General features: G+C 71.1%; 39 protein-coding genes and 1 pseudogene. 20 read left to right on the top strand and 20 right to left on the bottom strand.

Annotation, left to right across the window (positions count from 1 at the left end):
* Positions 1 to 241 precede the first annotated feature (241 nt).
* Together ACFOY6_RS13355 and ACFOY6_RS13350 are read right to left on the bottom strand one after the other, a co-directional pair.
* Positions 242 to 907: a hypothetical protein gene (locus tag ACFOY6_RS13355; RefSeq protein ID WP_379651152.1), complete on the bottom strand. Its 666-nt coding sequence runs from the start codon at positions 905 to 907 to the stop codon at positions 242 to 244.
* 164 nt (positions 908 to 1,071) lie between these two features.
* Complete coding sequence (locus tag ACFOY6_RS13350; protein ID WP_379651150.1) at positions 1,072 to 1,407, bottom strand: hypothetical protein; 336 nt, start codon at positions 1,405 to 1,407, stop codon at positions 1,072 to 1,074.
* A 353-nt stretch (positions 1,408 to 1,760) separates the two neighbouring features.
* Here ACFOY6_RS13350 and ACFOY6_RS13345 point away from each other — a divergent pair, with 353 nt between their 5' ends.
* Entirely contained in the window at positions 1,761 to 3,254 is a 1,494-nt protein-coding gene (locus ACFOY6_RS13345) for a MobA/MobL family protein (protein WP_379651148.1), read from the top strand.
* 352 nt (positions 3,255 to 3,606) lie between these two features.
* Here the strand turns inward: ACFOY6_RS13345 and ACFOY6_RS13340 are convergent, their stop codons facing one another.
* Positions 3,607 to 5,097: a DNA cytosine methyltransferase gene (locus tag ACFOY6_RS13340; protein ID WP_379651146.1), complete on the bottom strand. Its 1,491-nt coding sequence runs from the start codon at positions 5,095 to 5,097 to the stop codon at positions 3,607 to 3,609.
* Between the two features lie 199 nt (positions 5,098 to 5,296).
* On the opposite strand from ACFOY6_RS13340, the gene ACFOY6_RS13335 reads away from it, so the two are divergent.
* Entirely contained in the window at positions 5,297 to 6,868 is a 1,572-nt protein-coding gene (locus ACFOY6_RS13335) for a DNA sulfur modification protein DndB (RefSeq protein WP_379633575.1), read from the top strand.
* Here the strand turns inward: ACFOY6_RS13335 and ACFOY6_RS13330 are convergent.
* Together ACFOY6_RS13330 and ACFOY6_RS13325 are read right to left on the bottom strand one after the other, a co-directional pair.
* Positions 6,813 to 7,373, bottom strand: coding sequence for a very short patch repair endonuclease (locus tag ACFOY6_RS13330; protein ID WP_379635991.1), 561 nt, complete (start codon positions 7,371 to 7,373; stop codon positions 6,813 to 6,815). The genes ACFOY6_RS13335 and ACFOY6_RS13330 overlap by 56 nt on opposite strands.
* 516 nt (positions 7,374 to 7,889) lie before the next feature.
* A pseudogene (locus ACFOY6_RS13325) lies at positions 7,890 to 8,160 on the bottom strand (transposase); the annotation flags it as partial.
* A gap of 416 nt (positions 8,161 to 8,576) precedes the next feature.
* Here ACFOY6_RS13325 and ACFOY6_RS13320 point away from each other — a divergent pair.
* Genes ACFOY6_RS13320 through ACFOY6_RS13310 form a run of 3 tightly spaced genes read left to right on the top strand, consistent with a single transcriptional unit; the run spans position 8,577 to position 10,845 of the window.
* Positions 8,577 to 9,362 carry a hypothetical protein gene (locus ACFOY6_RS13320; protein WP_379651144.1) on the top strand — a complete coding sequence of 262 codons (786 nt, stop codon included), beginning with the start codon at positions 8,577 to 8,579 and terminating at the stop codon, positions 9,360 to 9,362.
* On the top strand, positions 9,362 to 9,754 hold the full coding sequence (locus ACFOY6_RS13315) for a phage holin family protein (protein ID WP_109516007.1): 393 nt from the start codon (positions 9,362 to 9,364) through the stop codon (positions 9,752 to 9,754). The genes ACFOY6_RS13320 and ACFOY6_RS13315 overlap by 1 nt, the downstream gene beginning before the upstream one ends.
* Entirely contained in the window at positions 9,751 to 10,845 is a 1,095-nt protein-coding gene (locus ACFOY6_RS13310; protein WP_379651142.1) for a DUF3618 domain-containing protein, read from the top strand. Before ACFOY6_RS13315 ends, ACFOY6_RS13310 begins: the two co-directional genes overlap by 4 nt.
* Positions 10,846 to 11,106: 261 nt before the next feature.
* Here ACFOY6_RS13310 and ACFOY6_RS13305 read toward each other — a convergent pair whose 3' ends face one another.
* Positions 11,107 to 11,478 (bottom strand): cupin domain-containing protein, encoded by a 372-nt coding sequence (locus ACFOY6_RS13305; RefSeq protein WP_109516005.1) that lies wholly within the window; start codon positions 11,476 to 11,478, stop codon positions 11,107 to 11,109.
* 208 nt (positions 11,479 to 11,686) lie between these two features.
* Here ACFOY6_RS13305 and ACFOY6_RS13300 point away from each other — a divergent pair, with 208 nt between their 5' ends.
* Positions 11,687 to 11,911, top strand: coding sequence for a hypothetical protein (locus ACFOY6_RS13300; RefSeq protein ID WP_379651140.1), 225 nt, complete (start codon positions 11,687 to 11,689; stop codon positions 11,909 to 11,911).
* A gap of 37 nt (positions 11,912 to 11,948) precedes the next feature.
* On the opposite strand, the gene ACFOY6_RS13295 is transcribed toward ACFOY6_RS13300, so the two are convergent.
* The 6 genes from ACFOY6_RS13295 to ACFOY6_RS13270 form a co-directional block, all read right to left on the bottom strand.
* Entirely contained in the window at positions 11,949 to 12,995 is a 1,047-nt protein-coding gene (locus ACFOY6_RS13295; RefSeq protein WP_379651138.1) for a sulfate/molybdate ABC transporter ATP-binding protein, read from the bottom strand.
* On the bottom strand, positions 12,992 to 13,819 hold the full coding sequence (gene cysW / locus ACFOY6_RS13290) for a sulfate ABC transporter permease subunit CysW (RefSeq protein ID WP_379651136.1): 828 nt from the start codon (positions 13,817 to 13,819) through the stop codon (positions 12,992 to 12,994). Before cysW ends, ACFOY6_RS13295 begins: the two co-directional genes overlap by 4 nt.
* The gene (gene cysT, locus ACFOY6_RS13285; protein ID WP_379633583.1) at positions 13,816 to 14,634 is read right to left on the bottom strand and encodes a sulfate ABC transporter permease subunit CysT; all 819 of its coding nucleotides are present in this window, start codon (positions 14,632 to 14,634) and stop codon (positions 13,816 to 13,818) included. The genes cysW and cysT overlap by 4 nt, the downstream gene beginning before the upstream one ends.
* Positions 14,631 to 15,674: a sulfate ABC transporter substrate-binding protein gene (locus tag ACFOY6_RS13280; RefSeq protein WP_379651134.1), complete on the bottom strand. Its 1,044-nt coding sequence runs from the start codon at positions 15,672 to 15,674 to the stop codon at positions 14,631 to 14,633. Before ACFOY6_RS13280 ends, cysT begins: the two co-directional genes overlap by 4 nt.
* A 102-nt stretch (positions 15,675 to 15,776) precedes the next feature.
* Entirely contained in the window at positions 15,777 to 16,478 is a 702-nt protein-coding gene (locus ACFOY6_RS13275; protein ID WP_379633585.1) for an endonuclease/exonuclease/phosphatase family protein, read from the bottom strand.
* A 7-nt stretch (positions 16,479 to 16,485) separates the two neighbouring features.
* On the bottom strand, positions 16,486 to 17,085 hold the full coding sequence (locus ACFOY6_RS13270) for a hypothetical protein (protein WP_379633587.1): 600 nt from the start codon (positions 17,083 to 17,085) through the stop codon (positions 16,486 to 16,488).
* 208 nt (positions 17,086 to 17,293) lie between these two features.
* Between ACFOY6_RS13270 and ACFOY6_RS13265 the strand changes: the two genes are divergently transcribed.
* The 8 genes from ACFOY6_RS13265 to ACFOY6_RS13230 all read left to right on the top strand — a co-directional run bounded on the left by ACFOY6_RS13265 (position 17,294) and on the right by ACFOY6_RS13230 (position 30,753).
* The gene (locus ACFOY6_RS13265; protein WP_379651131.1) at positions 17,294 to 21,799 is read left to right on the top strand and encodes a choice-of-anchor I family protein; all 4,506 of its coding nucleotides are present in this window, start codon (positions 17,294 to 17,296) and stop codon (positions 21,797 to 21,799) included.
* Positions 21,800 to 22,241: 442 nt separating this feature from the next.
* The gene (locus tag ACFOY6_RS13260) at positions 22,242 to 23,489 is read left to right on the top strand and encodes a four-carbon acid sugar kinase family protein (protein WP_379651129.1); all 1,248 of its coding nucleotides are present in this window, start codon (positions 22,242 to 22,244) and stop codon (positions 23,487 to 23,489) included.
* Positions 23,486 to 24,499, top strand: coding sequence for a 4-hydroxythreonine-4-phosphate dehydrogenase PdxA (gene pdxA / locus ACFOY6_RS13255; RefSeq protein ID WP_379635993.1), 1,014 nt, complete (start codon positions 23,486 to 23,488; stop codon positions 24,497 to 24,499). The genes ACFOY6_RS13260 and pdxA overlap by 4 nt, the downstream gene beginning before the upstream one ends.
* Before the next feature lie 53 nt (positions 24,500 to 24,552).
* Complete coding sequence (locus ACFOY6_RS13250; protein ID WP_379651127.1) at positions 24,553 to 25,305, top strand: DeoR/GlpR family DNA-binding transcription regulator; 753 nt, start codon at positions 24,553 to 24,555, stop codon at positions 25,303 to 25,305.
* Positions 25,302 to 25,739, top strand: coding sequence for a YqaA family protein (locus tag ACFOY6_RS13245; RefSeq protein ID WP_109515993.1), 438 nt, complete (start codon positions 25,302 to 25,304; stop codon positions 25,737 to 25,739). The genes ACFOY6_RS13250 and ACFOY6_RS13245 overlap by 4 nt, the downstream gene beginning before the upstream one ends.
* Positions 25,740 to 25,959: 220 nt before the next feature.
* Complete coding sequence (locus ACFOY6_RS13240; protein WP_379651125.1) at positions 25,960 to 27,720, top strand: ATP-binding protein; 1,761 nt, start codon at positions 25,960 to 25,962, stop codon at positions 27,718 to 27,720.
* Between the two features lie 583 nt (positions 27,721 to 28,303).
* Positions 28,304 to 29,863, top strand: a complete 1,560-nt coding sequence (locus tag ACFOY6_RS13235; RefSeq protein ID WP_379651123.1) for a glycosyl hydrolase — start codon at positions 28,304 to 28,306, stop codon at positions 29,861 to 29,863.
* Positions 29,864 to 30,096: 233 nt separating this feature from the next.
* Positions 30,097 to 30,753, top strand: a complete 657-nt coding sequence (locus ACFOY6_RS13230; RefSeq protein WP_109515990.1) for a DedA family protein — start codon at positions 30,097 to 30,099, stop codon at positions 30,751 to 30,753.
* 6 nt (positions 30,754 to 30,759) lie between these two features.
* On the opposite strand, the gene eutC is transcribed toward ACFOY6_RS13230, so the two are convergent.
* From eutC to ACFOY6_RS13215, 3 genes are all read right to left on the bottom strand, one after another.
* Positions 30,760 to 31,479, bottom strand: a complete 720-nt coding sequence (eutC, locus tag ACFOY6_RS13225) for an ethanolamine ammonia-lyase subunit EutC (protein WP_379651120.1) — start codon at positions 31,477 to 31,479, stop codon at positions 30,760 to 30,762.
* Positions 31,479 to 32,867 carry an ethanolamine ammonia-lyase subunit EutB gene (locus ACFOY6_RS13220; protein ID WP_379651118.1) on the bottom strand — a complete coding sequence of 463 codons (1,389 nt, stop codon included), beginning with the start codon at positions 32,865 to 32,867 and terminating at the stop codon, positions 31,479 to 31,481. The genes eutC and ACFOY6_RS13220 overlap by 1 nt, the downstream gene beginning before the upstream one ends.
* Before the next feature lie 96 nt (positions 32,868 to 32,963).
* Complete coding sequence (locus ACFOY6_RS13215) at positions 32,964 to 33,515, bottom strand: GNAT family N-acetyltransferase (RefSeq protein WP_379633609.1); 552 nt, start codon at positions 33,513 to 33,515, stop codon at positions 32,964 to 32,966.
* Positions 33,516 to 33,615: 100 nt separating this feature from the next.
* On the opposite strand from ACFOY6_RS13215, the gene ACFOY6_RS13210 reads away from it, so the two are divergent.
* A complete protein-coding gene (locus ACFOY6_RS13210; protein ID WP_379651116.1) occupies positions 33,616 to 34,641 on the top strand; it encodes a LysR family transcriptional regulator in 1,026 nt (341 codons plus the stop codon).
* Complete coding sequence (locus ACFOY6_RS13205) at positions 34,629 to 36,929, top strand: mechanosensitive ion channel family protein (RefSeq protein ID WP_379651114.1); 2,301 nt, start codon at positions 34,629 to 34,631, stop codon at positions 36,927 to 36,929. Before ACFOY6_RS13210 ends, ACFOY6_RS13205 begins: the two co-directional genes overlap by 13 nt.
* 4 nt (positions 36,930 to 36,933) lie before the next feature.
* Here the strand turns inward: ACFOY6_RS13205 and ACFOY6_RS13200 are convergent, their stop codons facing one another.
* Positions 36,934 to 38,166, bottom strand: coding sequence for a BaiN/RdsA family NAD(P)/FAD-dependent oxidoreductase (locus tag ACFOY6_RS13200; RefSeq protein ID WP_379651112.1), 1,233 nt, complete (start codon positions 38,164 to 38,166; stop codon positions 36,934 to 36,936).
* Between the two features lie 173 nt (positions 38,167 to 38,339).
* Between ACFOY6_RS13200 and purU the strand changes: the two genes are divergently transcribed.
* Positions 38,340 to 39,266: a formyltetrahydrofolate deformylase gene (gene purU, locus ACFOY6_RS13195; protein ID WP_245906163.1), complete on the top strand. Its 927-nt coding sequence runs from the start codon at positions 38,340 to 38,342 to the stop codon at positions 39,264 to 39,266.
* On the opposite strand, the gene ftrA is transcribed toward purU, so the two are convergent.
* On the bottom strand, positions 39,256 to 40,251 hold the full coding sequence (ftrA, locus tag ACFOY6_RS13190; protein WP_379651110.1) for a transcriptional regulator FtrA: 996 nt from the start codon (positions 40,249 to 40,251) through the stop codon (positions 39,256 to 39,258). The two genes, purU and ftrA, sit on opposite strands and share 11 nt — an antisense overlap.
* 73 nt (positions 40,252 to 40,324) lie before the next feature.
* On the opposite strand from ftrA, the gene ACFOY6_RS13185 reads away from it, so the two are divergent.
* On the top strand, positions 40,325 to 40,726 hold the full coding sequence (locus tag ACFOY6_RS13185) for a rhodanese-like domain-containing protein (protein ID WP_379633621.1): 402 nt from the start codon (positions 40,325 to 40,327) through the stop codon (positions 40,724 to 40,726).
* 13 nt (positions 40,727 to 40,739) lie between these two features.
* Here ACFOY6_RS13185 and ACFOY6_RS13180 read toward each other — a convergent pair whose 3' ends face one another.
* The 3 genes from ACFOY6_RS13180 to ACFOY6_RS13170 form a co-directional block, all read right to left on the bottom strand.
* Positions 40,740 to 42,101 carry an NAD(P)/FAD-dependent oxidoreductase gene (locus ACFOY6_RS13180; protein WP_379651108.1) on the bottom strand — a complete coding sequence of 454 codons (1,362 nt, stop codon included), beginning with the start codon at positions 42,099 to 42,101 and terminating at the stop codon, positions 40,740 to 40,742.
* A 130-nt stretch (positions 42,102 to 42,231) separates the two neighbouring features.
* A complete protein-coding gene (locus ACFOY6_RS13175) occupies positions 42,232 to 45,408 on the bottom strand; it encodes an efflux RND transporter permease subunit (protein ID WP_109515980.1) in 3,177 nt (1,058 codons plus the stop codon).
* 4 nt (positions 45,409 to 45,412) lie between these two features.
* Positions 45,413 to 46,543 (bottom strand): efflux RND transporter periplasmic adaptor subunit, encoded by a 1,131-nt coding sequence (locus tag ACFOY6_RS13170; protein ID WP_379633633.1) that lies wholly within the window; start codon positions 46,541 to 46,543, stop codon positions 45,413 to 45,415.
* Positions 46,544 to 46,713: 170 nt separating this feature from the next.
* Here ACFOY6_RS13170 and ACFOY6_RS13165 point away from each other — a divergent pair, with 170 nt between their 5' ends.
* Together ACFOY6_RS13165 and ACFOY6_RS13160 are read left to right on the top strand one after the other, a co-directional pair.
* Positions 46,714 to 47,349, top strand: a complete 636-nt coding sequence (locus ACFOY6_RS13165) for a TetR family transcriptional regulator (RefSeq protein WP_109515978.1) — start codon at positions 46,714 to 46,716, stop codon at positions 47,347 to 47,349.
* Entirely contained in the window at positions 47,349 to 47,558 is a 210-nt protein-coding gene (locus ACFOY6_RS13160; RefSeq protein WP_109515977.1) for a hypothetical protein, read from the top strand. Before ACFOY6_RS13165 ends, ACFOY6_RS13160 begins: the two co-directional genes overlap by 1 nt.
* Positions 47,559 to 47,714 lie beyond the last annotated feature (156 nt).

Below are 47,714 nucleotides of genomic sequence, written 5' to 3'. Positions count from 1 at the left end.
ACTGGTCCCATCAGGCTCTCCGCCGTGCCAGCCTGATCCCGGCTACCCAACCCGCCGGAACCATCGCTCCTACACCACGCGATGGGACACGACCGCCCCCGGCCAGCAAGACGACACCCCCCGGCCGCCCATGCCTGGCCGCGCCAGCCCTTCCCGCCCGGTCCCGGGGGCGGCTCGCTCGCCGTCGCGCAGTCGACGACACCACCGGCGCGGAGGCGGATCACCGCCTCAAGCCGGGGCGTCACCGGCTCCTCCCCGGGGCAGGCGCCGCGCCCGTCGCCGCCCCCGGCGCAGGTTCCTCGCACTCGTAGGGCGGAGGCAGGGGCAGCAGCCCACGCGGCGGCCCGGCCTCAGCCCGCGCGAGCTCCGGCCACTCGGCTTGGCACACAGCGCCGTCGGCCAGGAGGGTGGCCAGCCGCTTGTGCAGGGGGCGCCCGAACCAGCGCAGGCGTACCAAGTCCTCGGCCAGGGTGGCGACCTGCCCGGGATGCGCGGCATTGATCCAGGCCAGCGCCGCCGGGGGCAGCTCCCGCCGCGCGAGGTCCAGCACCTCCCCCGCCCAAGGCGGGGCGGGGACGCGCTTGCTGCGGCAGTAGTCGGCCAGCAACTCGGCGGCCTCGCGGCGGCCTCGCGTATCACGCGGCAGGCCGGGTAGGGCCAGTGCCCGGGCGGCGCCCTCCGTCCACCGCGCTTGCTGCACGGCGCAGCGCGCCAGCAGCCACGCCGTCTCCCAGGCCACGGCGACGGCCCGCCCCCACTCAGGGGAGGCCAGCAGCTCGCCGAGCAGGGTGCCGGTCTCCTCGCGCCGTGCCGGTAGAAGGCGCCGCTCCGCCTCAGCCGCCTGCGCACGGCGCTCACGCCGCATGGCCGCGCCGCGCCGCTCGCGTCGGCGCCCGCGTTCTTGCACCGTGGCGATCCGTAGGGCCTCGACAGCCGCCCGCGAGGGCCAGTAGCCGTGCAAGCGCCACAGCAGAAGCCGGAGGGTCGCGTCGTCCGCGCCCTCCGGCGGCAGGTCACGATCCTCGGCTGACTCCAGGGCAGCCAGGGCACGCTCAGCGGCGTCCAGGGTCATCATGACGCCACTCCCTCGGCCAGGGCTTCGGCGTGCTGGGCGTCGGGCTCCGGCAGCGCCCACGGCGTGCTCGCCAGGGCTGCCCGGTCGGTCGGCCGCGACACGTACCCGGCGAGCCACCGCTGGGCCGCCGCGCGGAATCGCTCGTCCCGCTCGCCCCAGGCAAGCCACGCGCGCCCCAGCGTGCAGAGGATCTGCGTCTCACGGCGGCGGTCAGCGGCCACCATCTCGCGCCGCAGGCGGGCCGCATCGGCACGCGCCGCCCGTTCGCGGGCCTGGGCCGCAGCGAGCCGAGCACGTAGCGAGATAGTATCCGTTAAAATTCTTTCTGACATCATGAGTACTCATATGGCAGCTGAAGCAATGCTCAGCATGCAATCTCACTGTATCATGCACCCAAGAAATTTTTCTCAATGACGTAATACTATTGGAGAGCGCAGGGGAGAGTGCTCCGGAGGAGCACAGGCTCGCTTATACATCCGCTCCGCGGACGTGCTCGTCAGGAGGACACGATGACCACTCACGCATTTTCACGCATCGAGTTCGGCGTCATCGGCCGCTCCCGCGGCACCGGCCGCATGGGGTCCGCCGTCGCGGCCGCCGCGTACAACCTGTGCGGCCGACTGGAGGCAGGCGGCCGCACATACGACTACTCGCGCAAGCGGGCGGAGCACGTGGGCGGCTGCGGATGCTGCCAGAGGGGGCACCCCTGGAACTCCGCTCGCCCGGCGCCCTGTGGCGGGCGGCTGAGGCGGCCGAGCGCCGATGCGACGCCCAGCTCGCGCGCCAGGTGCTGGTCAGCATCCCGCGCGAGGTGCCGCCCGAGCACCGGCTGGCCTGGGTGCAAGCCATCGCCGCGCCCTGGGTCGACGATGGCGCCGCCGTGCAGATCGACCTGCACGCGCCCCGCGCAGCGGACGGGGGCGAGCAGCCGCACGCGCATCTGCTGCTGACTCTGCGGCGCGTGACAGACCAGGGCCTTGCGCCGACCAAGGCCCGCGAATGGAATCAGGCATGGCGAGAGGATGGCGGCCGTGCCGAGCGCGCCCGCATCCAGGAGCGCGCCAACGCTTGGCTGGCGGCGCGTGGCATCGACGCCAGGATCGACCTGCGCTCGCTCGTGGAGCAGGGCGAGGACCGCCCCCCCGAGCCTACGGCGCCGCGCCAGGACTGGCAGCGGTGGATGCGCGAGGGCGGCGACGCTGATCCGGCGCCGCCGACCGTCGCGGCCGTGATGCGGCACCGAGGCCAGCGTGCCGCCCTGGCCCACGTGGATGCCGAGGTGGGCCATGCGGCAGCCGAGGTGGCCGAACTAGCGGGCGAGCTCGCCAGGGCACTCGAGAGGCCACGGGGCGGCCCCCCAGAGGTATTTGAGCAGGGGCAGGGAGGCCAGCGGGCGCCCACGACCCCTTTAGGGGGCACAGGGGAGGCATCTCAGCCGTCCCCTCCGGCACAGGCGCCCAACCCGGCGCAGCGGGCGACGCATGCCGTTGCCTTACCCCGGGGCGACATGCGAGGCGCGCTGCCCACCGGCGGCAGCGGGGGTGCGGAGGCGGCCGACAGCGACATGATGGCCCCGCTCGACCCGAGCAGGCCGGGTGACGTGGCGCGGTACCTCGCGGATTTTGGGCGACTGTTGGCGCGGCGGGCGGCTCGGGCCGCAGCGGCCGAGGAAGAGGCGCGCAGGCGAGGGCAGTTCTCCGGCAGCCAGCAGGCCACCGACTGGGGCCAGTGGGTGCGAGACTGGCTTGACGACCTCCGCCGTATCATCACAGGGGCTCAGCGCGAGGGCCGCCGCCTCGGCGCCCGTGACGCCATCGCCGAGGTCCGAGCCGAGCGCGCGTTCCGGGCGGCAGCGGCCACTGCCCGCGTTCCGCCGGTGCACGCCAAACGGTTATCGGCGAGGGGTACGCCCGCAGCACTCTGCAACACCCGGGCCGAGGCAATGCGCCGCCTCCTCGCCGCTGAGGACGCGGCGCTTGGTCTAGCTGCCCGCGATGCCGCCCGCCGAGTAACGGCCGCAGCCGCCCGGGGCGACAAAGCGACCCTGGCGGCAGCGGCGGCTGGTGATCTTGATGATGCCCGCGAGGCCGCGGAGGAGTGGCACAAGAAGCATGCGCCGCCGGATAGACCAACAGCTCGGCGGAGGATTACCAACGGCCTAAAAGGCCCAAGGCTGTGAACGCCAGGGGGTGCCTGTCCAGCCGTTTGGTCGACGGCTTGGTGGCTCGCCGAAGGCACGAGGCGTTTAGCCTCGCAGCGCCTCGGCCCGCCTCTCTTGAAAGGCCGCTGCCGCTTGATCCCAATCAGCGTCGAGCGACGTTAGCCGCCTGATTGGGAGCAGAGACACGGTGTCTTCCTTCACGTAGTAGCGGCCCTCGCTGAGGACGTACCAGCCTGCTAAGCCCATTTGATCCAGGCCTTGGGCGGCCGTTTTGAGCGTTTCCTCGTCAGGCTCGCTCGCGCGTCCTAAGGTCGTGTGACGGCCATCCTGGGCAACGAGGAGGTGGCGAAGCTCGAGGGGGCGGCGAGGGTTATCCATAGACCGAAAGCCGCCGCTCAAGCTTCAACCTTTTCACCGCGCTTTCTAGGGCGCTGCGCATGACCTTCGCGATCTCCCAAGCCATAAGCGGTGGCACCGCGTTACCGATCTGCCGCAACGAGGGGTTCATGGTCCCGGCGAAGCGGAAGCCGTCAGGGAAGCTCTGCAGGCGTGCGGCCTCCCTAACTGAAATTGTTCGCCGCTGTGAGCCATCGTAGTGGATGTGGCTGTAACTATCTTTCCCCAGGTGAGCCATTAACGTACGCGACGGCTCGTCCCGGATAAGCTTCCACCACCGATTAGGGAACGTGTCGGTGCGGTATGGAGGCACCATTGCCGCGTGCAGTTCCTTCCACCGCTGCGAATTCTTCCTAAGCCTGAGAGCCTTGGCCTTGTCCTTGAACGCATTCTCAGCAAGCCGATGCGCCTCGGGATATTCGGCTCCCTCGCGCATCATCTCGAATATGTACCCATCACGAGGTAGATAACGGATGAAATGGTCATTGATACCTTGGGCTTCAAAGCCCTGCCACCTCCGCATCTCAAGGGCATACTGCGAAGGTTCTACGTCCGCTCGGTAGGCCATCCAGGTTTCAGGGCCGCGACGGCGAATTCCGCGGGTGACGTCGTCGCCATTCAGCAAGGGTAGGTCGCCTAATGCTTCTTCAGCTGTAACTGCGCCTTGAAGGGATGCGTCGGTCGTTGGGCTCATGTAAGAGCCCGCGTTTAGGAGGTCGACATACTTCAATGCGACCGAGCGAGCGCCCTTATATCCCTGAGGTAGATCCAGGTGACGGGTCGGCCGCGGTAGCTCTGGGATCAGAGCTAGCTCTTTTCGATAGGCAATCAAAAATACCCGGTCCCGCATCTGCGGAACTCCGTAAAAGGCTGTATTCACGAGACCGTAGCGGGCGACGTAGCCGTGACCCTCGAGGAGATCGGCAATCTCCGCAGCCACGTTGTGGCCTCCCTGATTGAGCATGTCAGGGACGTTCTCGATAAGGAGCGCGAGGGGCCTGAGGCGATCCACCCAGGCAATGTAGCGAAGGTAAAGGTCGCGTCGGGGGTCTATTTTGTAGGCTTCAGGGTCGTTCGCGATGTCGCGCAGCTTCGCACGCCCGATTCTCGCATAGGCTTGGCAAGGCGGTCCCCCGACGAGAATATCGACTGCCTCCCCTGGGGAGCCGAGATCAAGTTCCTTGCAGAAATCGTCGGGTTCCAGTGTGGTCATATCCCGCGAGCGGCCGTGCAGAGCGACCTGCCCCGGATCATCCCCATGAAAGTTCAGGGCGTGGCTCTTGGCGGCCCATGGATCTAGTTCCACTGATCCGGAAATGGAGAAGCCCGCTCGGTGGAAGCCGAGGCTGATTCCACCGCAGCCCGAGAAGAGGTCGACAACCCTTGGAGCACCGCCGGAAGCAAGCCTGGCGAGCTTCATGCGCAGCGCCGGGTCCGTAACCAATGGGTCGACCCTCATATCCATTCCCAAAATCTCCTAAACGGCGCACCCGACCTGGTCGAGCTATCGTTGGCCGGTAAGTAGCACGCAATAGGTTTGTCACGGAGCTCCCACTCAAGCAGGGATCGCATTGAAAACGATCGCTTTTTCGTGTCTTTGAGTCGGCCAGGCTAAAAATAAAACGCGCCAGGCGAATTATAGAGTTGCGCCAGGCGGGTTTAATGTGGTCAGGTTCCTGCATCGAAGCCGCTTAGAGGATCTGACCGTGGCAGAAAATGAATCGCCTAATGAAGACACCACTCGTCGGTTCAAGCTTGGGGACCTGAAGCGCACAGGCGCACGTACGGACTTCAGCACTCCGGTGCTCCGGGGCTTCAACATGGGCAACGGTACGCTGTCGCTGACCCTGACGATGGAGCAGTTCCGGGAGAACAGTGACGTTCCGAACGAGCTGCGCATCATGGAGACGACGGGCATCGCGTCGGACATCGCTCAGCGACCGCTCGACGAGAAGCACTCCAAGGCTATTGCTCTTTATATGCTTCGTGGTTTGGTTATCGCGGTGCGCGACAACTGGATCGATGAAGGCAAGGAAATCCCGACCGAACTCGAAGACATACTTTCTGAGCTGGGAGAGGGACCTTACCAAGCAATCCAGCCTTTCACCGGCAACATCCGACATTGCGCCCCTGGCGGGGCCGACCTCGATATCGAGATGCGACCTGATGGGAAGCTTGTGCTTTTTCTTCGTCAGGGTCAGCTTATCTACGTCATCGACGGTCAGCACCGACGCCACGCTTATGAGCTTCTACGGCTCTGGCTTGGCGAGGTCACCCAGACCGGACGTTACAAGAAACGCGGGAGCATATATGTGCCTGAGGACCTCGCTGAGGACGGCCGGGTGTCTGCGGTGGAGCTCGAGATCTGGAATGCTGTCCTCCAACTTGCTCGCTCGCATTTCACTGTAGATGTCACAGTGCATCTTGGCCTGAAGTCCGAGCAGGAGAGGCAGCTCTTTCACGACCTGAACAACCTCGGAAAGAAGCCGGACGCCGCGCTAGCCCAGGCGTTCGACAATGCCAACCCTGTCAGTGTTTTCGTCCGCAAAGAGATAGAGGGGAATCGTCTCCTCGGCACGATCCGGATTGCGGACTCCGGGTCGAAGAAGGGGCAACGCAAGGCCGAAGATGTTCCGACGATCTATCGCGATGACCTTGCCTCCAGCAATGCCCTCCTATTCGCTGGAGCGACTAATCAGTCGGGGATTATCGGCAGCGCAGTGACCCCTCATTATGACTACGCACGCCGCTTCTGGAGGGCAATCGCGGCTCAAGACCATTTCGGCGTCGATAAGTGGGAGGAGCGTACGATCCTGGCCGAAGCTGTTGTGATCAAGGCGCTAGCCCAGCTCGCCTACACCTTCCACGGGTCCAGAGAGAAGGACCACGATCTCCGCGACCGCTTTCTTTCAGCGCTCGAGGATAAGAAGATCAGTTTCGAACACAAGGACGACCTTTGGTCGCTTTACTTCAAGGACGACGCGGATCGTGCAGCCATCGATCCTCGGCTAGACGAATACCTGACACCAGATGCCGGGCGTAAATCATACGCTGTTTGGCAAGGTGACCAGCTCTCTTTCGCTTCGAACACGCGCGATATCGCCCGTTATCTTGGCGATCTGATACGGTGGAAACTTGAGCTGCCGCCTCGGCCGGGCATCGCCCAGCTGAAAGCCAAGCTCATTCGTGAGGGCAAGATGGCCGCCCCGGGGAAGCCGGTTTCGTCTGCCGCTTAGCCCGGGAATGGGAAGGTTGCTTTTCGCCGGGCAACCTTCCTGCGCTGCTCTGTTCACTCAGGCTGGTGGCGACCCGTGCCGCTATAGCGCTGGGATCGGCAAGCACCTGGCACTCCCAAACCACAATCGTCCGCCACCCGGCTTCTGCCAATAGCTCCTCATTCCTGTGGTCACGATCCACGTTCGCCTGAAGTTTTGCGGCCCACCATTCGGCCCGAGCTCGCGGGAGAACCACGTTTCGACACGCCGGGTTGGGGTGTCTGTGCCAGAAGCAGCCCCTAACCTCGACGACGACCCTGTGCCGTGGAAAAACTATGTCGGGACGTCCGGGTAGGTCTCGTCTGTGAAGCTGATAGCGGTAGCCCATGGCATGCAGCAGGCGGCGCAAGGTCAGCTCGGACTTCGTATCTTTGCCGCGGACGGCCGCTAGGTTGCGGCGCCGCGCCTCGGAGACATCATCGAATGATGGGCGCCGAAGGCGCTCCCGGGTAGCTGACGGGCTCATAGCGAATATATAGGTAAGTCGCCCGCAGGCGATAACCTCAACATCCTTGACCAGCGAACTGGGCGCCTCAACGTCGGAGGCCAAGCTATGCGCCTTGTCCAATCGACCAGAATGTTGACAGGCAAACAGCGTTCTGTGGTACAAAGTCGTGTCACAGCCCAAATCGAAGCACCTGAAGTCGTCCGAAAATTATCAATAGAATCAGCCTATTGTGAATAGGTTTGGAAGGCCCTCCCGTTGGGGACGCCATAACTTCCATACTGCCATTTAAATCCGCATGTCGGCTCTTCTGAGGGCCGCTGGTCTGGAAGCTGCTTGGATGGTGCTGGCACAGTAGGCGCTGTGCGTCCGATCATCCTGAAATGATCAAGGCCAAGGCAATAAAGGCAGAGGATTTCTGCTTCCTGCCCTCGAGCTTGCCTGCCTCAAAAGCTATTCAGAGCGCCTCCTCGACTGTCCTTCAGACTTGAGATCTGCAGTTCCTCACAGAAACGACGCCTGAGAATTCCATCACGGCACGATGCGCAGATCCTTGGCCACCGCCTCGAAGCAGCCTGCCGCCAACCAGCGCTGCGCCTGCTGGTCGACAAGGGTTGTCCACTCCGGAAGGCCATTCGGCATCCAGCGCCCGGTACACCGCTCTTCACAACATAGCGCAGGCCATGGAACACCTCGCGCCGACTGCGATCATGCCGCCCTGCGTCTTGCGGCAGAAGACTCAGAAGGTGCAACCAGCGCCCAAGGCTTCATCAGATCCATCGTTCGGGTACGCCTTGCAGGCAATCACATGACCATGGAGCACGGCCTGCGCTCTCGCGGAAAAATCTCTCGATAACAACGGGCTGATGTCCACGAGGCAGATGGTGGACGGAAAGATGCACGCGTAGGGGCCATGGCGCATGGCGAGGCGGCGCCAGCCCTCGGAGTCCGCCGAGCACGCCCTCAATGCGGCGCCACTGGCGGTAAAACTTCCTGCCATGCGGGAGACGCCGCCTGCTGCCGCTCCCGGCACCCTCATCGGGCGTATCTCCCTTCATCCCCCTTCCCGATCGGGCGGCGCGGGGCTTCGGCGGTCTGTCCGGCGCGTCATCTGTCCTAAGGCAAAAAATGTCGGGAACCTTCGGGGCTCTCGGCAACTGCGTCCTTTGTCGATCGCCCGCCCTCGGGTTCTGATCAGGATGACGAGTAGAAAAGGGCCAGAGCATGAGCGGACATTCTCCGCAGACGCCATCTCCCTCCACAACTCCGTTCGGCGCGAAGCCGACGGAGCAGGAGGGAAAGACGCGTGAGGCGATGCCGGATATCCGGCAGGATGCCAAGGACGCCGCCGCCAGCCTGGCGGACGAGGCGAAACAGAAGAAGCGCGACATCACCGAAGCCGCGACCGAGCGCGCCGAGAGCCTGGCCGAGCAGGGCAAGGCCGCTGGTGCCGAGCGGGCCGAAGGGCTGGCCCATGCCGTGCGCCGCGTAGCCGACGACCTCGAGGACAGCTCGCCCGAGATCGCGCGTCATGTGCGCGCTGCGGCGGAATCCGTCGAAGGCATTTCCTCAAGCCTGCGCGAGCGCAGCGTGGGTGAGCTGGTGGAGCAGGTCAACGGCTTCGCCCGCCGCCAGCCGACGGCCTTCTTCGGTGCGGCGGTGCTGGCGGGTTTCGCCATCACCCGTTTCGCGCGTGTGGGCCTGTCGGAGGGCATGTCGGGTGGAGCGCGGACGGGCGGCGCGCAGCGGTCCAGCCATTCTGCCGGCATGGGCGCTGAACCCGCCATGGGCGCGGGCCGCACGGGGTATGGGACAGGCACGGGCAGCACCGGCACCGGCACCGCAGGTGCGGCCGGCCCGGCTCCCGGATGGGTCAGCAACCCGGCTGCGCCCGGCGCCCCTTCCAAGCCGGTGACGATGCCCGCCGCCACGCTGGGTGGCGCCGCGGCGCATCGCCCCGGTACCGGCCAGCCCGGCAGCATGCCGCGTGGTGATGAGGTGACATCCTGATGGCAAACGAAGGCAACCGGACCGTCCCCGATCTGCTCGGCGACCTGGTCCAGCAATCCTCGACCCTGGTCCTCAAAGAGGTCCAGCTGGTGCGGGCCGAGATGAACGAGGCGGTCGGGCAGGTGGGGCGCGGGGTCGGCAGCATCGCTGTCGCCGCCGCCCTGCTGATGGCGGGCCTGGTGATCCTGCTGCAGGCCCTGGCAGCCTGGCTGGTCACGCTGGGGCTGTCCACGGCGCTCTCCAGCCTGATCGTCGGCGTCCTGGCCGCAGTGGTCGGCTTCGTGCTGCTCCGCACTGGCGTCAATCGCCTGCGGGCAACGCAGCTGATCCCGCAGCGCGCCGCCCATCAGGTGTCGCAGGATGCTACCCTCGCCAAGGAGGCCGTGCGATGAGCCACAGCAACGACCAGACCACCGATCCCCGTGGCCAGTCGGCCGCCGAGATCGAGAGCGATGTCGAGCGCACCCGCGCGCGGGTGAACGAGACCATCGAGGCCCTGCGCGGCAGCATGGCGCCAGGTCAGCTTGTCGAGCAGGCGCTGGATTATGCGCGGAACGCCGGCGGCGCGCAGTTTGCGCGCAATCTTGGCCAGGCGGTTCGCGACAATCCCTTGCCGGTCCTGATGATCGGCGCCGGGATCGGCTGGCTGATCATGTCGGGGCGGGATGGCGGTGCGCCGCGCAGCAGCCACTACATGCCGCCGCCGCGCGATCTGTCTCCGCCGCGCCAGCCTGCGCTGCCGGCGCCCACGGTCACCACCACCTCGGCTTCCAGCCATGGCACGTCCTCCGGCCCGAGCGCACCGGGCCTGGGCAGCCGGCTGGGCGACGCCGTGGCGGGCGCGAAGGAGAGCGTCAAGGACGCCGCCGCCTCCATCGGCCAGACGGCTTCCGATATGACGGACCGTGTCTCCAGCACGGCCGGAAGCGCGGGAGACAGGGCCCGGATGTACCAGCATGATGCGCGCGATGCCGCCTCGCATCACTACAACCGCCTGGCGGAGGGCACCGGTCATCTCGGCCGGCAGGCCGGTGAAAACTGGAACCGCATCACCACCGAGCAGCCTCTGCTGATCGGCGCGCTGGGCCTGGCGGTCGGCGCCGCGCTGGGTGCCCTGCTGCCTCGCACGGAAACCGAGGACCGGCTGATGGGTGAGGCCAGCGAGGCCACCGCCCGCCAGCTCCGCGAGACGGCGGAGACGCAGTACGAGCAGGCGAAGGATGCGGTCACCACCCAGGCGCAGGGCATCGGCCAGGCACTCGCCGAGACCTATGAGCATGGCAAGGAGAAGCTGAAGGAGCAGGGTGGCGGCACGGTATCGGCCACCGGTGGTGCGGTGGAGCAGGCGGTGCGCGGCAGCGGCACCGGCGCTGGTACCGGCACTGGCCCTGGAACTGGCAGCGGCACCGGCGTCGCGGGTAGCAGCAGCAGCGGTACGGCGCATAAGGATGCCAGCACCTCCACCACTCTGGGGCAGAGGTGAGGCAGCGCTCAGGCGCCGAAGCCTGATGCCTTCCTAGCCATCCGCCGGCCGGCAGTATGCCGGCCGGCGGACACCATCATGCGGGTCTATCTCCCCCGCGTGGTTGCTGTCCGCTGGGAGAAGGCGCGCCCGGGCGTCACGAGCTGGGGCGTCACCGGAAAGAGCGTCACGGGCAGGGTGGTGGACGGCCTTCCGGGCAGGGGTGGCCAGCCAAGCTGATGAAGTTCCGCCTCTGGCGCCCTCATGCGCCGAGGCTGCTTGTCAGCCCGTGCCGAACCCGGAGCCTGCGACGCGGTATTCCGGCCGCGGCGGGCTGAAGATGTCGAGCACCCGCGCGCCCTCCGGCCCGGCCCGCATGGTGTGCGGAACCCCGCCGGGCGTGCGCCAGAAATCGCCTTTCCCGACGTGGATTTCCTCCCCGCCCTGGATGCGCACGGCGCTGCCTTCCAGCAGCACGCCCCATTGCTCCTCCGGGTGGGAATGCACCTTGCCTTCCGCATTCGGCGCGATTGTCACCACGGAGAGCATGGCCTGCTCCCCCGCGAAGATCCGCGTGGTCAGGCCGGGCGCCAGTTCGCGCAGGATGCCGCCTGTTCCTGAATCGAGATTGTGGAATTCATCGGCTTGGCTCATGGCGCCTTTTCCCTCCAATGCTCAGCCCGTGCATGCCGCGGGCATGCCGGAAGCGGTTCTTGACATGGGCGCCGTCCCGGGGCGGGAGTGCGCGCGGTGGATTGTCCGTCCTGATCTCCGCCGCCGCAAGCGCGCGTCTCGCCGGGCCGGCCTCCGGCGGCTCCGTGCCCGGCATCCGGATGCCCTGCCCGGCGAGGAAGGCTTCCATGTGGTGCTGTTCCGCCGCTCCGGACCGCTGGCGGCGGCGTCCTACGGCGCGGCGCTGCCGTTCAACCTGCTGCCGCGGATGGCAAGCGTGCAGATCCGGCGCGCCGGGGCCGTGCGGCTCGAGGGCGCCTCCGCCCTCGAGCAGATGGATGGCGACCCGGCCGGCGCCCTGCCGGTGAAGGTGCCGGACGCGCCCGGGCCGCTGCGCGTGCTGCTGCCACCCTGACGGCGCCGCGCCCGGAAAGCCAGTTCAGGCAGGCGGCTCAGGCGGCGAAGGCGCGGGCGGTTTGCGGCACCAGGCGGCAGGGCTGCCCCACGCGCAGCAGGCCAAGCGGCGCCTCCGCCTCGATGACATGGCCCGCGAGGTCCAGCTCCACATGGGCATGGCCGCCGGCGGGGCGCTGGCTGCGCAGGGTGGCGTTGGCCTCCCCCGCCGCCGCCGGTGCCACCGCCCATTCATGCGCGCGGATGAAGGCCAGGACCGGCCCGTCCTGCGCCGGGGCGGCGCGCAGGGCGGCGCGTGGCAGGGGTGGCAGCGGCACCCCCTCGAAATGCAGCGCCCCCTCTGCCAGCCGCCCCGGCAGCCGCGCCGCGTGGCCCAGGAAGCCGGCGACGAAGGCGGTGGCCGGCGCCTCCACCAGCCGCTCCGGCGTGTCGATCTGCACCAGCCGGCCGGCCTCCATCACCGCCACGCGGTCGGCCAGTTCCAGCGCCTCCTCCTGGTCGTGGGTGACGAAGAGGCTGGTCAGGCCCATCTCGGTGTGCAGGTCGCGCAGCCAGCGGCGCAGGCCCTTGCGCACCTCGGCGTCCAGCGCGCCGAAGGGCTCGTCCAGCAGCAGCAGGCGCGGCTCGATGGCCAGCGCCCGCGCCAGCGCCACGCGCTGCCGCTGCCCGCCCGAGATCTGCTCCGGCATACGCCGCTCCAGCGCGCCGATCTGCATCCGCTCCAAGAGCGCGCGCACGCGGCGGCCGATCTCGGCCTCGCCCGGGCGGGCGGCGCGCGGCCGCACGCGCAGCCCGAAGGCCACGTTCTCGAACACGCTCATGTGCCGGAACAGCGCGTAGTTCTGGAACACGAAGCCCAGCCGCCGCGCCCGCGCCGGCACGGCGGACATGTCCTGCCCCTCGATCTCCACCGTGCCACTGTCGGCGAAGTCGAGGCCGGCGAGGATGCGCAGCAGCGTCGTCTTGCCCGAGCCGGAAGGGCCGAGCAGCGCCACGAACTCGCCGGGCCGGGTCTCCAGCGCGATGTCGCGCAGCGCCGCGGTGGGGCCGAAGCGGCGGGTGAGGCCGCGCACCGCCACGCTCATGCGGCCGCGCCCCGCGCCGTGCCGCGCTCCACCAGCGCCTTGGCGCCGAGGGTGACGAGCGCCAGCAGCGCCAGCAGCGCCGCCACCGCGAAGGCGCCGACGAACTGGTACTCGTTGTAGAGGATCTCGACATGCAGCGGCATGGTGTTGGTCTCCCCGCGGATATGGCCGGAGACGACGGAGACGGCGCCGAACTCGCCCATGGCCCGGGCGTTGCAGAGCAGCACGCCGGAGAGCAGCGCCCAGCGTATGCCGGGGAGCGTCACGCGCCGGAAGCTCTGCCAGCCGGAGGCGCCGAGGGTGGCGGCGGCCTCCTCCGCCTCGCGTCCCTGCTCCTGCATCAGCGGCACCAGCGTGCGCGCCACGAAGGGGAAGGTGACGAAGAGCGTGGCCAGCACCAGCCCCGGCACGGCGAAGATGATCTGCAGGCCGCGCGCCTCCAGCCAGGGGCCGAACCAGCCATGCGCGCCGAACAGCAGCACCCAGACCAGGCCGGACACCACCGGCGAGACGGAGAAGGGCAGCTCGATCAGCGCCAGCAGCAGGGCGCGGCCGGGGAAGCGGTAGCGCGCGATGCACCAGGCGCCCGCCAGCCCGCCCAGCGTGTTCACCGGCACGGCGATGGCGGCCACCAGCAGGGTGAGGCGGATGGCCGCCAGCGCGTCGGGGTCGGAGAGCGCCTGCCACACGGGGGGCCAGCCACGGCGCAGCGCCTCGGTGAACACCGCCGCCAGCGGCAGCAGCAGGAACACCCCGAGCAGCAGCGCGGCGAGCAGGATGAGCAGCCAGCGCAGGCCGCGCGGCTCGGTGGTGGAGGGCGTCATGCGCGGCGCCAGAGGCGCTGCACCAGGTTCAGCGCCAGCAGGAGCAGGAAGGACAGCGCCAGCATCGCCACCCCCACGGCGGCGGCGCCGGCATAGTCGAACTGCTCCAGCCGCACCACGATCAGCAGCGGCGCGATCTCGCTCACCATCGGCATGTTGCCCGCGATGAAGATGACGCTGCCATACTCGCCGATGGCGCGCGCCGCCGCCATGGCGAAGCCAGCCAGCAAGGCGGGCGCCAGCGCCGGCAGCACCACGCGCCACAGCGTCTGCGCCCGGCTGGCGCCGAGCGTCGCCGCGGCTTCCTCCGCCTCGCGCGGCAGGTCGCGCAGCACCGGCTCGACGGTGCGGACGATGAAGGGCAGGCCGACGAAGGCCATGGCCAGCACCACGCCGAGCGGCGTGTAGGCCACCTTCAGCCCCAGCGCGGCCAGCGGCGCGCCCAGCCAGCCATTCGGCGCGTAGAGGGCGGTGAGGGCGAGGCCGGCCACGGCGGTGGGCAGGGCGAAGGGCAGGTCCACCATGCCGTCCAGCAGGCGCCGGCCAGGGAAGCGGTAGCGCACCAGCACCCAGGCCACCAGCAGGCCGGGCGGCACCGTGGCCGCCGCCGCCGCCAGGGCGCCCAGGAAGGACAGCCGCAGCGCGGCCAGCACGCGCGGCTCCGTCACCGAATGCCAGAAGCCCGCCGGCCCCAGCTCCAGCGGCCGCAGCAGCAGCGCCAGCAGCGGGAGCAGGACGAGGCCGAGCAGCCAGAGCAGGGTGACGCCGAGGCTGAGGCCGAAGCCCGGCAGCGGATCGCGGCGCCGCGGCGTCATCGCCCGGGCTGGTAGATGCGGTCGAACAGGCCGCCATCGTTGAAATGGGTGGCCTGGGCCCGTCTCCAGCCGCCGAGGGCCGGGTCGTCGATGGTCACCAGCTCGAGCCTGGGGAAGCGGTCTCCGGCGGCGGCGAGCGCCGCCTCGTCGCGCGGGCGGTAGTGGTGCCGCGCGGCCAGCGCCTGGCCTTCCGGCGCGTAGAGCGCCTGGAGATAGGCCTCGGCCAGGGCGCGCGTGCCGCGCCGGTCCACGTTGCGGTCCACCACCGCCACGGGCGGCTCGGCCAGGATGGAGAGGGAAGGGTGGACGATGTCGAACTTGTCGGTGCCGAACTCGGCCAGGGCGAGGTGCGCCTCGTTCTCCCAGGCCAGCAGCACGTCGCCCTGGCCGCGCTGGACGAAGCTGGTGGTGGAGCCGCGCGCGCCGGTGTCCAGCACCGACACGTTGCGGAACAGGGTGGCGAGGTAGTCCTGCGCCGCGCGCTCGCCGCCCGGCTGGCGCAGCGCCCAGGCCCAGCCGGCCAGGTAGTTCCAGCGCGCCCCGCCCGAGGTCTTGGGGTTGGGGGTGATGACGGAGACGCCCGGCCTCGCCAGGTCGCCCCAGTCGCGCAGGGCCTTCGGGTTGCCCTTGCGCACCAGGAAGACGATGGTGCTGGTGTAGGGTGCGCTGTTGTGCGGCAGGCGCTTCTGCCAGTCCGGCGCGATCAGCCCGCGCTCGGCGATGGCGTCGATGTCGTAGGCCAGGGCGAGGGTGACGACATCGGCCTGCAGCCCGTCGATCACCGCGCGCGCCTGCCGGCCGGAGCCGCCATGCGAGGCATTGGCGCGCACCGTCTGGCCGGTCCTCGCCTTCCACTGCCCGGCGAAGGCGGCGTTGAAGGCGCGGTAGAATTCCCGCGTCGGGTCATAGGAGACGTTGAGGAGCTGGGCGGCGCCCTGCGCCCGCGCGGCGTGCGGTGCGGCGGCCCCCAGGGAGGCTCCCAGGGAGGCCCCCAGGGCGGTGCCCAGCAGCAGGCGGCGAGGCAGAGCAGGCAGGGTCATCGGGACCTCACTCTCTCCAGGCACGGATCATCCAGCCTGGGCCGCCGCGATGCAATGTTTCCGTGGAGGTGCCCCACGCGCCCTCCGGCGGCCGCGCCCGTTTCAGGCGGGCGGAAGCGTCACCCGGGCCTTGAGCGGAAGATGGTCGGAGGCCCGCCGCGCCAGGGGCGTGTCATGGGCCACGACCTGCGGCGCCAAGTGCGGCGGGTGCAGCAGGATCCGGTCCAGCGCCAGCCAGGGGCGGAAGGCGGGGAAGCTCGGCGGGTGCGGCGGCGCGCCGAAGACCGGCTCCAGCACGCCCAGCGCCGAGGCGCCCGGCCGCCACTCGTTGAGATCACCCAGCAACAGGGTGGGGATGCGGGGACCGGAGCCGGTCCGCATCGCCGCCAGCAGGGCCTGCGCCTGGAGCCGCCGCCGCGCCGCGCCGAGGCTGAGATGGGCCGAGATCAGGCGGAATGGGCCGGCGCCGAGGTCCAGCTCCGCCAGCAGCCCGCCGCGCGGCTCCATCCCGCCCAGGCGCAGCCCCTCAGGCGGGCGGAGGAAGGTGGCGTCGCGCCGCACCAGCACCACGTTGCTGCGCCAGCCCTGCTGCGCCGGCGCTTCCGCCACCCGCAGCGGGCGCAGGCCCAGCGCCGCCACCGCGGCCTCCTCCAGCATCGGGGTTTCCCGGCGCAGGTAGTGCTGCGCCTCCTGCAAGGCGATCAGGTCCGGGCGGATCTCGGCGATGACGGACAGGATGCGGGCGGGGCGGAACCACCCCGCGGGCCCCCGACCGCGATGGATGTTGTAGGTGGCGACGAGCATATGGCGCTCAGCGGCAGGAATCGGAGAGGCGCGGCGCCTGCGGGGCAGGGGAATCGCGCCACACCGCCCAGGCGGCCGCGAGCACCGCGCCCAGCGCGGTCAGCGCCACGTCCGTCACCGTGTCCAGTCCATCGCCGATCAGCCCGGTCGCCCATTCGAACACCTCCCAGCCGATGGCCAGCGCCAGGCCGAAGGCCGCCGCCGCCCAGACCAGGCCGCGGGCGGGCCGGTGCCGCCCATCCGCCCGCAGCAGGGCAAGGAAGACGGCGCCGGCCAGCACGCCGTTGACCAGGTGCACCACCTCGTCATAGGGGCCGGGGCGGTAGAACCACCCCAGGCCATAGCCCGGCGTGGAGAGCAGCGTGGCCAGCACGGGCGTGGCGTCCAGCCCGCGCGGCAAGGCCCGCAGCCGGTGCGGCAGCACGCCCATGCGCTCGCGTGGCGGCAGGACCAGACCCAGGCAGCCCAGCAGCGCGGCGGCGGTGCCCAGCGCCGCGCCCTGCCGGCCCAGCAGCCAGAGCCCCAGGCCGGTGCCGGCCAGGGCGAGCAGGCAGGCCCAGGCGAAGGCCGAATGGGGCCGCAGGTCGTCCTTGGTCAGCAATGACATGGCATCTCCTCTCCGCGCCTGGGCCTGGCCCGCAGCCATCGGCCGGGGGCGGAGCCTTAACGTGCGGCGGGCGCTTTCGGTGCAGGCCGGCCTGCCGCCGCAATCCCCGGCCGGTCCGGCGGGAATGCAAATTTCATAAAACCGCGCATGTCGGCCCGTTAAGGCCTGGGTAAGGCGCGGCCAGGATCAGCGGATCGGGAATCGCGCCATGACGGGACTGACATCTACCTCGCTCTGGAGTCATGACACCGCCAGCGGCGGCACGGCCGGGGGCGCGGAAGTGGTGGCCTTCGACGAGGCGCGCCAGCTGGTGCTGGTGCTGGGGCCGGATGGCGTCGACGCGCTCCGCATGCAGGATGGCAGCCTGGCCTTCTCGCTGCCGGCGGCCGGAGCTGAGCCGTTCGGCACCGGCAACAGCGTGGCCGTGCATGGCGACGTGGTGGCGGTGGCCTATGACGGCGCCACCCCCGGCAGCAATGGCACCGTGGCCCTCTACCAGCTCGACGCCGCCGGCATCGGCGCCACGCTGCTGCGCAGCGTCACGGTCGGCGCCGTGCCGGACATGGTGACCTTCACCCCCGATGGCAGCCGCCTGCTCGTCGCCATCGAGGGCGAGCCGACCGACGACTACGCGGCGGACCCGGCCGGCGGCGTGGCGGTGATCGATGTCGCGGCCGGCACCAGCACCTTCGTCGATTTCGGTGGCTTCGACACGGCGGCGCTGCGGGCGGCGGGCGTGCGCATCACCGGCCCCGCCGGCACCCTGGCCGCGACGGATCTGGAGCCGGAATACATCGCGCTCTCCGCCGATGGCCGCACCGCCTATGTGACGCTGCAGGAGAACAACGCCGTCGCCGTGCTGGACCTGGACGGCATGGCCTTCACCGCCGTCCACGCCCTGGGCACGAAGGACCATTCGGTGGCCGGGCAGGGGCTCGATCCGTCGGACCGTGACGGTGGCCCGGCCATCGTCACCGCGCCCGTCTCCGGCCTCTACATGCCGGATGGCCTCGCCACCTTCACGCGGGACGGCAAGACCTATCTCGTCACCGCCAATGAGGGCGATGCGCGGGAGTGGGGCGACTACGCGGACACCGACCGGCTGAAGAACGTCACCCTCGACGCTGACAGCTTCGGCGGCGCCGCGGCGGTGGCGGAGCTGCAATCCGACGCGCGCCTCGGCCGCATCGACGTGCTGACCACCGAGGGCGACACGGATGGCGATGGCGATATCGACGTCATCACCACGCTCGGCGGCCGCTCCTTCTCCATCTGGGAAGTGGCCGACAGCGGCCTGACGCAGACCTTCGACTCCGGCGACATGATGGAGCGCGTGCTGATCGAGCAGTTCCCCGAGCTGTTCGACGACGGCCGCTCCGACAACAAGGGGCCGGAGCCGGAAAGCGTCACCCTGGCGGAGCTCGATGGCGTGCTGCACGCCTTCGTGGCGCTGGAGCGCACCGACTCCGTGATGGCCTTCCGCATCGACTCGCCCACCGATGTCACCTATGCCGGCCTCATCCCGACCAGCGACGCGCCGGAGGTGATCCAGGTGGTGGACACCGCCGGCGGCCCGGTGCTGATCGCACCCGGCGAGGGCGACGGGCAGGTGCAGGCCTCCCGCCTCGAGGTGGAGGGCGACGGCACCTACACGCTGCAGATCCTGCACGCTTCCGACTTCGAGGCGGGCCTCGCGGCGGTGGACCGCGCCAGCCGCTTCGCCGCCATCGTCGACAGGCTGGAGGACAGCGTCGCCAACAGCATCACCCTCTCCTCGGGCGACAATTTCCTCCCCGGCCCGTTCATCGCCGCCGGCACGGATTCCGGGGTGAGCGGCGCGCTGCGGCAGCTCTACGCCACGCTGCTCGGCGTGCCGGTGGAGCAGCTCTCGGGCCTCGCCGCCAACCCGGCGGCGGCCGACATCGCCATCATGAACGCGCTCGGCATCCAGGCCAGCGTGTTCGGCAACCATGAGTGGGACCTCGGCTCCAACGCCCTGGCCTCCGCCATCGACTTCGCCAAGGGCAGCGGCAGCACCGCCGCCGCCGTCTCCTCCATCGGCGCGCTGTTCCCCTACCTCTCGGCCAATCTCGACTTCAGCGCCGACCCGGCGATGCGCGCCCTGTTCACCGCCGCGCTGCGCGACGCAGCCAGCTACGCCACCACGGCCGCGGAGCTGGGCGACGCGGCGGCGCTGACCGCCGAGGCGGCCGACGCGCAGGTCGCGCCCTGGACCACCCTCGAGGAGAATGGCGAGACCATCGGCGTGCTGGGCGTCACCACCCAGCTGCTGCAGAGCATCTCCTCCCCCTCCGGCACGGTGGTGAAGGACCCCGCCGGTGATGGCGGCGCCAACAACACCGACGAGCTGGCCAGCATCCTGCAGACCTATGTCGACCAGATGGCGGCGCAGGGCCTCGACAAGATCATCCTGCTCAGCCACCTGCAGCAGTACCAGCTGGAGCTGGAGCTGGCCGGCAAGCTGAGCGGCGTCGATGTCATCATCGCCGGCGGCAGCCACGCCGTCTTCGCCGACGGCACCGACGCGCTGCTGCCGGGCGACAGCGCCGCGCAGGGCTACCCGGTCTTCGTCGAGGGCGCCGATGGCGGCACTGTCGCCGTGGTCAACACCGGCAGCGAATACTCCTATGTCGGCCGGCTGGTGGTGACCTTCGACGCCGAGGGCCGCATCATCCGCGACAGCGTCGATGCCGCCCAATCCGGCGCCTACGCCACGACCGAGGAGACGGTCGCCGCGCTGTGGGGCAACGAGGACGCCTATGCTCAGGGCACGCGCGGCGGCATGGTGCGCGGCCTGACGGACGCCATCGGCACCGTGATCGACCAGAAGGACGGCCAGCTTCTCGGCTACACCGAGGTGTTCCTCGAAGGCCGCCGCGGCGAGGTGCGCACCGAGGAGACCAATCTCGGCAACCTCACCGCCGACGCCAATCTCTGGCTGGCGCAGCAGGTGGATGCGGCGGTCAGCGTCTCGATCAAGAATGGCGGCGGCATCCGCGCCGAGATCGGCAGCATCGGCACCGGCGCCGAGGCGGGCGAGCTGCCGCCGCTGGCCAACCCCGATGCCGGCAAGCCGTCGGGCGCCATCAGCCAGCTCGACATCGAGAACTCGCTGCGCTTCAACAACGCGCTCTCCATCGTCACCGTATCGGCCGAGGAGCTGCTGCGGATCGTGGAGCACGCCGTCTCCGGCATCACGCCGGGTGCCACGCCGGGCTCCTTCGGCCAGGTGGGCGGCCTCTCCTTCTCCTACGACCCCTCCGGCACGGCGCAGCGGCTGAACGCCGATGGCAGCGTGGCGGTGGCCGGCACGCGCATCCAGAACCTGGCGATCGTCGATGCGGACGGCTTCGTCATCGAGACGCTGGTGCAGGATGGCGCGCTGGTGGGCGATGCGTCGCGCGGCATCCGCATGACCACGCTGAGCTACCTGGCCGATGGCGGCGACGGCTACCCGATCGGCGTCTACGCCGAGGACCGCATCGACCTGCAGGGCAGCGATCTGCTGGCCGAGGGCGCCAGCCGCTTCGCCACCCGCGGCACCGAGCAGGACGCGCTGGCCGAGTACCTGCTGGCCCGGCACGGCAGCGCCGGCACCGCCTTCGACGAGGCCGACACCACCGCCGCGCAGGACAGCCGGGTGCAGAACCTCGCCCTGCGCGAGGATGGCGTGCTGGCGCAGGAGCAGATGGGCGGCGCGGACGCCGACAGCCTGGCCGGCACGGCGGGGCGCGACATCCTGCGCGGCGGCGCGGGCGACGACCGGCTGGCCGGTGGCGGCGGCTCCGACATCATCGACGGCGGCGCGGGCTTCGACACGCTGGTGCTGGGCCAGGACATCCTGTCCTACAGCGTCTCCCGCATGGGCGGGACGGCGATGACGCTGCGCGGGAATGGCGAGGTCATCCGCGCCGAGGGCATCGAGCAGATCACCTTCGCCAACGGCACGGTGCGGCTCGACCAGGGCGGGGCGCTGTTCGACGCCATCCACTACGCCGCGCAGAACCCCGACGTGCTGGCGGCCGGCGTCAACCTGCTCGACCACTACAACCAGCATGGCTGGCGCGAGGGGCGCGACCCGAACGCCCTGTTCGACACCGACGCCTATCTGGCGGCGAACCCCGATGTGGCGGCCTCCGGCATGCTTCCGCTGGAGCACTACATCCTCTTCGGCTGGCAGGAGGGCCGCGATCCCTCCGCCTGGTTCGACGGCGAAGCCTACCTGGCCCGCAACGCCGATGTGGCGGAGGCCGGGATGCTGCCGCTGACCCACTACCTGCTGCACGGCGCGGTGGAGGGGCGCATCGTCACGGCCGCCATCGGCGATGTCTCGGCGGACGGCTTCGACGCCGGCTACTACCTGCTGGCCAACCCCGATGTGGGCCTCGCCGGCATGGATGCCCGCCAGCACTGGGAAATGTATGGCCGCGCCGAGCAGCGCGACCCGAACGGCTATTTCGACACGGACGCCTACCTCGCGGCCAATCCCGACGTGGCGGCGGCGGGCATCGACGCCCTGGCGCACTACAACGCCTTCGGCTGGAAGGAAGGCCGCGACGCCAGCAGCCGCTTCGACACGGATGCCTATCTCGCCGCGAATTCCGACGTGGCGGCGGCGGGGATGAACCCGCTGCTGCACTTCCTGGAGTTCGGCAGCGCGGAAGGGCGCACGCCCTACGCCGTCATCGCCTGAGGCCCGGGCGGGGAGGGGAGCGACCCTCCCCGCCTTCCGGGCGGGGCCCCAGCCGCCCGCCACGCCCTGCGTGTTGCCGCAGATGGCGTAGAGCGCCTTGCCGGCCGTCCTCTTCGCAGGGGATGAGGCGGTCTTGCCGGTCCTGGCTGTGGCTGTTCGGGATGTCGGGCCAGGTCAGGCCGGCCGCCGGGCCGGAGGCAGCCCCCGCGCCAGCCTGCCCCGGCCTGCCCCGGCCCGGCCCGGCCCGGGCCGGGGCGGAGCAGGGCGCCGCCGCGCGTGGCCGGGATGCCGGGGCCGCACCGCATGGGCCTGCACGCCATGCGGGATTTCCGCAGGACGATCTGCGCATTGCGCGCAGATTCTTGCCGCGCCCCGGAATGGCACTATGTTCGCCCCTTCCTGTCTGCGGAGACCTGTCCCTGGCCAGCCCCGGAGCCGACCGATGCAGCGCTGGCTGATCCTCGCCGACGACCTGACGGGCGCTGCGGATTGCGCGGTGTCCTTCGCGCGCCGCGGCCATGCCGCCGCCGTGGCCTGGGGCCCGGCAGGAATCGCGGAGGAGACGGTGCTGGCCATCGACGCCGACAGCCGGCGCCTCCCGCCCACGCAGGCGGCGGCGCGCCACGCCGCGCTCCTGGCGGCGCCGCCGGGCCCGGGCGCCGCCCTCTACAAGAAGATGGATTCCACCCTGCGCGGGCAGCCGGCGGCGGAACTGGCGGCCAGCCTCGCCACGCTCCGCGCCGCCGGGCGGCCGGCCCTGGCGGTGGTCTCGCCCGCCTTCCCCGCCACAGGCCGCACCATGGAGGATGGGCGCGTCCGGCTGCAGGGCGCGCCGCTGGAAGCCTCGCCCCTCTGGCGGCGGGACCACACCTACCCCGATGCCGATCTGCGCGCCGTGCTGGAAGGGGCGGGGATGACCACGGCGTTGCTGCCGCTCGCCGCCCTGCGCGCCGAGCCCGGCGCGGCGGCGCGGGCGGTGCGCGCGGCGCTGGAGGCCGGCCAGGATGCGCTGGTCTGCGACGCGGCCACCGAGGCGGATCTCGCCACCATCGCCCGCGCCACCCTGCCGCTGGCGGGGTCCGTCATCTGGGTGGGCTCGGGCGGGCTCGCGGCGGCCCTGGCCGGGGCCCTGCCCATGGGGCATGCGCCGCCGCCTTCGCTCCCGCCGCCGCGCCGCACCGGGCTGCTGCTGGTGGTGGGCAGCATGGCCGAGGCCTCCCGCGTCGCGGCGGCGGAGGCCCTGGCGGCGGGAGGGCTGCGCCGCTTCGGCCTGGCACCCGCGCTGCTGCGCGCCGGGCCTGGGGAATGGGCCGGGACCGCCGGTGCCATCGCCGCCACCATCGCCGCCGGCGAGGACGCGCTGGCCATCATCGAGGAGGAGCCGGGCGCCGATCTGCGCCAGGGGGCAGCGTTGGCCGAGGCGCTGGCGGCGCTGTTGCGCCCGGCGGGGCTGGCCGCCGGCGGCCTCTTCGCCACGGGGGGCGAGACCGCCCGCGCGCTGCTCGCGCATCTTGGCGTCCACAGCATCCGCCTGCTGGAGGAGATCGCCCCCGGAGTGCCGCTCGGCCTCGCCCGGGGCGGCCGCGCCACGCCCGTCATCACCAAGGCGGGCGGCTTCGGCGGCGCACAGACCATCGGCCATGCGCGGCAGCGCCTGCGTGCCTGGCTGCAGCAGGAGGCTCAGGCATGACCACCGCGAACGACACCCGCCCGATCATCGCCATCACCATGGGTGATGCCTCTGGCGTCGGCCCCGAGATCATCATGAAGGCGCTGGCGCGGGCGGATGTCCACGCGCTCTGCCGGCCGCTGGTGGTGGGGGACGCCACCCGGCTGCGCGAGGCGGGGGCCATCACCGGCACCGGCCTCGCCGTCGCTGCGCGCGCCGCCCCGGCCGAGGCGCGCTTCGCCCGCGGCACGGTGGATTGCATCGACCTCGGCCTGATCCCGGCCGGGCATCCCTTCGGCCAGCTCTCGCCCGTCTCGGGGGAGGCGGCCTACCGCTACATCGAGCGCGCCACGCGGCTGGTCGAGGCGGGGGAGGCGGATGCCATCTGCACCGCGCCGCTCTCGAAGGAGGCGCTGCACGCCGCCGGGCACAAATATCCGGGCCACACCGAGCTGCTGGCGCATCTGACCGGCACGCCGGAGGTGTCGATGATGCTGGTGGCGCCGAAGCTGCGCGTCATCCACGTCACCACGCATATCGGGCTGATGGATGCCATCCGGAAGATCGAGCCCGGGCTGGTGGAGCGCGTCATCGCGCGCGGGCACGCGACGCTGGTGAAAGCAGGCATCGCCGAGCCGCGCATCGGCGTCTGCGGCATCAACCCGCATGCGGGCGAGAACGGGCTGTTCGGCCAGGGCGAGGAGGAGGAGAAGATCATCCCCGCCGTGCGGGCATGCCGGGCGAAGGGCTGGAAGGTCGATGGCCCGCTGCCGGCGGACACGCTGTTCTTCCGCGCCGCTCGTGGCGATTTCGACCTCGTCGTCGCCATGTACCACGACCAGGGCCATGCCCCGGTGAAGGTGATGGGGCTGGAGGCGGGGGTGAACATCACCGTGGGCCTGCCGGTGATCCGCACCTCGGTGGACCATGGCACGGCCTTCGACATCGCCGGCCAGGGCATCGCCGACGAGGGCAGCCTGGTCGAGGCGCTGCGCCAGGCCTCGGAACTGGCGCCGAGGCGCGGCGCCTGAGGCGCCCCCGCGCGCCCGTTCCCTTCCACGGCGATCTGCTCCGGGAGCCTGCCATGCGACAGAGACGCGCGCGCCAGGATTCGATCCTGGCCGCGATCGCCGCCGGCGAGGCGGATGTGGACCGCCTCGCGGCGCGCTTCGCCGTCTCGCCCTCCACCATCCGGCGTGACCTGCAGCACCTCTCGGCGCGCCGCGCCGTGGCCCGCACCTATGGCGGCGCGATCCTGGCCCCGCCGCTGCCCGAGCAGAGCCTCGGCACGCGGGAGGCATCGAACGGCGCCGCCAAGGCCGCCATCGCCGCGGCGGCGCTGGCCCGCATCCGGGATGGCGAGACGCTGATCCTGGATGGCGGCTCCACGGTCGCGGCGCTGGGGCGACTGCTGCGCGGGCGGCGGCTGCGCGTCATCACCGGGAACCTGCCGCTGATCCCGCTGCTGGCCGGCGAGCCGGGGATCGAGCTGATCGTGCTGGGCGGGGTGGTGCGGCCGCTCAGCATGGGCACCACGGGCCCCCTGGCCGAGCAGGCGCTGCGGCAGATGACCGCCGACAAGGCATTCACCAGCGCCGACGGGGTGGTGGCGGAGCGCGGCCTGTGCGAGGCGACGCTGGAGCAGACGGCGCTGAAGGCGCTGATGACGGCGCAGGCGGCCGAGGTGTTCGTGCTGGCCGATGCCACCAAGCTGGGCCGCGCCGGGCAGCCCTGCTGGACACCGCTGCGGCCGGGCTGGCACCTGGTGACCGACGCGCCGGCGGCGGCCTGCGCCGCCTTCCTGGCGGGCGGGCTGCGCATCCTCCCCGCCGCATGACCGATCTCGCGGCCTATGGCGGCCTGTTCCTGGCCGCGCTGGTGGCGGCCACCATCCTGCCCGCGCAGTCGGAGGCGCTGCTGGTGGGGCTGCTGCTGGGCGGGGAGCACCCGGCGGTGCTGCTGGTGCTCGCGGCCAGCCTGGGGAATGTCGCCGGCTCGGCGGCCAACTGGTGGCTCGGGCGCTCGCTGGAGCGCTTCAAGGGCCGCCGCTGGTTCCCGGTCTCCGCGGCGGGGCTGGCGCGGGCGCAGCGCTGGTTCGGCCGCTTCGGCCTCTGGTCGTTGCTGCTGGCCTGGGTGCCGGTGGTGGGCGATCCCCTGACGGTCGTTGCAGGGGTCCTGCGTGTGCCGTTCTGGCGCTTCTTGCTCCTGGTGGCGCTGGGCAAGGTGGGGCGCTACGTGCTGCTGGCCTGGGCGAGCATCGGCCTCGGTTGAGAGCGGGGCGGACAGGCCGCGGCTTTTCGCGCGGAGCGGGTAAAAATGACCTACACCCTTCTCCGAGATTGTCACAGCGTAAGCGTTGCTCTACCAAACCATCCATGGAGCGTGAGCGGCCTGCGCCGTCCCTTTGCGGTGGGGCTACACCGGCATTCCGAGAGAAGCGAACCCGCCACGCCACGCTGCGGGCGCGGCTCTGCTTGACCAGAACCTGCCGGTGAAGCGGGCGCAACATCTCGTCCTGGTGGCGGCGGTGCTGGTGCCAGCCAGCGTGTTCGCCATAGCCGCCTGGTGGAACCGCGCGGAAGTGCTGCGGGAGGGTAGCGACGCCATGGCCCGGAGCGCCGCGGTGCTGCACGAGCACGCCGCCAAGGTGTTCGACACGGCCGAGCTGATCCTGACCCAGGCGGAGCAGCATGTCGGGGGGATGGAGCCGGAGGCGATCGCCGCGCCCGGCGTCAGCGATTACCTGAGCCAGCTCGCCGCGCCGCTGGAGCAGATCGTCTCCATCTGGGTGGCGGATGAGCAAGGGAAGGTGCTGGCCGGCAGCCAGCCTTGGGACCGCAACGTCAGCATTGCCGGCCGGGACTTCTTCCTGGGCGCGAGGGAGCAGGGCGCGCCCGGCACCTATGTCAGTGCGCCCTTCGTCGGCCGCGCCACGCAGGAGGCATCCTTCGCGCTCAGCCGGCCCCGCCTGACGCCGGAGGGCCGCTTCATCGGCACGCTGCACGTGGCGATGAGCCCGACCTATTTCGCGCAGTTCTACAAGGAGACGGTGCCGCCCTTCCTGCGCTATGCGGCGCTGGTGCGGCTGGATGGCACCATCCTCGCCCACCATGCCGCGCCGGGGCGCTCCATGCCGCTCGCCCGCTTCCCGGCGGGCGGCCCCTTCCAGCAGGCGGTGAGCCGCAATCCGGATGGGAGGGTGGCCATGGCCATCTCCCCGCATGACGGGGTGGAAGCGGTCTTCGCCTACCGGCGCATCAGGAACCAATCCGCCTTCGTCGCCCTGCGGGCCGATGTCAGCAGCCTGCTGGAGCGCTGGCGGCGCAACATGATCGCCTATGGCACCGTGGCCGGCGTCGCCTCCCTGACCCTGCTGGCCACCGCGGGCATCGCCATACGCCGCACCCAGGCGGAGCGGGTGGCGCTGCAGCGCGTGGCGGAGGAGAGCGAGCGCCGGCTGGCGATGGAGGAGCGGCTGCGGCAGGCGCAGAAGCTGGAGGCGCTGGGCCAGCTCGCCGGCGGCGTGGCGCACGACTTCAACAATGCCGCGGCGGTGATGCTCGCCGGCATCACGCTGCTGGAGAAGCGCCATGGCGCCGCCCTGCAGCAGCAGGAGCCGGAGGCGGCCTATCTGCTCGCCGGCCTGCGCGAGGGCGCGGGGCGGGGTGTGGCGGTGGCGCGGCGGCTGCTGGCCTTCGTCCGGCGCGAGGGGCTGCGCGCCGCGCCCATCGTGCCGCTCTCGCTGCTGGAGGAGGTCCGGCAGGTCGTCACCCCCACGCTGGGGGCGGGCCAGGTGACCCTCTCGGTGCAGGCCGGGCCGGACCTGCCGCCGCTGCTGGCCGACCGCGGGCAGCTGGTGACGGTGCTGATCAACCTCGTGCTGAATGCACGCGATGCGATGCCGCAGGGCGGCCGGCTGGTGATGAGCGCAAGGCTGGCCGGGGCAGGCGACCCGCCGCCGGACGCCGCCGATCCTTCCCGCGCGGCACTGCCAGAGCTTTCGCAGAGGCAGTTCATCCGCCTGGATGTGACCGATACCGGCCTGGGCATGGACAGTGAGACGCTGGCCCGCGCCACCGAGCCCTTCTTCACCACCAAGCCCCCGGGCCAGGGAACCGGGCTGGGTCTGGCCATGGCCTTTTCCTTCGCCGGCCAGTCCGGCGGCGCGCTGGCGATCCGCAGCCAGCCGGGGCAGGGCACCACCGTCTCGCTTTGGCTGCCCAGCACCAGGATGGATTCTCCGTTGGCCTGAAAGGCCCTGATTCGATCCATAAGGTTGCGTGAGGGGAAAAAACCGTCAGCTCCGCCAATTTTTTCGGGCAGGGGATGCCGGGCCCGCGCCCCCGCCGCCCGAAGGGGCTGCGTGAAAGCGGCGCGGACGGCACCGCGCCGGCAGGGACGCTGAAATGATGGAGGCTGGTTTACCGGCCTGTAACCTATGCTTTTCCTCCCCGGCGCGGCATCGGGCCACCTGCGAGGGCGGCAGGGCAGAGGCCCCATCCTTTCAGCGCCAGCAATCCAGGTTCAGGGCCGAAAGCCACCTGGGGTTGAAAAATATCCGGGAATATTCGGAAAATCGGAGTTCATATTTCGATAAATTCTCGTCGGGAAAAGAGATTTCCCGAGAACTGAAAGATGTCGTTGGTTTCATGCGCGAACGCACGATCCGGTGCGCTCGACACAATGTGAGAAATAATCTAGGGCTTCGGCATTCCCGGATGCCTGCAAAAAAGCGCGGGCATGATCGGGAGAGCGCCACAAGACCGGACGCTTCCGGACTTTCCTTTGCATGACAGAGGAATTCGGGACTCCGGCGACGCTTGACAGGATTCAAGATGACCCTTCTCGGCGTGTACGTCGGAAATGAGCCTTCGCAGCTCAACAATTTCGAGAAATGGCTGGGGCGCGATGTGGATGTCGTCCACGCCGTCGTCGGCGGTGCCAACTGGAAAGACTTCACCAACAGCGCCGAGTGGATGGCGGAGCGCCTGTGGAACAATGCCGGGCGCGACCCCTTCTGGTCGGTGCCGCTGATCACCTATGACGGTGCCACGCTGGAGAAGGCCGCCTCGGGCCAGTACAACCAGTATTACCGCGAGGTCGCGCAGACCCTGGCGGGGGCGCAATCCGGCAACGACCCGATCTATGTGCGCACCGGCTGGGAGTTCAACGGCGGCTGGTTCCCCTGGAGCGCGATCGGCAAGGAGGAGGCGTTCAAGGAAGCCTTCCGCGAGTTCGTGGACACCTTCCGCTCCGTGTCGGACCGCTTCAAGTTCGAGTGGAACGTCAACGAATCCTACGGCGGCATGGATCCCTCCAGGGCCTATCCGGGCGACGGCTATGTCGACATCGTCGGCATGGATTTCTACTGGAACACCCAGTTCGCCGACCGCGATCCGGCCAAGGCCTGGAACAACGTCGTCAACCAGAAGTACGGGCTTAAGTGGCACCAGGACTTCGCGGACGCGCACGGCAAGCCCACGGCCTATTCCGAATGGGGCGTGATGACCGACGCCGCCAGCCCCTTCGTCAAGGCCGCCAAGGCGTGGTTCGATAGCCACGACGTGGTCTACCATGCCTACTGGGATTCCAACTCGTCCTTCCCAGGCAAGATCTCGGACAACAGCGACCCGACGACGGGCGCCACGTTCCGCTCGATGTTCTCCGGCAAGACGGTGGATCAGCCGGAGTGGAACGACAAGCCTGATCAGCCCGTGCCCGAGGCGCCCGCCGATTCACCGGATGCCGGTTCACCGGATGAAGGCAACACGGCCGGGAACGATGGCGAGGCCGCTCCGGGTGGCGCCGCCGCGTCCGACGCGCCCACCCGGCAGGCCTGGGGCACGCGTGGCCAGGACACCTGGTTCGGCACCGATGCGAACGACAAGTACTTCTCCCTGGGTGGCGGCGACGCCATGCATGGCGGCAAGGGTGACGACACCTACGAGGTCTCCAGCGCCGGCGACCGTGCCATCGAGAAGGCGGGCGAGGGGGTGGACAGCGTCCTGACCTGGCTCTCCGCCTACACCCTGCCCGAGCATGTGGAGAACCTGACCTTCTTCGGCACCGGCTGGTCGCAGGGCACAGGGAACTGGCTGGACAACATCATCATCGGCAATGACAGCCAGAACCGGCTGAACGGCGCCGGCGGCAACGACATCCTGACCGGAGGCGGCGGGCGTGACGTGTTCATCATCGGCAAGGGCGAGGGGCACGACACCATCACCGACTTCCGCCGCGGAGAGGACAGGCTGGAGCTGAAGAATTTCGGCTCCGACGTCAGCCTGTGGAACGAGGGCTCCACCTGGAGCATTCGCGCCCAGGACGGCTCCGTCACCAAGCTGACGCTCGACGGTGTCAGCAGCCTGTCGGGCAGCGACTACTACCTGGCCTGAGACAGTGCGCCAGGGGGCCGCAGGGCCCCCTGGCCGCCAACGGACCACCCGCGCTTAAAAAGACGCTCTTGTATCGAAACGTCAACATTGCCCCCTCACAAGGCGCTGGCTTTGCCATTGGCGGCGTTTTTCTCTTCTTGTGAGGCGAAAAATTTCACGCTCGCGTGAGATTGTGGTTCAACTCTTCTGTTAAATTGCCCATCGTTCGTCACTGCGAACAGGGAGGGGCAAGCGTGGCCGAGTTTTGGGCGGATTGGGGGGCGCTGGCTTATCTCGCAGCCGCGGCCTGGGCATTCTTCGAGGGCGAGACCTTTGTCATCCTGGCTTCCGCCGCCGGGCATGCGACAGGCCTGATCAATCCCTGGATCCTGATGGTCTCCGTCTGGCTCGGCTCCTTCCTGGGGGACCAACTCTGGTTCACCCTCGGCCAGCGCTACGGCATGCGCGCCGTCCGCAAGATCCCCGGCGCCGAGAAGCGGATGGCCACCGCGCTGCGCTTCCTGGACCGCTACGGCACGCTCTTCGTCCTCTCCTTCCGCTTCGTCTATGGCGTGCGCAACGTGGCCTCGGCCGCCTGCGGCATCGCCGGCATGCGGCGCATCCGCTTCGCCACGCTGAACTTCATCGCCGCCGGGCTCTGGGCCGCGTCCTTCGTCGCCGCCGGCTGGTTCCTGGTGGCTTGGCTGGGCGAGCGCTACACCAGCTACGCGCTGGCCGGCATCGGTGGCGCCGTGGTGCTCTACCTGATCTTCCGCTTCGTCCAGCACCGCCGCCGCGGCAGGGCGGCGCAGCCCGCGGCCGAGCCGCAGCCGCATCCCTTGCCGCAGGGGGGCGCCACCCTGCCGCCTGGCCCGGAGAAGGGCCGCACGCTGAACCGGCTGGCCGTCTGAGCCGGCTCAGCCGGGCAGGAGGGGCGTCATCTCCTCCTTCAGCCCTACCCCGGTGAGTTGGCGCGTCAGCGCCTCGCGCGCCAGCCAGGCCAGCTTGTCGGCCGCCACCTCATAGCCCAGCCCGCCCTGGCCATGGATGTTGGAGATGCAGTTGCGCTCCGCATCCGCCCGCCCCGGACGGGGCGCGTAGGTCACGTAGACGCCCAGGCTGTCCGCCACGCTCAGCCCCGGCCGCTCACCGATCAGCATGACGCAAAGCCGCGCCCCCAGCGCCGCGCCGATGGCGTCGCCCAGCGCCACCCGCGCCTGCCGCGCCACCACCAGCGGCGCCACGCGGTAGGGCCGCAGCCGCGCCAGCGCCGCGCGCAGCAGGGCCGGGGCGTGGCGCTGCACGGCGGTGGCGGAAAGCCCGTCGGCCAGGATGAAGGCGATGTCGTGCTCCCCCGCCGGCAGCTTTGCCGCCTCCTCCGGCGGCAGGCGGCGGCCCAGATCCGGGCGGCGCAGATAGGTGGCGCGGTCCGGTGCCGCGCTGTGCACCGCCAGGAAGGCGAGGGGCGCGAGGTCCGCCGCCAGCGCCTCCAGCTCCAGCGCCGCGTGCACCGCGTCGCGCGCCGCGGCATGGGCCATCTGGAAGGCCAGCACGTCGCGCAGCGCCAGGGCGTCGCCGGCGCGGCCCAGGCCGATGCGCGCCCGGGTGGCCATCCGCAGCCGGTCCCAGCCCGCCATCAGCCGGCCTCGACCAGCCGGGCGAGGCGGGCCGTGCCGGGGTCGAGGGCGCGCATCCGCCCCTGCGGGTCCAGCATCTCCATCCGCTCCAGCCAGGCCTCGAACTCGGGCGCCGGGCGCAGGCCGAGCAGGCCGCGCAGCGCCAGGATGTCGTGGAAGGACAGGCTCTGGTAGTTGAGCATGATATCGTCCGCCCCCGGCACGGCGATCAGGAAGTTGACGCCGGCGACGCCCAGCAGCGTCATCAGCGTGTCCATGTCGTCCTGGTCGGCCTCGGCGTGGTTGGTGTGGCAGACATCCACCCCCATCGGCAGGCCGAGCAGCTTGCCGCAGAAATGGTCCTCCAGCCCGGCGCGGATGATCTGCTTGCCGTCATAGAGGTATTCGGGGCCGATGAAGCCCACCACCGTATTGACCAGCAGCGGGCGGAATTCCCGCGCCACGGCATAGGCGCGCGCCTCCACCGTCTGCTGGTCCACGCCGTGATGCGCCTCGGCCGAGAGGGCGGCGCCCTGGCCGGTCTCGAAATACATCACGTTGTCGCCCACCGTGCCGCGCTTCAGCGAGAGCGCCGCCTCATGCGCCTCCCGCAGCAAGGCGAGGTTGACGCCGAATCCCGCATTGGCGCCCTCCGTGCCGGCGACGGACTGGAACACCAGGTCCACCGGCGCGCCGCGCTCGATCATGGCGATGGCGTTGGTCACATGCGTCAGCACGCAGCCCTGCACCGGCATGTCGTGGCGCAGCCGCAGCCGCTCCAGCATCTCGGTCAGGGCGATGCCGTTGGCGATGTTGTCGGTGGCGGGGTTGATGCCGATCACCGCGTCGCCGCTGCCGAGCAGCAGCCCGTCCAGCATGGCGGCGGCGATGCCCCGCGGGTCGTCCGTCGGGTGGTTGGGCTGCAGCCGGCTGGCCAGCCGTCCCTCCAGCCCGATCGTGTTGCGGAAGGCGGTGACGACGCGGCACTTCCGGGCCACCGCGATCAGGTCCTGGTTGCGCATCAGCTTGGAGACGGCGGCCACCATCTCCGGCGTCAGCCCCGGCGCCAGGGCGGCGAGGAAGGCGGCATCCGTCTCATGCGCCAGCAGCCGGTCGCGCAGGCCGCCCACCGTCAGGTGGCGGATGGGCGCGAAGGCGGTGGCGTCATGCCGGTCGATGATCAGCCGCGTCACCTCGTCCTGCTCGTAGGGGATCAGCGCCTCGTTGAGGAAGGCATCCAGCGGCAGCTCGGCCAGCGCCATGCGGGCGGCGACGCGCCGCGCGTCGCTCGCCGCCGCGATGCCCGCCAGCTCGTCGCCCGAGCGGCGGGGGGAGGCGGCGGCGAGCAGGGCCTTGAGATCCTCGAAGCGGTGGCGCTCGCCACCGGCCAGGCTGGTGCGGGTCGTCATGCGCGGCCTCCTCCGGCGGCATGCTGCCACGGCCGGCGCCCGGGGCGCATCCCCTTGGTGCATCCCCCTGGTGCACCCCTTGGGCGCGCGGGCGCCTCACGCCGGCTCGGTCTCCGGCGGCGTGGCGTCGCCCTCTCCGAGTGCCCGTTGCAGCAGCACGGAATCCAGCCACCGCCCATGTTTGCGGCCGACGCTGCGCAGCGTGCCGACCAGGGTGAAGCCCATCGCCTCGTGCAGCCGGATGGAGGCGATGTTGTCGCTGTCCCCCACCACGGCGATCATCTGCCGGGCGCCCCGCGCCGTGCAGGCCTCGAGCAGCGCGCCGAGCAGCAGCCGGCCCAGGCCGCGCCCCGCGGCATCGGCGCGCACATAGATGGAGTTCTCCACCGTGTCCCGGTAGGCGGCGCGGGGGCGGTAGGGGCCGGCATAGGCGTAGCCCAGCACCGCGCCATCCTGCTCCGCCACCAGATAGGGCATGCCCTGCGCCAGGATGGCGGCGAAGCGGCGGCGCATCTCGGGCAGGTCGGGTGGCGCCGTCTCGAAGGAGGCGCAGCCCTGCCGCACATGGTGGCCATAGATGGCCGTGATGGCGGGCAGGTCGGCCTCGGTGGCGGGGCGCAGCAGGGTGGCGGCAAGGGTGGTGCTCATGGTGCTGTCCGGCAATGCAATCCTCGCGCCAGGGTGCGGCCGGGCCGCGCGGGGGCCAAGAAAATCTTTCTGATACGCCGCATTCGGATCACATTGCCTTATGGCTGCCCCGACCCTGCGCCAGCTCCGCGCCTATCTCGCCATCGTCGAAGCCGGCAGCGTCTCGCTGGCCGCCCGCTCCCTGGGCCTCACCCAGCCGGCGCTGAGCCAGCAATTGCGGGAGCTGGAGCGGCTGCTCGGCTTGCGGCTGCTGGACCGGGCGGGCGGCCGCTCCCTGCCCACCGCGGCCGGGCAGGCGCTGCTCGGCCCCGCCCGGCAGGCGATCGAGGCAGCCGAGGCGGTGTCCGCCGCCGCCGCCCGGCATCGCGGCGGGCTGGCCGGACGGGTGCGGCTCGGCACCGGCGCCTCGGCCTGCATCCACCTGCTGCCGCCCGTGCTGGCGGCGGTGAAGCGGGCGCATCCCGGGCTGGAGATCGTGGTGGCCACGGGCAATTCGGCCGAGATGGTGCGGCGGGTGGAGGAGGGGGCGCTGGGCCTGGCGCTGGTGACGCTGCCCGCCGGCGGCAGCCGTGCCCTGCAGGTGACGCGGCTGCGCGCCGACCCGCAGCTCGCCCTGCTGCCGGAGGCCATGGCGCCCGCCGCCGCCGCGCTGCGCCCGGCGGAACTGGCCCGCCTGCCGCTGATCCTCTATGAATCGGGCGGGACCAGCCGGCGGCTGGTCGATGCCTGGTTCGCCCGTGCCGGCCTGGCGCCGCGCCCGCTGATGGAGCTGGGCAGCGTGGAGGCGATCAAGGGACTCGTGGCGGGCGGGCTGGGGGCTTCGGTGGTGCCCTCCCTCGCGGTGCCGGTGGCGCCGCCGGGCACGGTGCTGCGGCCATTGCGCCCCGCCTTGCCGCGCGAGCTGGGCCTGGTGCTGCGGCGGGAGAAGATCCGCGAGCACGGGCTGCGCGTGCTGCTGGAGGGGCTCCAGGCCCTGCGCGCCACGCCGCCCGTTCTCCAGGGCCAAGGGGAGGCTCAGGGGGAAGCGCCGGGCGCAACCGGCCCGGCGAGCATGGCATTCACACGACGGCCCGGCACCTCCGCGCCGGGGACAGGGGATCTTCCGTGCCTGGATTGCAAAGACTGACCTGCTGGCTGGCGGCGGCGCTGCTTGGCCTGGGCCTGGGGCTGCCCCTGGCGGCCCGCGGCCAGGGCGCGCCCGCCGCGCCGGCCACCACCGCCCCCGCCACCAACACCCCCGCCGCGCCCGACCCGGTGGCCGCCCTCGACGGCATCCTGGGCACGCTGCGCAACGACGCCGAGCGCGCCGCCTTCGTCGGCCAGCTCGAACAGCTGCGCGCCAGCCTCGCCGCGCGTGGCCAGGGCAGCGCCGATGGCACCGCCGCCGACGGCACCACCCCGGCCGGAGCCGCCGCCCCCGCCGAGCCGCCGCCGGAGGCCGGGCTGCTGGGCGCGGTGGCGGCCGGGCTGACCGATGTGGGGCAGTCGGTGCGGGAGCAGGTGGAAGGCGGCGCCCTGGGGCACCGGCTCACCGCCGCCGGCGAGCAGTTGGCCGGCCGGCTGGGCACCGCCTGGCGTGATGGCGACCTGTGGCACTTCGTGCTCTGGGCCGGCGCCGGCTGGGGGCTGGCGGCGGCGCTGCTCTACGGGCTTTCGGCCCTGGGCTGGCTGCGGCCGCGCCGCGACGCCGAGCGCTTCCAGCCCGAGAGCCGCGCCGCGCTGTGGCGCACCGCCGGCCTCGAGGCGGCCCGCCGGCTGGCGCCGCTGCTGCCGGCGGCGCTGGTGATCTTCGGCTGGCAGGCCATGGTGCCGGGCGGCTGGCAGGAGGCGCGGCTGTTCCTGGCAGTGGCCACGCCCTTCCTGCTGGGCGCGCTGGTCTGGCGGCTGGGGCATCCGCTGTTCTTCCTGCTGGGCCCGCTGCGCGGCTGGCAGATCGCCCGCTACGCGCGGCGGCGCGTGCTGCCCTGGCTGGTGGCGCTGGCCGCCCTGGCCGCCGCCAGCTCCAACCTGCGCGACGCCGAGCTGCGCTGGATCATCGGGCCGGATGCGGCCCTGCTGGCCGGGCTGGCGCTGGATGCGGCGCTGGTGGTCGTCTCCATCCTGTTCGTGCTGCGCCGCCGCCGCGCCGTGCGCCGCCTGCTGCTGGACAGCCGCGACGAGGCGGCCACCGGCAAGGGCGGCACGCTGCGCGCCGTGGGCCGCACCGTGGCCGACAACTGGCACTTCCTGGCGCTGATCCTGGTGGCGGGGCACATCATCTCCCGCCTGCTGGGGCTGGGGCAGGGCTCCTTCCTCGGCCGCGCGCTGCTCACCATCGGGCTGATCGTGCTGGTCATGGCCGTCACCTTCGCGCTGTCGGGCATGCTGGGGCGCATGGTGTCGGGCATGCAGCAGGGCCGCGGCGGCCTCGTCCGGCAGTTGCAGGGGCGCTATCTCGGCCTGCTGCGCCGCCTGCTGCGCGTGGTGGCGGGCGTGCTGGTGGTGGCGCTCTGCCTGCGGCTGTGGAACTTCGACGTGTTGGCCTGGATCAGCGGCGGCATCGGCTTCGCCATCTTCCGCCCCATCGCCTCCATCGCGGTGGCGGTGCTGGTGGGCTGGGTCATCTGGATCACGCTGGACACGGCGGTGGAGCACGCGCTGCTGCCGAGCGACGCCAGCGGCCGCCCGCGCGACCACAGCACCCGCGCCCGCACCCTGCTGCCGATGCTGCGCAACTTCGCCTTCGTCGTGCTCTGCGTGCTCACCGTCATCGCGGTGATGAGCAATCTCGGCATCAACGTGGCGCCGCTGCTGGCGGGTGCCGGCGTCGTCGGCCTGGCCATCTCCTTCGGCGCGCAGCAGCTGGTGCAGGACGTCATCACCGGCCTGTTCATGCTGATCGAGGACACCATCGCCATTGGCGACACGATCGACACCGGCGACCGCGCGGGGGTGGTGGAGAGCGTCACCATCCGCACCGTGCGCATCCGCGACGGCGAGGGCGCGCTGCACACCATTCCCTTCAGCCAGATCAAGGCGATGAAGAACCGCTCGCGCGGCTTCGGCGTCTACACGGTCAAGGTGGTGGTGGGCTACGACGCCGATCTGGACCGCGTGATGGAGATCATGACCGAGGTGGGCGAGGCGCTGCGGGCCGACCCTGAGTTCGGCCCCAACATGCTGAGCGGCCTGCAGATCTGGGGCGTGGACCAGTTCACGCCGGAGGGCATCACCATCATGGGCGGGCTGCGCACCCGCGCGCAGCAGCAATGGGGGGTGGGCCGCGCCTTCAACCTGCGGCTGAAGCAGCGCTTCGACCGCGAGGGCATTCCGCTGACGCCGCCGCGCCCCTCCCTCCTGCTGCCCTCCCGCGCGGCCTGGCCGGAGCCGGAGACGGGGCCGGACTCCGGCACCGAGGCCCGGCAGCCGGGCTGAGGCTTCAGCCCTGGCCGGGCGCCCCGGCGGCGGACAGCCAGCGCGCCGCGCCCTGGCCGGCCCGGAGCCCGGTGGCGAAGCAGGCCTGCAGGAGGTAGCCGCCGGTCGGCGCCTCCCAGTCCAGCATCTCGCCGGCGGCGAACAGGCCGGGGCGCTCCCGCAGCATCAGCCACGCGTCCAGCGCCGCCAGGGAGAGGCCGCCGGCCGAGGAGATGGCCCGCTCCAGCCCCTGCGGCGCCACCAGCCGCAGGGGCAGCGCCTTTAGCAAGGCGGGCAGCGCCTCGGGCGCGGCGCCGCCATGCAGGGCCTCCTGCACCAGCCCGATCGAGACCGGCGGCAGCGCCAGCGCCTTGCGCAGGAAGGTGGAGAGCGACTGGCCCCGGCGCGGCGCCGAGAGCCGGCGTGCCACTTCCTCGGCCGGGAGGTCCGGCCGCAGGTCGAGCCGCGGCACCGCCACGCCATCGGCCGCGATGGCCTCGCGCAGCGGGGCGGAGAGGGCATAGATCGCGCCGCCCTCGATGCCGTCGCGGGTGATCACCGCCTCGCCGCGCACGGCGCGGTCCCCGAAGTGCAGGGCGATGCGCTTCAGCGGCGTGCCGGCATGGCGCGCGGCGAAGACGTCCGACCACGGGACGCGGAAGCCCATATTGGCCGGGCGGAGTGGCGCCACCGGCAGGCCGGCCAGCGCCGGAACCCAGCTTCCATCCGCCCCGAGGCGCGGCCAGGAGGCGCCGCCCAGCGCCAGAACCGTGGCCGTGGGGCGCGGCACCGAAGGGCCGGCGGGCGTGTGGAAGCGCAGCGCGCCATCCGGCGCGAAGCCCTGCCAGTCATGCCGCGTCCGGATCTCCACGCCCTGTGCGGCGAGCCGCGCCAGCCAGGCGCGCAGCAGCGGCGAGGCCTTCATGGCGCGCGGGAACACCCGGCCGGAGCTGCCGGTGAAGACGGGCTGGCCCAGCGCCTCCGCCCAGCGCATCAGCGCCTCGGGCGGGAACGCCTCGATGAGCGGCGCGAGAGGCCGCGCCGCCGCGCCGTAGCGGGCGATGAAGGCGGGCAGCGGTTCGGTGTGGGTGAGGTTCAGCCCGCCGCGCCCCGCCATCAGGAACTTTCGCGCCACGGAGGGCATCCGGTCGAACACCACCACGCGGTGTCCGGCCTGGGCGAGGGTCTCGGCGGCCATCAGCCCGGCCGGCCCGGCCCCGAGCACGGCGGCCCAGGGGGAGGAGATTTCATTCAGCACGCCCGCCTTATAGCGGATCGGGGAGGGTGGGGCAGCGCATGCCTCGCCCGCGCATGGCGCGGCATCCGGGGGCAGCGCGGCCAGCCTTTCTCCTGTATTTTGCCCGGCGGCAGCGCGCCCGCCGGCGCCCGACCCCTGCCGCCCCATCAGAACCGCAGAGTATCTCCCCCGCGATGACGCTTCCCATTCCCGCCGGCCCGAGCCAGGACATCCAGAGCCGGGACACGCAGAGCCTGGCCAGGCTGCGCACCGACCATGTGCTGACGCTGACCTGCGCCAACCGCCCCGGCATCGTCGCCGCGGTGGCGACGGCGCTGTTTGAGGCGGGCGGCAACATCCAGGAGGCGCAGCAATTCGACGACACCGCCACCGGCCGCTTCTTCATGCGGGTGGTGTTCGACGTGCCGCCGGAGGCGGAGGCGGCGGCGCTGCGCGCGGCGGTGCAGCCGGTGGGCGAGCGCTTCGGCATGCAGTGGACGCTGCGCGAGCGCGCCGCGAAGCGCCGGGTGATGCTGCTGGTGAGCCGGTTCGACCACTGCCTGGCCGACCTGCTCTACCGCTGGCGCATCGGCGAGCTGCCGATGGAGCTGACCGGCATCGTCTCCAACCATCCGCTGGAGACCTATGCGCATCTCGACTTCACCGGCGTGCCCTTCCACCACCTGCCGGTGACGCGCGCCACCAAGATGGAGCAGGAGGCGGAGATCTGGCGCCTGTTCCAGGAGACGCGCTCCGACCTGATGGTGCTGGCGCGCTACATGCAGGTGCTGTCGGACGGGCTTGCGGCGAAGCTGCCGGGGCGCTGCATCAACATCCACCACTCCTTCCTGCCCGGCTTCAAGGGCGCGCGCCCCTACCACCAGGCGCATGCGCGCGGCGTCAAGCTGATCGGCGCCACCGCGCATTTCGTGACGGCCGACCTCGACGAGGGGCCGATCATCGAGCAGGACGTGGAGCGCATCAGCCACCACGACACGGCCGAGGACCTCGTCCGCAAGGGGCGGGACATCGAGCGCCGCGTGCTGGCCCGCGCCATCACCTTCTTCCTGGAGGACCGCGTGATCCTCAACGGCAACAAGACGGTCGTGTTCACCGGCTGAAGCGCGCCCGGTAGGCCGCCGGGCTGCTGCCCAGCGCGGCGCGGAAATGGTGCCGCAGCGCCGCGGCGGTGGCGAAGCCGCTGGCCTCCGCCACCGCCTGCACCGGCAGGCGGCCGGTCTCCAGTAGTTCCCGCGCCCGGGCGAGGCGCTCGGCCAGCAGCCAGGCGCCGGGGCTCTGGCCGGTGGCGGCACGGAAATGCCGGTGCAGGCCGCGCGGGCTCAGCGCCGCGGCGGCGGCGAGCCGGCCGATGTCCCACGGCTCGGCCAGGCTGGCGCGCACCGCGTCCAGCAGCGGGCCGAGGCGGTGGCCGCCGGCGCGCTCCCGTGGCACGGGCCGCTCCACATACTGCGCCTGCCCGCCCTGCCGGTGCGGCGGCACGACCAGGCGCCGCGCCACGCTGTTGGCCACGGCCGCGCCCCAGTCCCGCCGCACCAGGTGCAGGCAGAGATCGAGCCCCGCCGCGCTGCCGGCGGCGGTCAGCACCATGCCCTCGTCCACATAGAGGACGTCCGGCACCACGCGCAGGCCGGGGTGGCGGGCCGCCAGCGCCGCGGCATGGTGCCAGTGGGTGGTGGCGCTGCGGCCTTCCAGCAGCCCGGCCGCCGCCAGCACGAAGGCGCCGGAGCAGAGCGAGAGCAGCCGCGCCCCGCGCGCCGCCGCCGCCCGCAGCGCCACGGCCAGGTCCTCGGGCACCGGCGCATCGATGCCGCGCCAGCCGGGGATGACGATGGTGCCGGCCTGCTCCAGCAGCGCCATCCCGCCATCGGCCAGCACCCGCACGCCGCCGGTGGCGCGCAGCGGCCCCGGCTCGATGGCGGCGACGGCGAAGCGGTACCAGTCCGGCTCCAGCTCCGGGCGGGGCAGGCCGAACACCTCCACCGCGCAGCCGAACTCGAAGGTGCAGAGCCCGTCATAGGCCAGCAGCACGACGAGGCGGTTCCGGGGCGGGGCGGGGTTTGGCACGATCTCGACGATAGGTGGCATCCCGGCCACTCACCAGCCCCGGCGCGGCGGGCGCAGCATGGCCGGGCCATGCGATCCAGCAGAGGAGCCGAGGATGCCCAGCCCCGTCGCCGCCATACCCGCCGCCGCGCCCGAGGAGGCGGCCGCGCATTTCGCCCGGCGTCTGGCGTTCGAGACCGACTGCGCCGACGTCCACGCCGCCCTGCGGGCGGGTGCTGCGGATTTCGTGCTGCTCGACGTCCGCGGCCCGGGCGCCTTCGCGCGCAGCCATGTGCCGGGGGCGGTGAACCTGCCGCATGCGCGGATCGACGCGGCGGCGCTGGAAGCCTGGCCGGCGGAGACGCTGTTCGTCGCCTACTGCGCCGGCCCGCACTGCAACGGGGCGGATCGCGCGGCGCTGCGCCTCGCCCGGCTGGGGCGGCGGGTGAAGCTGATGCTGGGCGGCATGACCGGCTGGGCGGATGAGGGCTTCGCCTTCGCCGAAGGCGCGGGCTGAGCCGCGCCGCCCCTCACTCCAGCCGCACGCGCGGGGTGCTGGCACGGCGCAGCAGGTCGGAGGCCCAGAACAGCAGCGAGCGCCAGAAGCCGTGCAGCGCCAGCTGGTGCTGGCGGTAGAGCGAGGCATAGCTGATCTGGGCGATGCGGCCCTGGATGAAGGTGCCGCCGCCCAGCAGCCCGCGCCGGCCCAGGCTGCCGAAGGCGTTGTAGTGGCCGATGGCCACCAGCGCCCCGCGGTGCTGGTAGTCGAACTCCGGCAGGGGCCTGCCTTCCAGCAGGGCGGGAATGGCGCGCGCCAGATGCTTCGCCTGCTGCTGCGCCACCTGCGCCGTGGCGCCGAGCGGGCGCTCCTGGCCGGGGAGGGTGAGGGCGGCGCAATCGCCCATGGCGAAGATGGCGTCGTCCCGCGTGGTCTGCAGCGTCGGGCGCACCACGAGCTGGGCGTTGCGCTGGCTTTCCAGCCCGTCCAGCTCGTGCAGGAAGGCAGGCGCGGCCACGCCGGCCGCCCAGACCTTCAGCCTGGCGGGCACGCGCCGGCCATCCTTCAGGTTCAGCCCCTCGGCATCCACCGAGACCACCTGCGCGCCGGTCAGCACCACGGCCTTCTGCCGCTCCAGCTCCTGGCGCGAGGCCTCGGCCACGCGCTCGGGCAGGGCGCCCAGGATACGCGGCGCGGTCTCCACCAGGGTCAGCCGCAGCCGCTCGCGCAGGCCGGGGAAGCCATAGGCGGCGGCGAGGTCGAGGGCGGTGTTGATCTCGGCCGTCAGCTCCACCCCCGTGGCGCCCGCGCCGACGATGGCGATGTCGAGCGTGGCGCCGTCCGCCGCCGCCAGGCAGCGGATCACCTCGGTGCGGAGCGCGGTGTTGAAGTCCTCCGCCTGGTTGCGGCTGTCGATGAAGTGGCAGTGCTCGCGCACGCCGGGGATGCCGAAATCATTGGCGCGGCTGCCCACGGCCAGCACCAGCAGGTCGTACTCCACGGTGCGGGGGGGCAGCACCTCGGTGCCGGCGCGGTCGCGCAGGGGGCCGAGCTGCACCTGCCGCGCCGCGCGGTCCAGCCCCACCATCTCGCCCGGCAGGTAGCGGAAGCCGTGCCGGCTGGCATGGGCAATGAAGCCGAGCTGCTCCTGCCCCGTGTCCAGCGTGCCGGCCGCCACCTCGTGCAGCAGGGGTTTCCAGATGTGGCTGGAATCGCGGTCCAGCAGCAGGATCTCCGCGCGGCCGCGGCGCCCGAGGAGGTGCCCCAGCCGTGTGGCCAGATGCACCCCGCCCGCGCCGCCGCCCACGATCACGATGCGCTTCGGCACCGCCCGGGCCGGGGCGGGCGTGACCGCGAGGGGGCGTGGCGAGGGCTCGGAGGAAGGGCCGGGCATGCGCGTATCTCCACATGGAGAAGGGGCGCCATGCAGGATGGCGCCCCTTCGTTTTCGTCCTGCTATCGGGAGGTGAACCGGCGGGGGGCGAATGGGTTGCCCCCCGCCGGCCGGGCTAATGCGCCGGGCCTCAGTGGGCCGCCGGGCCGTGCCCGCCGGCGCCGGCATGGCCCGTGCCGGCATGCTGGCCCCGGCCGAGACGGCGGTGCGTCGCCTCGCGCATCCGCTGGAACACCACGTAGAGCATCGGGATCAGGAAGATGCCGATGGTGGAGGCGGCGATCATGCCGGCGAAGACGGGGGTGGAGACCGCCCGCCGCGCCAGCATCGAGGCGCCGCTCGCCCAGACCAGCGGCACCAGGCCGAGGATGAAGGCGATCGAGGTCATCATCACGGCGCGGAAGCGCAGGCGGGCGCCCATCTCGGCGGCCTCCAGGATGGAGCGCCCGGCCTCCCGCTGTTCCTTGGCGAACTCGATGATCAGGATGCCATTCTTGGCCGCCAGCGCGATCAGCACGACGAGGCCGATCTGCGCGTAGAGGTCCATCGACAGCCCGGCGAAGGAGATCGCCCCCACCGCCGCCATCACGCCCACCACCACGGAGAGCAGCACGGGGATGGGGATGACCCAGCTCTCGTACAGCGCCACCAGGAAGAGGAAGGCGAAGAGGACCGCCAGCGCCAGGATGTAGACCGTCTGGCCCTGGGCCTGGCGCTCCTGGAAGGCGGTGCCGGTCCACTCGAAGGCGTAGCCGGCGGGCAGGGTGTTGCGGGAGATCTCCTCCATCGCCTGCAGCGCGGCGCCCGAGGAGACGCCCGGGGCCGGGCTGCCCTGGATGGTGATGGAGCGGTAGTTGTTGTAGCGCGTGATGGTCTGCGGCCCGACCACCGTGCGCACGGTGGCGATGGCGCGCAGCGGCACCATGACGCCGCGCGCGTTGCGGATCTGGATCTTCCAGAGATCCTCCTCGCTGCGCCGGTCCTGCGCCTCGCCCTGCACCAGCACCTGCCAGGTGCGGCCGTAGAGGTTGAAGTTGTTCACGAAGCTGCTGCCCAGCGTGGATTGCAGCGCCGCGAACACGTCGGTCATGGTCAGGCCCAGCGCCTGCGCCTTCTCGCGGTCGATGTCGAGGTAGAGCGAGGGGGCGCGGGCGGAGAAGGTGGAGAACACCTGGGTCAGCCGCGGGTCCTGGTTGGCGGCGGCGAGCAGCCCGCCCATCACCTGGCCGATCTGCGCCGGGTCCGCGCCTTCCAGGCTCTCCAGCTGGTACTCGAAGCCGCCGCCGGTGGACAGGCCGATGATCGGCGGCAGGTTGATCGGGATGATCTGCGCACCGCGGATCTGCTGGCTCTCCATGAAGATCCGGCCGATCAGCGCCTGCACGTTGTCGCCCGGGCCGGTGCGCTCGCTGAACTCCTTGAGCTGCACGAACATGGTGGCGGCGGAGGAGGAGTTGCTGCTGTCGAGCAGCGACAGGCCGACGATGGCGATGGCGTCGCGCACCTGCGGCAGCTCCTTCAGCCGGCGCTCCATGTCGGCCACCACCGCGCTGGTGCGCGGCTGCGCGGCGCCGTCGGGCAGCTGGAAGGCGATGATGAAGGCGCCCTGGTCCTCGGAGGGGAGGAAGCCCTGCGGCACCTTGCTGGCGAGGGTGAAGGCGCCGAAGCCGAAGGCGCCGACCAGCACGATGCTGACGATGGCCAGCCGCAGCAGCCGCCGCACCAGCCCGGCATAGCCGTCGCGCACATTGTCGATGCGCCGGCTGATCCAGCCCATGATGCCGCGCCGCTCGCCGCCATGGCGCATCAGGATGGCGCAGAGGGCGGGGGAGAGGGTCAGCGCGTTGATCGCCGAGATCACCATGGCGACCGAGATGGTCACCGCGAACTGCCGGAACAGCACGCCGGAGAGGCCGGGGATGAAGCCGATCGGCACGAAGACCGAGAGCAGCACCAGGGTGATGGCGATGATCGGCGCGGTGATCTGCGCCATCGCCTTCTTGGTGGCCTCGGCCGGGGAGAGCTCCGGCTCCTCCTCCATCACCCGCTCGACGTTCTCGACCACCACGATGGCGTCGTCGACGACGATGCCGATGGCCAGGACCATGGCCAGCAGCGAGACGGTGTTGGCCGAGTAGCCCATCACCAGCAGCACCGCGAAGGTGGTGATCAGGCTGACCGGCACCGCGATGATGGGGATGATGGTGGCGCGCAGGCTGCCGAGGAACAGGAACACCACCACGCCCACCAGCACGAAGGCCTCCACCAGGGTCTTGATGACCTCGTGGATGGTGTCGGAGACGAAGATGGTGGTGTCGAACACCGGGCGGACGGTCATGCCTTCGGGCATGCGGGCGCGCACGCGCTCCAGCGTCGCGCCCACCGCCGCGGCGGCGTTCACCGCGTTGGCGCCGGGGGCGAGGTAGATGCCGATGCCGACGCCGTCCTGGCCGTTCAGCCGGGTGCTGACGTCCTGGTTCTGCGGCCCCATCTCGACCCGCGCCACATCCCGCACCCGCAGCAGCGAGCCGTCCGGGTTGGCGCGGATGACGATGTCGCCGAACTGCTCGGGCGTGGACAGGCGGCCCTGGGTGCGGACGTTCATCTGCACCGCCTGGTCCCTCGGCACCGGCTGCGCGCCGATGCGGCCGGCGGGCGCCTGCACGTTCTGGGTGCGGATGACGTTGATGATGTCGGACGGCGAGAGGTTCAGGCTGACCAGCCGCTGCGTGTCGAACCAGATGCGCATGGCGTAGTTCTGGCGCGAGAACAGCGTGGCGGAGCCCACGCCCTGGGTGCGCGAGATCTCGTCCAGCAGGTTCAGCGTGGCATAGTTGGTCAGGAAGAGCGGGTCGTACTCCCCCGCCTCGTTCGCGTAGAGGAACAGCACCTGCAGGATGGAGGAGGACTGCTTGCGGACCTGGATGCCCTGCTGCTGCACCTCCGTCGGCATCAGCGACAGCGCGGCCTGCACGCGGTTGTTGACGTTGACGGTGTTGATGTCGGCGTTGCTGCCCAGCCGGAAGCTGACGTTCAGCGTGTAGCTGCCGTCGCTGCCGCTGGTGGAGCGCATGTAGATCGAGTTCTCGACGCCGACGACCTGCGCCTCCAGCGGCTGGCCGACGGCCTGCTCCACCACCTCGGCCGAGGCGCCGGGATAGGTGGCGCTGACCTGCACCTGCGGCGGCACGATGTCGGGGAACTGCGAGACAGGGATGCGCGTGAGCGACAGCGCGCCCGCGATCGTCATCACGATGGCGATGACGATGGCGAGGCGCGGGCGCTCGACGAAGATTGCGGAGAACACGCGCTCAGCCTCCCTGGCGTGGCGCCGCGGCGCCGCCTGGCTGCCGCGGCTGGCCCTGACCCTGGCCCTGGCCCGCCGGCTGGACCGGCGCCGGGTTCACCTCGGTGTTCGGCCGCACGCGCTGCAGGCCCTCCACCACCACCTGCTCGCCCTCCTTCAGGCCCTCGGTGACGACGGCGAGGCTCGGCGTGGATTGCGAGCCGAGCCGGACGGCACGCCGCTCGGCCTTGTTGCCCTGGCCGATGACGTAGACGAAGTCACCCCGCTGGTCGGTGCTCACGGCGGCGCGCGGCACGGTCAGCAGCTGCACCGGCTCCACCGCCTCCAGCACCACGCTGACGAACTGGTTGGCGGTCAGCTCGCGCCCGCCGCCCGGCGAGCCGGCCAGCGGCGGGTTGGGCATGCGGCCGCGCATGGCGAGGCTGTCGGTGTCCTGGCCGACGCTGACATCGACGAAGTCCAGCTTGCCGGTCTGGCCGTACATGCGGCCATCCTGCAGGCGCAGCTTCACCGACACGGCGTCCAGGCCGCCGCGGCTTGCATAGCGGTCGCGCAGCTGCAGGACGGTGCGCATCGGCACGCTGAAGGAGACATACATCGGGTCCTGGCTGACGATCACCGCCAGCGGGCCGGAGGAGGGCGTCACCACGTTGCCCGGCGTCACCACCGCGCGGCCGATGCGGCCGGAGATGGGGGCGCGGATCTCGGTGTAGTCGAGATTGATCTGCGCCTGGCGCTCCTGCGCCTGGGCGGAGAGCAGCTGCGCCTGGGCGCCGCGCTGCGCCGCCAGGGCGGTGTCGACGGTGGAGCGCTGGCCGGCCACGGTGTTCAGCAGGGCCTGGGCGCGGTTCAGCGTCACATTGGCGTTCTGCAGCTGGGCCTCGGCCTCGGCCACGCCGGCGCGGGCGATCTGCAGCTGCGCCTCGAACGGCCCGCGCTCGAGGCGGAACAGCAGGTCGCCCTGCTTCACCTCGGCGCCCTCGTTGAACTCGCGCTTCTCCAGGAAGGCGGTGACGCGCGCCATCAGCTCCACCCGGTCGGTGGCCTCGACGCGGCCGATGAACTCGTTGGTCTCGGTGATGGCCCGCTGGGCCACCGGCGCCACGCCGACAGCGGGTGGGGGGCCGCCGGGCATCTGGGCCAGAGCCGGACCGGCCAACAGAAACAGGCCGAGGGCGGCTATCCCGCGACGGTGCAGGAGCTGCATGGATCCTCCAGGGAAACGGTCCGCGGCGTCGCCGGCGGCTTGTAAAGATACCTTCAAGTATGTATATAAAGAAGGGTAACGCAGCTGCAAGGTTGGAAATGGCGCGACGCACAAAACAGGAAGCCGATGAGACGCGCGAGGCCCTCCTCGACGCGGCCGAGCAGGTCTTCCTGGAGCGTGGCGTCGCCCGTGCCTCCCTCGATGAGGTGGCCCGTGTCGCGGGCTGCACCAGGGGGGCGGTGCATTGGCATTTCCGTGACAAGCTGGGCCTTTTCCTGGCGCTGGACGAGCGCCTTGTCCTGTTGCAGGACGAGATGAAGCAGCGCCTATGCTCCGAGGAGGATGGCTCCCTCCCGACCATGGCGCGCGCCATCACCACCGCTATCAAGGATTTCGAGGAGAATCCACGCCGGCGGCGGCTGCTGACGATCATGTTGCATCGTTGTGAATATGTGGCCGAGATGGCGCCGGCTCTGTTGCGCCGCCGCCAGGCCGATGCCGAAGTGCGCGAGACGCTGCGCCAGCGCTTCCAGGAGGTGGCGGAGCGCGGCGGCCTCTCGCCCGCCTGGCCGCCCGAGCGTGCGGCGCTGTTCCTGTATGCCCTGGTCAGCGGCTTCCTGCACGAATGGCTGCGCGGGGAGGCGGATTTCACCCTTTCGGGGGAGGTGAGTGACGCCATACGGTCCTTCCTGGACTGCGTCGCCGCCCGCCCCGGTTCCGGAGGAGAGAAATGATGCAGCGCATTCTGCGCATCGGTCTTTTGGCGGGGCTGCCGCTGCTTGCCGTGGCCTGCTCCGGCTCCGGCGCCGGCCCGGAGATGGCGGGGGGCAGCACGCTGAGCGCCGTGCGGGGCGACGCGGGCGGCTCGGCGCCGCTGCGGCCTGAGCCGGGCAATATCTGGGCCGAGGGGCTGCAGGCCGAAGCGCCGGCGCGCATGCCATGATCCTCGCGCCTTGCCGATTCTCGTTGAAGGTTTCTTGCCCATGAATCCGTTTCGCCCAGGTCCGTTTCGCCCAGGGGTGATGCCGTTTGCGGTGGTGATGGCGGCTGTGGTGGCCTCTCCGCTGCTGGGGGTGGGTGTTGCGCGCGCGCAGACGCT

The organism is Teichococcus aestuarii (genome assembly GCF_042651065.1).
GTDB classification, from domain to species: Bacteria; Pseudomonadota; Alphaproteobacteria; order Acetobacterales; family Acetobacteraceae; genus Pseudoroseomonas; species Pseudoroseomonas aestuarii.
This window is presented reverse-complemented; position numbering and strand designations above follow the sequence as displayed.

Excerpts from the sequence above, each read along its gene's own strand:
- ACFOY6_RS13350 (WP_379651150.1), bottom strand. The coding sequence starts at position 1,407 with ATGTCAGAAAGAATTTTAACGGATACTATCTCGCTACGTGCTCGGCTC.
- ACFOY6_RS13345 (WP_379651148.1), top strand. The coding sequence starts at position 1,761 with ATGCTGCCAGAGGGGGCACCCCTGGAACTCCGCTCGCCCGGCGCCCTG.
- ACFOY6_RS13340 (WP_379651146.1), bottom strand. The coding sequence starts at position 5,097 with ATGGATATGAGGGTCGACCCATTGGTTACGGACCCGGCGCTGCGCATG.
- ACFOY6_RS13330 (WP_379635991.1), bottom strand. The coding sequence starts at position 7,373 with ATGAGCCCGTCAGCTACCCGGGAGCGCCTTCGGCGCCCATCATTCGAT.
- ACFOY6_RS13320 (WP_379651144.1), top strand. The coding sequence starts at position 8,577 with ATGAGCGGACATTCTCCGCAGACGCCATCTCCCTCCACAACTCCGTTC.
- ACFOY6_RS13315 (WP_109516007.1), top strand. The coding sequence starts at position 9,362 with ATGGCAAACGAAGGCAACCGGACCGTCCCCGATCTGCTCGGCGACCTG.
- ACFOY6_RS13310 (WP_379651142.1), top strand. The coding sequence starts at position 9,751 with ATGAGCCACAGCAACGACCAGACCACCGATCCCCGTGGCCAGTCGGCC.
- ACFOY6_RS13305 (WP_109516005.1), bottom strand. The coding sequence starts at position 11,478 with ATGAGCCAAGCCGATGAATTCCACAATCTCGATTCAGGAACAGGCGGC.
- ACFOY6_RS13295 (WP_379651138.1), bottom strand. The coding sequence starts at position 12,995 with ATGAGCGTGGCGGTGCGCGGCCTCACCCGCCGCTTCGGCCCCACCGCG.
- cysW (WP_379651136.1), bottom strand. The coding sequence starts at position 13,819 with ATGACGCCCTCCACCACCGAGCCGCGCGGCCTGCGCTGGCTGCTCATC.
- cysT (WP_379633583.1), bottom strand. The coding sequence starts at position 14,634 with ATGACGCCGCGGCGCCGCGATCCGCTGCCGGGCTTCGGCCTCAGCCTC.
- ACFOY6_RS13280 (WP_379651134.1), bottom strand. The coding sequence starts at position 15,674 with ATGACCCTGCCTGCTCTGCCTCGCCGCCTGCTGCTGGGCACCGCCCTG.
- ACFOY6_RS13275 (WP_379633585.1), bottom strand. The coding sequence starts at position 16,478 with ATGCTCGTCGCCACCTACAACATCCATCGCGGTCGGGGGCCCGCGGGG.
- ACFOY6_RS13270 (WP_379633587.1), bottom strand. The coding sequence starts at position 17,085 with ATGTCATTGCTGACCAAGGACGACCTGCGGCCCCATTCGGCCTTCGCC.
- ACFOY6_RS13265 (WP_379651131.1), top strand. The coding sequence starts at position 17,294 with ATGACGGGACTGACATCTACCTCGCTCTGGAGTCATGACACCGCCAGC.
- ACFOY6_RS13260 (WP_379651129.1), top strand. The coding sequence starts at position 22,242 with ATGCAGCGCTGGCTGATCCTCGCCGACGACCTGACGGGCGCTGCGGAT.
- pdxA (WP_379635993.1), top strand. The coding sequence starts at position 23,486 with ATGACCACCGCGAACGACACCCGCCCGATCATCGCCATCACCATGGGT.
- ACFOY6_RS13250 (WP_379651127.1), top strand. The coding sequence starts at position 24,553 with ATGCGACAGAGACGCGCGCGCCAGGATTCGATCCTGGCCGCGATCGCC.
- ACFOY6_RS13245 (WP_109515993.1), top strand. The coding sequence starts at position 25,302 with ATGACCGATCTCGCGGCCTATGGCGGCCTGTTCCTGGCCGCGCTGGTG.
- ACFOY6_RS13235 (WP_379651123.1), top strand. The coding sequence starts at position 28,304 with ATGACCCTTCTCGGCGTGTACGTCGGAAATGAGCCTTCGCAGCTCAAC.
- eutC (WP_379651120.1), bottom strand. The coding sequence starts at position 31,479 with ATGGCGGGCTGGGACCGGCTGCGGATGGCCACCCGGGCGCGCATCGGC.
- ACFOY6_RS13220 (WP_379651118.1), bottom strand. The coding sequence starts at position 32,867 with ATGACGACCCGCACCAGCCTGGCCGGTGGCGAGCGCCACCGCTTCGAG.
- ACFOY6_RS13215 (WP_379633609.1), bottom strand. The coding sequence starts at position 33,515 with ATGAGCACCACCCTTGCCGCCACCCTGCTGCGCCCCGCCACCGAGGCC.
- ACFOY6_RS13210 (WP_379651116.1), top strand. The coding sequence starts at position 33,616 with ATGGCTGCCCCGACCCTGCGCCAGCTCCGCGCCTATCTCGCCATCGTC.
- purU (WP_245906163.1), top strand. The coding sequence starts at position 38,340 with ATGACGCTTCCCATTCCCGCCGGCCCGAGCCAGGACATCCAGAGCCGG.
- ftrA (WP_379651110.1), bottom strand. The coding sequence starts at position 40,251 with ATGCCACCTATCGTCGAGATCGTGCCAAACCCCGCCCCGCCCCGGAAC.
- ACFOY6_RS13185 (WP_379633621.1), top strand. The coding sequence starts at position 40,325 with ATGCCCAGCCCCGTCGCCGCCATACCCGCCGCCGCGCCCGAGGAGGCG.
- ACFOY6_RS13180 (WP_379651108.1), bottom strand. The coding sequence starts at position 42,101 with ATGCCCGGCCCTTCCTCCGAGCCCTCGCCACGCCCCCTCGCGGTCACG.
- ACFOY6_RS13170 (WP_379633633.1), bottom strand. The coding sequence starts at position 46,543 with ATGCCCGGCGGCCCCCCACCCGCTGTCGGCGTGGCGCCGGTGGCCCAG.
- ACFOY6_RS13165 (WP_109515978.1), top strand. The coding sequence starts at position 46,714 with ATGGCGCGACGCACAAAACAGGAAGCCGATGAGACGCGCGAGGCCCTC.
- ACFOY6_RS13160 (WP_109515977.1), top strand. The coding sequence starts at position 47,349 with ATGCAGCGCATTCTGCGCATCGGTCTTTTGGCGGGGCTGCCGCTGCTT.